This window comes from Nitrospirillum amazonense (assembly GCF_007828035.1).
Lineage (GTDB): Bacteria > Pseudomonadota > Alphaproteobacteria > Azospirillales > Azospirillaceae > Nitrospirillum > Nitrospirillum amazonense.
In genome coordinates this window covers 1-56456 of the sequence record NZ_VITV01000014.1, presented here as the reverse complement: position 1 = coordinate 56456, position 56456 = coordinate 1, and the positions used below count along the sequence as shown (strand labels likewise).

Here is a 56456-nt window from a genome sequence, read left to right as displayed (position 1 = left end):
CTGGGCGGCACCCTGACGGTCAGCGGCGCCGGCACCAACGCCGGCAGCTACACCCTCACCCCCGGCGGCCTCACCAGCGCCAACTACGACATCAGCTATGTCGCCGGCACCCTGACGGTGAACAAGGCCGCCCTGACCGTCACCGCCAACGACGTCACCGTCGCCTTCGGCGACACCCCGGCCTACAGCGCCAGGTACAACGGCTTCGTGAATGGCGAAACGGCCGCCGTCCTGGGCGGCAGCCTGGTCTACAACGGTGGCGGGACAGCGTCCGGCACCTACACGATCACGCCGGGGGGCCTCACGTCCGGCAATTACCTCATCAGCTACGTCGCCGGCACCCTGACGGTGCAGGCGGACACGTCACCGCCCCTGGTGGTACCCGAGGTGCCGTCCTCCACCCACTTCGTGGACCAGCCCTCCGGCAAAGTGCCCTTCACCCCCACCCAGCCCCTGGTGGGGTCAGACTACTCGCAGGGCAACTATCGCGTCATCTACCTGGCGCCACCCGCCACGGCCACCGGCGCCATCACCAACACCTCGACCTTCTCCGCCGCCCACCAGGATGGGACGGATGAGACGGAGTTCGACATCGCCAAGCGGTGGCGCTGAAGCGCGCCATGATCGTCCCCTCCGCCCCCACGCCCGCCATCCCTTCTCCCACGACCGCCTCCATGCCCAGGAATTCCATGTCCGTCCCTCCGGCACGCGTTCTCACCGCCCTGCTCTTGGCCGGCCTGTCGCTGACGTCCCTGCGGGCGCAGGCGCAGAGCTATGAGCGCATCGCGCCCAAGGAGCCGCCCGCAAAGGCGCCGGTGGACCAGCCGCCACAGCCGCCCATGCCGGCCGCCCCCGCGCCCGAGTCAGACCGGGTGATCCTGTCCCAGCTGAAGGGCCTGGCCTTCGTGCCCTCGCCGGCCGCCGTGAAGCCGCGCGGCAGCACCGTCACCGGCGTGGACACTGGCGGCATCGACATCCTGGACCGCCCCGGCTTCCGCCCCATCGCCGAGGCCTACATCGGCAAGCCCCTGCGCCTGGCGGACCTGAATGAGCTGGCCCGCCACATCGTCGCCTTCTACCGCGACAACGACCATCCGCTGGTCGACGTGCTGGTGCCGGAACAGGATATCGACAACGGCACCGTGCAGGTGGTGGTGCGCGAATTCACGGTGGGCCAGGTGGCGGCCGAGGGCAACGAGTGGTTCGACAGCGCTTTACTGACCCGCCATATCAGCATCCACCCCGGCGACCGGGTGGAGGGTGAGCGCTTGCTGCGCGAGGTCAACGGCCTGAATGAGAACCCCTTCCGCCAGGTGGATCTGGTCTACCGCCCAGGTGCCACGCCGGGTACCACCGATCTGGTGCTGTCCACCCGCGACCGTTTCCCCCTGCGCGTCTACGCCGGCTATGACAACAGCGGCGCGCCCAGCACGGGCCGCGACCGCTGGAACCTGGGTTTCAACTGGGGCAATGCCTTCTGGCAGGATGAGCAACTGTCCTATCAGCTGACCACCAGCAACGATTTCTGGCATGACCGGCCGGGCGGGCGGAACGCCTCCTTTGTCGGCCATTCCCTCAGCTGGCTGGCGCCCCTGCCCTGGCAGGACCGCCTGATGATCTTCGGCAGCTATGAGGAAAGCGTGCCCAATGTGGGCAACGATTTCGGCCTGGTGGGCAAGAGCGGCCAGGCCAGCCTGCGCTATCAAATCCCGTTGGCGCGGACGCCGGATTTCTCCCACCAGCTGGAATTCGGCTACGACTTCAAGACCACCAACAACAATCTGGCCTTCGGTGGCGTCCAGATTTCGCGCACGGCGACGGAGATCAACCAGTTCTCCGCCAACTACAACGCCACCCTGGGTGACGCCTGGGGCAGCACGGGGTGGAGCAACACCCTGGTGTGGAGCCCCGGCGGCCTGACCGGGGACAACACCAACGCCGCTTTCCAGCCGGGCGACAACCAGTCCGGCCGCCTGGGCGCCAAGGCCAACTATCTTTATGTCCGTAGCGAGCTGAACCGCCTGGTGAAGCTGCCGGAAGAGGCGGTCTGGGCCACCCGCGTGGTGGGGCAGCTGAGCAACCGCGCCCTGCTCGACACGGAACAGCTGGGCGCCGGCGGCGCCGACATCCTGCGCGGCTATGACGAGCGCGCGGTGAACGGCGACCAGGGCGTGCTGATCAGCACCGAGTTGCGCAGCCGCGCCTTCAAGCTGGTGCAACGCGGCCCCGATGACGCCCTGCAGCTGCTGGCCTTCTTCGATTACGGCAGCCTGTGGAACCGCAACATCCCGGCCGGGGAGAGTGACAACGTCAACCTGGCCAGCACCGGTGTGGGCCTGGGCTACACCTATGGCACCTATCTGACGGTGAAGTTCGCCTACGGCTGGCAGCTGCGCAAGCTGCCAGGGGCGGCGGAAAAGGGCGAACTCAGCCACGTTTCCGTGACGCTCAGCTATTGACGCGGACCAGCCGCCGGGCAGTCCCGGCGGCTGTCCCGACAAAATCTCAGCCCAGTTTATAGAAGCGGACGGCGTTGTTGTAGAAGATGTCCCGCCTCTGGTCCTCCGTCAGGAAAGGGGCCGACTTGATGCGGTCGACGGCTAGGCCGATGGCGTCCGGCCAATACATCTGGTCCGTCCCGAACATGATGCGCTTGCCGAAGCCGGCGTCGACCAGGGCCTTCAGGTAGTCGTTGAAGGCCGGTCGCGGCAGCAGCCAGTCGATGGCGCCCGTATCCGCATAGACATTGGGATACAGCATCAGCATGGCCATGGTGTCTTCCAGGTAGGGCCAGCCGCAATGCATGAGGTTCAGGCGCAGCTTGGGATGCTTGTTCAGCGCCTCCTCGACATATTCGGGATTGCCGAAGCGGGCCCGGGCGGTGCGACAGCAGGGGTCAAAGGTGGTGCCCTCGGGCATGGTGCCGGTGTGCAAGGCCACCGGAATGTCCAGTTCTTCCGCCAGGGACAGGTAGGGGTCGTATTGCGGGTCGCTCAACGGCAGGCCGGCATACTGGGACGTCAGTTCCCCCAGCACCTGCAGCTTGCCCTGCGCGTGCAGCTTGCGCAGGTCCTCTAGTGGTGGCAGAGGCGTATCCGCCGATCCGCGGATGCCGGCGCCCACCAGGATGCGGCCGGCGTCCCGGTCGTGCCAGTCCACGGCAGCTTGCAGCCGGTCACCGTCGCCGCCGCTGACCACGCCCCTGACCACGTTCAGGCGTTTCATCTCCGCCAGGCAGGCCGTGAGGTGGTCGGCCCCGGTCTTGATAGGGCTCTTGGCGCCAGTGATGGGATTGACGATGGGGTTTTCGAAGCGCATCGACGCTGGATAGGCGTGCAGATGGACATCGATGATGGGCGGATTGGTCGCCGTCGCGGCCATCAGGGGGTGCGGCAAGGCCAGCATGGCCAAGGTGCCGCCGCCGAGCTTCAGGAAGCCTCTACGGCCACTCTGCATATCATTCCTCCCAGGGGTTTATTGTCGTTGAGAACTGCAAGGCGGGCCAGCCGCCACTGCAGGATGTGACGGGTGCCACCTGGACGAAAGGGCCAGTTAGGGCCGCCCGCCCGGTGACAGCGTGTCTTGGAACAGGCGGATCGCCTCCGCCAGGGCGGTCGCATGGGCGCGCTCCGCCTCTGGCGCCCACGCGCAAAGTTTGAGTACCGTTCGGCCATGGGGCGTGCAGATGCCCACGAAGCTGTAGTGGGCCGCCCCCGGCACCATCACCAATCGCGCATCCTTGACCAGGCGCGCCGCCACCGCCGCCTCGGTGGCGGCGGGTACCAGCGGATCGCTGTCCCCCACCACCAGGGTGGTCCGGGCGGTGACGCGCCCCAGGCTTTCCGGCGACAGCATCTGCACGGGCGGCGCGATGGCCAGGATGGCGCGCACGCCGGGAAAGGCGGCTCCGTCCGATGCCCGGGCGGCCGCCTGGTCCAACCCCAGCAGATGGATGCCGTCGCGCTGGGTGAGATGCGGGGCATCCGGTGTTTCCGGGGCCGTGTCGCAAACCTTGTCCGCCGGACGGGTGGCGCAGAAATCATCGAAATGTCTGGGATCGATGAGGGCGCCGCCCAGGGCCAGCGCCGTCATGCCCCCCATGGAAAAACCCGCCGCGCCGACATGCGCCATGTCGACGTGCGGGCCCAGAGCCGGATCGGTCGCCATGGCGCGCACGGCGGCGATCAGGTCGCGGGGCCGCTCCCACCACGCGGTTCCACCCACCGGGGTGCGATCCAGCGCGTTGTTGCCGGGGTGGCTGACCCCGACGACGACAAAGCCGCGCGCCGCCAATCCACCACCCAGCCAGAACAAGTCCTCGGCACTGCCACCGAAGCCGGGGGACAGCAGGACGACCGGGTGTCTCCCGGGCGCCGGCTCCGCATCGATGGCGGCGAGCCCGCCCACCAGCAACGCCTGGCCCGGCGGACCGACGTCCACCTCCTCCTGCGCCGTTCCCTCCACCGCCGGATACCAGATCGTGACATCCAGCAATGGCCGATGATCGCTGCGCCGTGCCGCCGCGCTGGCAAGCGGTACCTCGCGATAGGTCAGCCCTACGGGGGCGGCCTCCGCGGCGGGCACAGCGGCCCACAGGAAGGTGGCCCACAGGAAGATGGCCGGGCACATGCGTTTCAGGATCAATTTTGCCATAACCGTCGTAAGGTTCATAATTGAGTGAATCACTGATACACTCATGACGCCGCCTGGACAAGGCCTTTGGCACGGTCCTCCTGCCGTTCGGCTGTTTTCCACTGACGTCATAGAGGCTTGGCGATGTTCATGAAGGACGCCCAAGGAACCGTCGGCTATTCTCCCCCGCCGCCGACATAATCCGCTCCTGCTCGCCGGGGGCGGGCATGGGTTGGCTCGGGGACGGAGGGTGAGAGATGCGCAGATCGAGCCGGCTGGGACTACGCCCGCTCCGTGAGATCGCTGAGGCGGGGTTGCAGTGCTTCACCCAGCGCGGCTTTCGCCTGACCCAGATGTCGGATATCGGGGCGGAACTGCGCATGTCGCCCTCCGCCGCCTACCGCTATGTCGAGAGCAAGGAAGCCCTGTTCCATATCGCAGCACTGCATGCCGCCGGCATATCGTTGGACGATCTGCCAATGCCGGTGGCGGTGGGCGATCTCGCGGAAACGGTCCTGTCGATCGAGGCCATCGTCCATTCCTGGCCGCGCTGGCCGGCGCTGCGGGCTGCCCTGGATCATCCCTTGCCGCTATCCCAGCTTGAGAACGAGGCGGCGGGCATCGCGACCGAGCTATACGATTTCCTGGCCGCCACCTGGCGCCTGATCGTCCTCTTCGACCGCACCGCCAACGACATCCCCAGCCTGAAAACGGTCTTTACCCAACAGTACCGCGCACCCTATCTCGCCGATATCGTAACATGGTTCGAGCGCCGATATGCGGGCGGCGGACCGGCGGAAGCCTTGGCTCGTTCCGGTATCGAAGCGATCAGCTGGCTGGCCATGCGGCGGAGAACGGACCCGGCAGCGGCCGCCATCACCGAGGAAGAGGCGCGACGCGGCGCCACGCACTGCCTGCACGCGCTGCTGCAGGCTTCTCAGCGGCCGCCGCAGACGTGACGGTCGGATAGGCGGCCCTGCCCCCGCTCAGCTTATAGATGGCGTTGAAAGAGTTGAGTTCAAGAATTGCCTGATCGCCCTGCCGGTTCATAAAGTCCCGCCCTCCGAAACAAGGAGGCTGGGCAGATGGATAAAGGCACGCGACAGGATCATGCGGTGGTCATCGCCGGTGGCGGCCCCACGGGCCTCATGCTGGCTGCCGAGCTGGCCCTGGCGGGCGTCGACGCGATCGTCGTCGAGCGCCGCCCCAACCAGGACCTGGCGGGAATGCGGGCCGGGGGCCTGCACATCCGCACCATCGAGGTGCTGGACCAGCGCGGCATCGCCGATCGCTTCCTGGCGCTGGGGCAAACCCATCCGGTGGGCCATTTCCACGGCCCCACCCTGGATTTCAGCGACTTCCCCACCCGGCACAGATATTTCCTGGCCCTGTCGCAGAACCACATCGAGCGCTTGCTGGCCGACTGGGCCGGCGAACTCGGCGTGACCATCCTGCGGGGGTGTGAGGTCGCGGGCTTCACCCAAGACGAGGAAGGCGTCGACGTCGCGTTGTCCAACGGCAGGCGGCTGCGCGCGGGATATCTCGTCGGCTGCGACGGTGGGCGTAGCCTCGTCCGCAAAGGGGCGGGTATCGACTTCCCGGGCTGGGACGCGACCAAAAGCTGGCTGATCGCAGAGGCCGAATGGACGGAGGAGCCCGAATGGGGCTTTCGCGCCGACGCCACCGGCACCCATGGCATGGGCAAGATGGAGGATGCCGGCCGTGTCCGCATCGTGCTGACCGAGCGGGAGCTCAAGTCCGGCGGACAGCCCACCCTCGATGAGGTACGGCGGGCGCTGATCCCCATTTATGGCACCGATTACGGTATCCACAGCCCGACCTGGATTTCCCGGTTTACCGACATGGCGCGACAGGCCGCCGCCTATCGCGACCGGAGGGTGCTGCTGGCCGGCGACGCGGCGCATGTCCATCCCCCGATGGGCGGCCAAGGTCTAAACATCGGGGTGCAGGACGCCGTGAACCTGGGCTGGAAACTGGCCCAGGTGATCAAGGGGACAGCGCCGGCCGCCCTGCTGGACACGTATCACCGTGAACGGCACCCGGTGGCGGCACGGGTACTGCTCATTACCATGGCCACCGTGGCGCTGCAGCGCCAGGACGACCGCTCCAAGGCCTTGGGCCAACTCATCTCCGAATTCATGGCCATGGACGCCCCGCGCCAGCACGTCGCCACGCAAATATCGGGCTTGGCCGTTCGTTATGACCTGGGCGAGGGCCATCCGCTGCTGGGGCACCGCATGCCCGACCTTGACCTGATCACGGCCGATGGCCCGCGCCGGCTTTATACCTACCTGCACCAGGCGCGGCCCGTGTTCCTCACCCTCGGGCCAGACGCTGGTATCGACCTCACTCCCTGGGGTGGGCGGTTCCAGAGGGTCGATGCCAGCTATGATGGGCCGTGGGAACTGCCCGCGCTTGGCCCCGTCCCCGCTCCGGCCAGCGTGCTGGTCCGCCCCGATGGCTACGTGGCCTGGGCAGGGCAGCCGGATGACCACGATCTGAAGGCAGCGCTGGCCGCCTGGTTCGGACCGCCCGGGTCTTGAACCCCGCCCCGACGGCACGGAAGCCATGGCGAGAAAGCCCTCGCCGCCTAGGGGGGCGGCGCGATATCAAAGCGCCATGGATGAGCGTGATGACTTTGGTATCTACGTGGTGACCACACCCGGCCTGGAATCCGCACTGTGCGCGGAGATGACGGCGGCCGGCTTCACCGACCCGCAGCCCAGCAAGGGCGGCGTCAGCACCCGGGGCGGCTGGACGGAGGTCTGGCGCGCCAACCTGGACCTGCGCGGCGCCACCCGCGTATTGGTGCGCATCGGCTCCTTCCGCGCCTTACATCTGGCGCAGTTGGACAAACGCGCCCGCCGCTTCCCTTGGGCGGAGTTCCTGCGGCCGGACGTGCCGGTGAAGGTGGAGGCCAGCTGCACCAAGTCCCGCATCTATCACGCCGGCGCCGCGGCGGAGCGCATCACCCGCGCCCTATCGGAGGAGTTGGGCGCCCCCGTCACGGACGATGCCGAAATCGTCATCAAAGCCCGCATCGACGACGACCTCTGCACCTTCAGCATCGACACATCGGGCGAGTCATTGCACAAGCGCGGCCATAAGGAGGCGGTGAACAAGGCCCCGATGCGGGAAACCATGGCCGCCCTGTTCCTGCGCCAGTGCGGCTACGACGGCCATGAGCCCTTGGTCGATCCCATGTGCGGCTCGGGCACCTTCGTGATCGAGGCGGCGGAGATCGCCGCCGGCCTCAAGCCTGGCCGGTCCCGATCCTTCGCCTTCGAGAGGCTTGCCGGCTTCGACGCCGCCGCCTGGGATGCGCTGAAAGCCTCCGCAACCCTTACCGCACCAACCATGCGCTTCCATGGCAGCGACCGTGACGCCGGCGCCGTGAAGATGAGCCAGGACAACGCATCGCGGGCGGGTGTGGCGGACTGGACCGACTTCCGGCGCCAAGCCATCAGCGACCTGACCCCGCCCGACGGCCCGGCCGGCCTGGTCATCGTCAACCCGCCCTATGGCGGGCGCATCGGCGACACCAAGCAGCTCTATGCCCTATATGGCAGCTTGGGCAAGGTGCTGCGCGAGCGCTTCCACGGCTGGCGCGTCGGCATCATCACCAATGAACCGGCCCTGGCCAAAGTGACCGACCTCTCCTTCCTGCCCACCGGCGCGCCGGTGCTGCATGGCGGCATCAAGGTGATCCTATATCGGACGGCGCCCCTGGCCTGAGCGCCGCCGGCCGGCTTCCTGTCCCGATCCGATCGCCAAGGCCATAAAAAGCAAAACCCCCGCCTGCGCAATGCGGGCGGGGGTTTTGGGATTTGGTTGCGGGGGCAGGATTTAGCTGCGCTGGCCTTCGGGGCTGTTTCGCCGGGCTCCCGCCCGGCGGCCCCTTGGCTGAACCTGCTCTCTCCCCAGGGTCACTTCTCAGCCTGGAGCCAGAATCGCAAAGGCCCCCATGCTTACACATGGAGGCCTTTGCGATTGGTTGCGGGGGCCCGCAACCATCTTAACTTGCTGTTTCGGGCAGCCGCCTGACGGAAACAGCCATATCTCCTTCATCCAAAAGCAGCAATGATGACCGCCCAGATGATGGCGCTACACTTGATGCTCAATAAGAGTCTTTATGTCGATGTGCTTTAACGTTAAAGCCGCCTGGCGCCCAGAAGGGCCAGTGTCGGCAAACTGAAGCGCGCCGGGATTGTCGGAGGCGTTTTGGTTTGAGTCAGGCGGCCATGGCCGGAGTGTCCGTCATGGCGTGGAAGCGAGCCTCAGCTTCGGCGGGCGCTGCCGTGAAGTATCTGGCCCATAGTGCATCCCTCCATTCCTGTGAGGTCATTGCACCATCAATCCCTGGGACCGAACACCTAGAATTAGATGCTATTCGGACTGTCTGGCGGTTCTTATGTCAGATGGCGGAGAAAATGGCGCAGGGTCAGCTGCTTCTCTGCTCGAAATACCGCATCGTCGGCCCTAAATGCCGACGCTGTCGCGCTAGTTCTACTACTCAGAAGTCCGCGACATCGATTTTCTCGCCCTTGTCGAAGCGTGATAGGGCATAAGGGCGAGGATCGACGATCGGTGTGGAGCCCGTTGCAAGATCAGCGATCAGGTGCCCCGCGCCAGGTCCGATGCCGAAGCCGTGGCCACTGAATCCCGCCGCAAGGATGAAGCCAGGGACGTCGGGTATCTCACCAATCACTGGGACGCCATCGGGCGTGCTATCGATATAGCCGGCCCAGGTGTTCATGACTGGAGCGGCCCTAAGGGCAGGAACGAGGTCGACCGCCCGCTTCACTGTCAGGCGTACCGTGCGCGGATCCGGCGTTGGATCTAGAACACGCATCCGCTCCATCGGCGTCGACTGATCGACGGTCCAGCGGGAGCCCGTTTCATGACCGGAGCGCCAGCCTTCCAGCCCCCCCGGCGACAGGCTGCGCCAGCGCCGCAGGAACATGGGCAGGAATTCGCGGTGGAAGCGGAAGAACTGGGGTGTCGGATCGACCCGCGCCCACCCGCTGATCGACAGGGTATGACACCCGTCGCCACGGCGCGTGATCGACACCGACTTGGTGTGAAGGGCGTCCGGCAAATCGATCTGGTCGCTGGCCACCGCGACAATGGACTGGCGCACCGATGCCTGGGGGAAGCGAATGCCCAACTGATGACAAAAGGAAGAGGCCCACGCGCCGCCGGTGTGTATGGCCAGCTTCGTACGGATGGTGCCCTTTTCGGTAATGACGCCGCTCACTGCGCCGCCCGCCAGTTCGATGCCCCGCGCGGCACAGCCTTGATGAACGGTGCCGCCGTGCCGCATCGCCGCCTTTGCCGCCGCCGGGGCCGCGAGCCCGGGGTCGGCGATGCCGTCGGTCGGGGCCAACACGCCCCCCCGCCAACGCCGCCCCGTGAAACCGCCCCGTTCGGTCGCCTCGGCGCCATCGAGCATCCGCGTGCTGACGCCGACCGTCCGCGCGAAGGCGCCCCAGCGGGCCCAGGTGTCCAGTTCCTCTTCGTCGTTGCTCAGATAAAACAAGCCGCAGCGTCGAAATCCGGCATCCTCACCACTGTCGGCGGCGAAGCGGTCCCAAAGATCGAGGCTCTTGGTTGATATCGGCAGTTCACGCGCATCGCGGTTCTGCTGCCGGCACCAGCCCCAGTTGCGGCTCGATTGCTCACCGCCGACCACGCCCTTCTCGACCAGCGCGACCTTCAGGCCCCGCATCGCGAGATAATAGGTGGCGAAGGCGCCGACGATGCCGCCACCGATCACCACGGCATCGGCCTCGGTGGGCAAGGCGGGGGAGGACTGGATGAGACGTAGAGGCGCCGACATGGCGATGCGATCTCCCATGAGACGAAGGTCAGGCGTAGCCGAGTATGGCCTTGGTTTCGAGGTACTCCTCGACACCGAAGACCCCGTATTCCCGGCCGTTGCCCGACCGCTTGTAGCCGCCGAACGGCGCGTGGGGATCCCAGGCGGGATGATTGAGATGAACCTGCCCGGTGCGGATGCGGCGAGCGACATCGCGCGCGCGTTCGATATCGCCCCCCTGGACGTGACCGCCCAGCCCGAAGACCGTGTCGTTGGCGATATCGACGGCCTCGTCCACATCGTCGTAAGGCATGACGCACAGGACAGGCCCGAAGATTTCCTCCTGCGCGACCCTCATCGCGCGCGTGACGCCCGAAAAGATCGTCGGGCGGACATAGAAGCCGCGGGTCCTGCCCTCCGGACGCCCGGGCCCGCCGCAGACCAAAGTGGCACCCTCCGCGATACCTGCGGCGATCATGGCCTGGACGCGTTCAAACTGGGCGCGGTTGGCGATGGGGCCCAAGACGGTCTTCCCGTCGGACGGATCGCCGACGATGATGGCCCTGGCCGTCGCCCGGGCGATGGCCTCCACCTCCGCCATTCGGGCCCGGGGCACGATCATGCGGGTGGGCGCGCTGCAGGACTGGCCAACATTGCGGAACGCGGCCATGACACCCAGCGGAACGGCGCGCGGGAAATCGGCATCGGGCAGGAAAACGTTGGGCGACTTGCCGCCCAGTTCCTGTGTCACCCGCTTGACGGTCACCGCCGCCGCCTGGGCGACCAGCACGCCAGCCCGGTTGGAACCGGTGATCGAGATCATGTCGATACCGGGATGGGCCGCCATGGCCGCCCCGATTTCCGGGCCGGTGCCGTTGACCAAGTTGAAGACACCTGGCGGCGTGCCCGCGTCGTGCATGATTTCGGCAAACAGCAACGCGTTCAGCGGTGACAACTCGCTGGGCTTCAGCACCACGGTGCATCCGGCAGCCAGGGCCGGGGCGACCTTCGCCGTTATTTGGTACAGCGGCCAGTTCCACGGCGTGATCAGGCCACAGACCCCGATCGGCTCGCGTACGATGGCGGTGGTGCCCCGCATGGTCAGGAACGGATAGGTCGCCAGCACATCGGCAGCCGCACGGACGTGCGCCGCCGCGAGGGGGACATGGGCGGCGCGGGCATGGCTGATGGCCGCACCCATCTCACGCGACAGCACCTGGGTCAGCGGTTCCGCCCGCTCCAGGATCAGCGCGTGTATGCGCTCAAGCAGCGCACGCCGATCCGCGACCGGCGTGGCGCTGAACGCCGGCAGGGCCGCGCGCGCCGCCGCGACGGCGCGGTCGAGATCGGCGGCGGTCGCCGCCGCGAGTTCGGCGATCACAGCCTCGCTTGCCGGGTCGACCACCGGCAACGACACCGGGCCGGACGCCGGCCCCCATGCCCCGTCGATATAAAGCGCCCGCCCCGGATTCACATCCCCGGCCGCAACCGAATTCATTCCAGATGTCATCGCACCAGATCCTGACGGCGGTAGGCGCCGACGATGGACGGAAACCAGGGCTCGCCGGAATGGCCGGCCCATCGAAAACCTGAAGGCTGCGATCAGATCATGTTCATCGCGCCCTCCCGGGCGCCGGTCGCGCCACACACCGCCACGGCATCGATCTCGACCAGATAGCCGTAATGCAACTCGCCGACCGGAACCACCGTCCGCGCCGGCCGCGCGTCCCCCATCATCTCGGCATAGACCGCGTTGAAGCAGGGCCAATTCTCAACGCCGACGATGTAGGCAGTGACCTTGAGAATATCGCCGGGCCCAGCGCCAGCGGCGCGCAATGCCACCAACACGTTGGACAGCGCCTGCCGGACCTGATCTTCGAACCCCAAATCAGCGGTATGGGAGCCGTCCGCGCGCACGCCGAGTTGGCCCGCCGTGAAGACCAAGCCGCCATAGCGGATGGCATGGCTGTAGTGGCCGCCTGGCCGTGCAAGGCCCTCGGGTTCCAACGTCTCGATCTTCATCTCCATGAGGTTCACCATCCCCGCATCCGTGGCCACGCCGCCACGATGTCGCGGCTGCCGGTTGTGACCACCTGGTAGGCCCAATGCTGAGCCGCCGTCGCGCATGCATGGTTGGGCAGAATACGCACGCGTGCACCGACCGGAAGGTCGGGCAACGCGGCGGCGCTGCCGGGCCGGACCTTGATGATCCCATGCTCCTGGCTGGCATCATCCACGATCAGATCCGGCCACGGCACACCGTCGATATCGCAGACGAGGCCGTACCCTTGATCAACGGGATGGCGTTGCGTCCCCCGGTCGCGAGACATGGCCATCCAGCCAGCGTCAATCAGGATCCAGCCCTTTTCCAGCTTGTGTCCGATGACGGTGGCCAGCACCGAGACGGCGATGTCATCGACCGCGCAGACGCCGATGCCATGCATCACGAGATCGAAGAACATGAAGACACCGGCGCGCACTTCCGTCACACCATCGAGATCGCGGGCGAAATGCGCGGTCGGGGTCGAGCCCACGCTGACCACCGGCGCCGCGTGCCCGTGGCGGCGCAAAGCCTGGGCGGCGGCCACCGCGGCCGCGCGCTCGCCCTCAGCAGCCTCCACCAGGCCCACACCTCCCCGGCACGCGTAGGATTCCCCGGCATGGGTGAGCACACCCCGGACCTCCACCGCCCCTGCCCGCAGAATATCCGCGATCTCGATGATCGCGGCGTTACCGGGGGAAAGCCCGCCGCGATGGCCGTCACAATCGATCTCGATCAACACCGCCGGCATCGCGCCGCCGTCCAGTGCCGTCGTGGCAAGGGCCTGGGCCTGTTCGACGGTATCGATAAGTACCGCGACGTCCACGCCCTGGGCCACAAGGTCACGTATCCGCGGGATCTTCTTCGGCGCCAAGCCGACGGCATAGACGATGTCCGTCGCACCTGCGGCGGCGAAGTATTCCGCTTCAGCTATTGTCGAAACGGTGATCGGCCCCAGGTCACCCGCGAAAAGGCGCTGGGCCACGTCGATCGATTTGGCGGTTTTCACATGCGGTCGGAAGCCAACGCCGAGATGCGCCAAACGCGCCTTCAATCGGGCCACGTTCCGATCGAACCGCGCCACGTCAAGCACCAGCGCCGGGGTCTCAGCCGCGTCAAGGGTCATCTGACCAGAATGGGCGGGCGGCTTGGACAAGGTTTCAATCATCTTGGGTTCTCTTGGAGATTCTTGGAAATGCATGCCGACGATTGGTTGGGCGACCGGTTGGAAAGCGCGGTCAAGCGGGTCCAATGCTGGATCAGGAAGGGGCCGCCACGCGCGCGCTGGTTAAAGCCCCCCGCCTTAAAAGTATTTCAGCCAGGCGATGTCGCGACGGCGCCTCTTGAGGCGGGAGAACCACGCGGTCGGCACGTAGAAGGGAATTATCAAACCGAGATACCAGACGACCACCCAGCCGTAGCTGCCAACCCCGAACACGGTGCCGTGGTTCGAACCCCAGATCGCGAAGGCGATATGATACAGAATACGAAGCGTGCAGAGATGGACGATGTAAAAGAACATCGGCGCCCCACCGAACACCGACAGCACACCGACGAAGCCGGAGTCCCGTACGCGGTCCAGCAAGGCGAGCAGAACCGCGCCGACGCCCAAGGTCGGCAGCAGGAAGAGAAGAGACGGCGGATACTTGGTGAGCGCCAGAAAGCTCATCATCGTGCGCAGCGGATCACCGTCGACGACGAACCACGGCTTGTCGCCATAGATGTTGAGCGCGCGCAACACGACGAAGGCGGCAATCATCCCGAAACCAAGCGTCAGAAGACGGCGCTGGCGCGTTTCCGGGGAAATGTCCGCCTCGAACCACGGACCGATGCCATAGCCCAGCGATATCACACCAATCCACGGAAGAATGGGATAGCTCGTTTTCGCGACGAGGCCGAACGGCAGCGCGATGAAATCGCGCTGATGCAGCTCGGCCCAAAGGATGAACAGCGGATTATCGGGGGTGAGGTGGATGGGATCGAGAAGATTGTGACCGCAGACGATGACCAGGCCTAGGGTGATCAACGCGGGGCGTGGCAGCCGGATCAAGGCCGCCAGCACGATCATGCACACACCGATGCACCAGATGACTTGCAGCCAGAGCATCGGCGGCGATATGCCCCAATAAATGGGCGACAGGATCAGCACCTCGATCGCCATCAGCAGAAGGCCGCGTTTCACCAAATAAGCCGTCGTTTCGCCCCTGGTGTGATTGCTGGCATACAGATAGACGCCGAGACCGGTGAGGGCGACGAAGATGGGCGCACACAGGCTGACCAGCAGACGGGCGAGAAACACCGCCGGCGCAGCCGTCCGGGCATCGACCGGATCGGCGACGGGCACATACAGGAACCACGTCTCGCGAACATGGTCGAGCAGCATGAAGACCATGACCAGCCCGCGCAGCGCGTCGATATTCTGAAGTCGCGGCCGCGCCATCGTCGTGCGCTTCGCGGACGCTTCACTCACCACAAATGATCCAGATCCAACCGACGCGATTTGGCCCATGTCCCGTTCCCCGTGCTTGTCGGCGATGACTTTGTTGCCGTTTATTAAGCCAGCCTCCGCCGGCAACTTCTCCCGTATGTCGCCGAACCGCGCCACCGTCATGCGGCGACATGGACGCAAGGCGATATAAGATACCGTGGCGACGCGCCAGTGGTTGGGGCGCCGGCGGTCCGGGCGCGTGGCCGCCGCGATGGTCACGCGGGACGCTGCGTCGCGTAGACCTTTTTGACATGCGTCTCGCTGATCCACGCGCAGCCATCGCCCCGGATGACCAGGCAAACATCGCCGGCGGAGAAGGTGACGCTGCCGCCCGCGTCAGCGAAAGTGACGCTGCCCTCCAGCAGATGCATGAGCTCGATATGGCGATAGGGCATCTGCCTGCGGTGATAGGGCGTGGAATCCCAGGTCCCGCAAACGAATTCACGACTGGCCGACCAGTAATCGGAATGGTTCCGGCAGGACGGTGTGGGGCCGACCAGTAATTCGGCCAGCGGCGGGTTGGAGGGCGAGAGAGGTGCGGCCTGGTCGATCGTCACCGGCGTCTCCGCCGTCCCGGGCTGGGCCGCCGGGCAGCTGGCGATGACCAGCAGCGTTCCCTCGGCGGCCCGCCAGGTGAAGCTTGTCCCTACTGGCAGCACGGCGCTCATGCCCGCCCGCAGCGAGAGACGGCCGCCATCGCTGTCGATTTCAAGCCCACCGTTCAGAACGAGGACGAATTCGTCTGCCAGCAGGCCATCGACGCCCCCTTCCCCGCGCGGCGCCAGGGCCGCGACGGTGGCCGCGGCGTCGGTAAAGGCCGGCACGGCGCGACCGCCGATCCAGTCGTCCGCAGGGGTCGTGCCGGCCGCATAGGCCCGCAGATCGACAACGGCCCCCACCGGGGCCCCCACCGGGGCCCCCACCAGGCCCTTCAGCGCCTTCGCGGTCATAGTCCCACCAGTGCAGGCAGGCCGCCGATGTTGGGGATGTCGTGGACCTGGTAGTAGCTGTTCAGCGGCTCGTGCCCCCGGTTGACGAAGGCCTTCATGGTGATGCCCATGTCATAGGCGGTCATCAAGTCGTAGCGGAAGCTGGAGGAGCAGTGGAGCACGTCCGCCGGCCCGCAGCCCAGAGTGTCAAACATGAACTCGAAGGCGCGCATCCGCGGCTTGTAGGCCTGGGCCTCCTCCGCCGTGCAGACCGTGTGGAATGGCGCCTGCAGCCTCTCGACGCTGTGGGGGATGAGATCGACCATCGAATTGGACAGAATGACGAGCGGAAACTCGGCCGCGACGCGCTTCAGCGGCTCAACGACGTCGGAATGGGGGTTCCACGTCGGAATGGCGGCATACAGCGCCGCGCCGTCGGCGTCACGATATGGGACCCCCGCCTTCTTGCACGCACGCTGCAGGGCCTCGACCACCACATCGCGGTACGGCCGCCAGGCGCCGAGGACGGCGTCCAGCCTGTAGGCGGAGAAGTCGCGGCAGAACTCTTCCAGCGCCTCCCCCGCCAGGCGGTCGGCGTAAACCGTCCGCGCCACCGGCGCCATCTCGAAGTTGATCAGCGTGCCATAGCAGTCGAACGTGATGAACTTCGGCCGCAAGACAGTCATGGAGGCCCCCTGTCGCTTAAGGTTTTTGGATTTGCGGTCGGCATACCGGCCGGCGCGATTCATAAAAGCCTAGCGCCAACGCGCGACATGATGGCGCCTTTGTTATCGCTCCGATTGGCAGGCTTCCGCGTCAGCGGGCATCGGCGCAGCACGATATACCGTTGTGACGGATGGGTGCCGGCGCCCTGCGATGCGCCTTTGCACACCCGGCACCGGACCGTTATGGTGCCGGCATGCGCCTCCGTTCGCTCCCACAACTCTTCGTCCTGCTATGCATCGCCGCCTGCGTCCTCGGATGGGCTGGCCGGGCGCAGGCCCATGGCGTGGGACGACAAACTGTCATCGAGGTCGCGGCGGCCCCTGTCGCCGTCGTGGCGCCCTCCGTCCTGGTGGCCGACGTGCAGGACCTTGGATGCCAGGACGGCTGTTGCTGCCATGGGATCTCCCCGTGCTGCGCCATGGCCTGCCACGGGGCGGCACTCAGCCCCCAGGCTGCACCGGACTGGCTGGCGGACCAGGCGCGAGCGCCAGGATCGCCGGCGCATACGGACGGGACCGGCATCACCTCCCTTCCCCCACTTGAACCTCCCAGGGGCGTGATCCGGCTGTAAGGCCACGCCCCACCCCGGCCGTTCCGCAATCGGCGGCCCAGTCCAGATTCCCTGGGAGAATCAAATGATCCCGAAGACCTTCGCGCGCGCCGTCGTGGCGGCGCTGATGATCACGCACGCGCCCGCCCTGGCGGCGGCCCCGCCTCAAATGGACCACGACCATTCCGGCAAGACGCCCGACAAGACGCCGGTCGGCACCGGCACGGTGAACACCGTGGATGCCACCCGCCGCACCGTTACTCTGACACATGGCCCGATCACCGCTCTGAACTGGCCCGGCATGACCATGGACTTCCCGGTAGCCCCGGGGATCGACTTGGTCGGATTGCGGCCCGGCGCCCAGGTCATGTTCACCTTGGGGAGATCCTCGGCCGGCGCCTACTGGATCGATCATGTCATGCCGGACGACGCCGCCATGCCCACGGGCCACGGCCCCGATGACCACGAGGGTTGAGCCATGCCGGAAATCCTGCCCAACTGGCACCCTGCGGTGGTTCATTTCGCCGTGGCGCTGCCCCTTCTGACCTTCCTGTTTTTCATCGCGGCATCCGTCCGGCACAGGACCGGATGGGCACCAGCCCTGACCACCGCCGCGCGCTGGTCGCTGTGCCTGGGTACGGTGGCGGCGCTGGCAGCCGTCCTGACGGGACAGCGGGCCATGACCACGTCCACCATGGACCTGGCCGGCCATGAGAACGTGCATATCCACCTGACCTGGGCCTACCGCACCGCGGCCGTGCTGGCCGTCGCGTCGCTGGGCGCTTGGCTGGACCGCAAGCGGGCCGTAGGCGCCCATCCCCTGCTGCTGCTGTGCGTGGCTGGCGGCATGGGACTGGTGGCAATCACCGGGTGGTATGGGGCGGAGAACGTCTACCGCCATGGCATCGGCGTACAGCGCCTGCCCGACCCCGCCGCCCTCGACGATCATCAGGGGCATGCCCACCATCATCACCACGATCATGACGACCCGGCATCGCCGAACGGTGATCCGGAAGCCGACCACCGCCACTGACAAGCGGGGCGCGCCGGCGGACGGCAACTGCGGCCATCCGCCGGCGCATCCGTTAAACCCAAAGCACAATCGGCCGTCCGCCCGCCGGCCCGGGATGGTTTTCTGCCGCCAAGCCCCCCGCAATCGGTGCCATCCCGCCAATCCGGGGTGTTAGCCTTCTTAAAAAGAACGGGACCGCCATCAAAAGGCGTGCTGGGTCAAAACATAAACAGGGGATCGATAATGCGTCGTTTCAAGCCCGTCGCCCTCGCCGCGCTCACCAGCGCCCTCTTGTCCGGCCCCGCCGGCGCCCACGCCATCTGGTATGCCGAACATGCCCGCCAGTTAGCCTTGATCTACGGTGTTGGCGCCGACGACCTGGATTCCGTGAAGCGTCTGCCGGGCTTCGAAGGCATTGCCGCCTATGACGCCAATTACCAGCCAATCGAGGCCAAGCTGCGCGTGGCTGGCCCCCTGGTGGTCCTGGACACCGAGCAGCGCCCGACCCTGGTGGCCGCCGTCCTGCAGAACGGCATCTGGTCGCGGATGAAGGGCGAGGAGTTCGAGAAGAAGACGCGGGAGGAAATGCCGAACGCCTTCTATTCGGAAAAGACCATCAAATACACGGTGGGCGTTCGCGGCCCGCTGGAGAAGCCCATTCCCGCCCTGCCGGGACAGGTACTGCAGATCGTCCCGGTCGGCCCCATACCGGAAAAGCTGGGCACGCCCATGACCTACAGGGTCCTGTACAAGGGCAAGCCAATCGCCGGCGTGTCGGTCATCAACGACTTGGTTAACGACCCCGACGCCACCCCGATGAAGACGGCCGCCGACGGCACCGTCACCCTGCCGGTGCGCAACCAGGGCCTGAACGTGATCGAGGCGGTCTATAAGGCCCCCACGGACGATCCGAAGAAATACGACGAAATCGAGCTTGGGGCCACGCTGTCCTTCCTGCTGCAGCACGCGCCGGAATGAACCCGGCCCCCTCTTTGAAAGGCCCCGCCATGACCCTCCCAAAGTTCCTGAGCCCAGCCCTGGTCGCCCTGGCGCTGGCCGCCACCCAGCCCGCCCTGGCGCATGGCAACACCAAGCCGCAGCACGGCGGCGTGGTGCTGATGGCTGGCGAAACAGTGTTCGAACTGGTGAACAAGGCCGGCGCCGTGGCTCTGTACGTCACCGATGATGACGAACCGGTGGCGGCCACCGCCATGACGGGGCAGATCAGCATCACAACCGGCGGCAAGACGCAGGTGGTGGCGCTGAAGCCCGCCGACGGCAACCGCTTCGACGCGCCTGGCGCCACCATCCCGGCCAAGTCCCAGGTCGCCGTCCAGGTCGTCGACACCGCGACGAAAACCAGCCTGGGCACCACCTTCACCATCAACTAAGGGGGCCTCGATGCAGGCAGCAGGCCCGCTTTCCACATCGACCCCACGCACGGCCAAGGCGTTGAGCCGGCTGGCTGTGCTGGCCGCCCTTGTCACGGCCCTTACCGCCACGGCCGCCCGGGCCCACGGCGTTTCGGACGCCGACAAAGCCTTCATCACCGGCGCCGACGGCGTCAACATCGTCCCCTACATCTATCTGGGCGCCAAGCACATGGTCACCGGCTATGATCATCTGCTGTTCCTGGTCGGCGTCATCTTTCTGCTGTACCGGCTGAAGGACGTGGGCCGCTACGTCACCCTGTTCGCCATCGGCCACAGCACGACGCTGTTGCTGGGCGTGCTGACCGACGTGCGGGCCAATGCCTACCTGGTGGATGCCATCATCGGCCTGTCAGTGGTCTACAAGGCCCTGGACAACCTGGGAGCCTTCAAGACCGTGCTGGGCTTCACGCCCAATCCCCGCGCCGCCGTCCTGGTCTTCGGCTTTTTCCATGGCTTCGGCCTGGCGACCAAACTGCAGGAACTGGCGCTGTCCCATGAGGGGCTGATCCCCAACCTGGTCAGCTTCAACGTGGGTGTGGAGATCGGTCAGTTCCTGGCGCTGAGCGTCATCCTCATCCTGATGAGCCTATGGCGCCAGACCGAGAACTTCCGGCACAGCGTCGTCCTGGCCAACGCCGCCCTTATGGCCGCCGGCTTCGTGCTGACCGGCTATCAGCTGGCGGGCTATTTCCAGCAAGGAGCCTGACATGGCGAGCCCTTCCATGGACCAATACGTGGTCGCCCGCGGCACCCTGACCAAGGCGACAGCGGGGGCGGGCGTGGCCGCGGCCCTGATCCTGACCCTGTTCGTGCTGCCGGCCGAACGCGGCATCGACCTGACCGGGATCGGTTCCACCATCGGCCTGACCCGAATGAGCCAGACCGAAAGGGGGGTGACGGCCCCGTCCCAGGCACCGACCGGCATCCCCATTCCCAACCGGGCCATGATCGAAAAGACGACGGCCCTGCGCAGCGATGAAATGACCCTGACCCTGGCGCCCCACACCGGCGCCGAGATCAAGGCCCACATGCGGGAGGGCGATCATTTCATCTTCCGCTGGGAAGCGAGCGCGCCCGTGAAGGTGGACATGCATGGCGAACGGGTGAATGCCGGTGACGAGTTCACCAGCTACTGGAAGGAAAAGGAGCTTTCGGCCGCACAGGGCGACCTGACCGCCCCTTTCGAGGGCACGCACGGCTGGTATTGGCATAACCGCAGCGATGTTCCTGTCACAGTGACCGTGAAGACCGTCGGATTTTACGGGGATTTGTTCAGGCCCCACGCCGAATAGGTGTGATGACGTCTGCCATCAGGAGCCGGCAGATTCATCTGTTTCGCAAGATGCCGCAATATTTCCCCCTGAAAACAACCTGGTCTTCGAACAAAGATTCCCGAAAGATCAGGCACCATCATTCCTAATAAAACGGGCGAAAGTTGGGTCCACTCTTCTGACATCTTACGCCGCGGCGCACATTCGTCGCGAAGCGGGAGATTTTACAAAAAAATCCCTAGGGAGCCTTCACATTAAAATCAGAACAGGGGGCGAGAAAATGAAGGGCCATTCCGGTATTCGATTCTTTTGTGCCGCGACCGCGGCTTACCTGATGCTCCAGCCCGTGGCCCACGCTGCGGAAGACCAGGCCCCGGCCACCGGCGACACCCTTGAGGAAATCACGGTCACAGCGCAAAAGCAGCAATATGTCGGTACCGTGCCGGCCAAGGACGTACCGCAAAATGTTCAGACGTTAAGCGGCGCCACGCTGCAGGAAGTTGGCATCACCCGCCTCGCCGACGCCCTGGATTTGGTCAGCGGCGTGGCCCGGCAAAACAGCTATGGCGGCCTGTGGGACGGTTTCGCCGTTCGAGGCTTCGCCGGCGATATCAATGTTCCCAGCGGATTCCTCGTCAACGGTTTCAACTATGGTCGGGGATTCGGCGGCCCCCGGGATGTCTCCGGCGTGGAACGGATCGATGTCTTGAAAGGCCCGACATCCGCCCTGTTCGGCCGTGGCGAGCCAGGCGGCACCGTCAACATCATCACGAAGCAGCCGCAGTTCACGCCGGAGGGCAGCGTCATGCTCGAAGGTGGAAGCTATAGTCATTTCCGAGGGGAGGCGGACTATACCACCCCGCTCAGCAGGCGGTTGGCCGTCCGTATGAACGGCGCCTTCGAGGACGAGGACAGCTTCCGCGACACGGTTCACGCCAGGAAGGAAACCGTATCGCCCTCGATCCTGTGGTTCCTCAACGACAATACCAGCGTATCCTATCAGTTCGCGTACACGCATCAGGAGATCCCGTTCGACCGCGGTGTCGTGGCGGTCAACGGCAAACTCGGCGTCATCCCCATTTCCCGTTTCCTGGGCGAGCCAGCCGATGGGCCGACCAAGACCAACGATTATGGCCACCAACTGCAGTTGCAGCATGACTTCAACGACAAGTGGGGAGTCTTGCTGGGGGCGGGCTATCGCACCACCGACCTTACCGGCTACGGTGAGACGCCGGAACTGGTCACATCCCGCCAGCCGTTCTTCACCGATGGCCGCACGCTCTCCCGGCAGCGCCGCTACACCAGCTACGACACCAAGGATCTGGTCCTGCGTGGCGAAATCAACGGGCAGTTCGACACCTTCGGCATCACGCACCACGTGCTGGTGGGCGCCGACTACGACGACTTCAAATTCAACAACTTCCAGACGCGGTCGCGGCCGCCCGCCCTGTCGACACATCCGACATTCGCCCAGCAGAACGCCATCGACATCTACAATCCCATCTACACGCCGGCGAGCTTGCTGCCCGCCACCACCAGCCTAGTCTTTAATCAGTACGAGCGCGACAAGACCACCGGCGCCTACGTGCAGGATCAGATCGATGTCACCGACAGCATCAAGCTGCGTCTGGGCGCGCGTTACGATGACTTTTCGCAGTCGATCCTGACCCGGGCGACGAATGTGACGACACGTCAGAATCCGGATTCCTTCAGCCCGCAGGTCGGCATCGTCTATGAGCCCACCAAGTCAATCTCGGTTTATTTCAGCTACGGGCAAGGGTTCCGTGCGAATACCGGGCAAGATTATTACGGAACGCCCTTCGCGCCCGAGAGAACGGAATCTTACGAGGTCGGCGCAAAATACGTGTCACCGGACCAGGGGATTACCAGTTCCATCGCCCTGTTCAAGATGAGCAAGGACAACATCATCACGGCCGATCCCGTGCACTCGGGCTACGTGATCGCCATCGGCACCGCGGAAAGCAAGGGTGTCGAGTTCGACGTCAGTGCCAAGCTGCCCTATGATTTTCGGTTGCTGGGCAGCTTCGCCTATGTCGACGCCTATTCGACGTCATCGGTTCTCGACCCCGACTTCGGCAAGGTCGTGGCCACGGGCGATCCACTGATCAACATTCCCGAACTGAGCGGCAACCTGATCCTGTTCAAAGACTTCTCCGTGATGGAAAAGCCCGCCAACGTCGGCATCGGGGTCAACTACGTCGACAAGCGGCTGGGGGAGACCGGCACGACCTTCACCCTGCCCGCCTACACGCTGGTGCGGTTGATGGGATCCGTCCATTTGACTGACGACATCGAGCTCAGCGGCGAAATCAACAATCTGTTCGATAAAACGTGGTACGCGAACAGCTACGCGGCGCTATGGGTACAGCCTGGCGCGCCACGCACGTTCAAGGCACGGGTCCGCTACAAGTTCTGACCCGAGGGCGCCCTATCCCTCCGGGGATAGGGCTCGACAGGGCGGCCCCTGCCGCCATTCCGCGACCCTCCCGGCCCGCCAGCGCCCCCGGGTGGCCGCCTTGGGCCGGGAGGACCTCGTGATTTCCAAGCGCGCCCTTTATCAACTGCATAAATACTGCGGCCTGATCGCCGCGGTTTTCATCCTGATCCAGGCGGCGTCAGGTCTCCTGCTGCTGTTCCAGGATACCCTGAGCCCTCGCTTGGACACGAAAGAGCCGCTCCCTCAAACCACGGATGGTGCCGCCGCCGACACCGTGCGGCTGAGACGCCTGCAGGCGGTTCTCGCCACCGCGCATCCCAACGCCACGTTGCGCCGGCTGGACTTCCCCAGCCAGGCGGATGCCCCCTACCTGGCCCATTTGACCGACCCCGATAGCTGCGCCCGCTATGTCGCGCTTGACCCGAAGTCGGCCGGAATTCTGCGGGATGGATCCGTCTGGCGTTTTCCAGCCATCGCGTTACTCCGGCTGCACGACCAGATGCTGACGGGCAGGCCGGGCACGGCCGTCATCATCCTGGTTGGTCTCGCCACGTTGATGGTGACGCTGGCGGGCCTCGCACACTGGTGGCCCCGCCCCGGACGCTGGCGCCAAAGCCTGACCATCCACTGGAGCCAACCGGCACGCATGATTCTGCGGCAAGGCCATCGCATCCTGGGCGCGGTCGCGGCCGTCGTCATCGCCATCAGCGCGCTGACGGGCTTGACCCTGGCGGTACCCATGGTGCTGGCCGCTCCATCCCCATCGCCTACGGCGACCCTAGCGACAATGAGCGATTGGGATGGGGCGCTGGCGCTGGCCCGTGCGCGCTTCCCCGGCCACCCCGTTCGCGATCTGCGTTCGCGGGGCGCCGACCTTTTGGATGTGTACTTCCGAGCGCCGGAGTACGGCCCCGTGGCGGTGCACCAAGTGACCATCGATCTGATGTCCGGGCACGAGACCCTGTCCGTGCCCGCTGACCGGAATACCGACGCCTGGGTGGTCGCCCTGCCCATCCATACCGGAGGAATCGCGGGCGCCGCCGGATTCGGGTTTGCCTTGTTCGCCGGCCTCTCGCTGGCGATGCTGGCGATCACGGGTCCGGCCCTGTGGCTGCACCTGGCGTTGGCGAAGGCCCGCAACCGTCGGCGCCGCATGGCCGGAGCGCCATCCCCTGTCACCGCAATCCAGAAGGTGCGGTCATGAGCGTCCTCTACAAGTCCGAGTCTGACCGTGGCCGCGCTTGGCAGGCCCTGTTTGCGGACCACGCCCCCGACATCGGCTTTCACCTTTGGCCGGAGATGGGGGATCCGGCAGCCATACGCTACCTCGCGGCCTGGGCGCCAGCCGCCGACATCTTTGCGGCCTTGCCCAACCTGGAGGTTCTATTCTCCATCGGTGCCGGCGTTGACCAGCTTGACCTGTCACAGGTGCCGCAGTCCGTTGCCGTGGTGCGCATGGTTGAGGCTGGCCTGACCGAAGGCATGGTCGAATATGCGGTATTCGCGACCTTGGCCCTGCACCGCCGGGTGATCGACTACATCAGCGACCAGCGCCAGGGCCGATGGCAACCTGCCCGTCTTGTGCCGCCAGCCAAGCGGCGGGTGGGCGTCATGGGTCTGGGTGTGCTGGGGCAGGCGGTACTAGCCCGACTGAGCGCCTTCGGCTTCCCTTTACTGGGATGGAGCCGAACCCCGCATACCATTGCCGGCGTGGACTGCTACGCCGGACGCGAGCAGTTGCCGGACTTCCTGGCGCAATGCGATATCCTGATCTGCCTGCTGCCGCTGACGCCGGAGACGCGTGGCATATTATGCCGCGAGACCTTCGACCAGCTGCCCGAAGGTGCAGGGCTGATCAACGCTGGCCGGGGCGGACACCTGATCGAGAGCGACTTGCTGGATGCCTTGGATGGCGGTCGGCTGGCCGGTGCCGTGCTGGATGTGCTGAACAGCGAACCACCGCCCGCCACTCATCCATTCTGGCGCCATCCCAAGATTCTCCTGACACCACACGTCGCCAGCATGACCACAGCCGACACCGGCGGTCAGGCCCTACTGGACAATATCCGGCGTCATCAAGCCGGCATTCCTATGCAGGGCCTGATCCGGCGCGATCTCGGATATTGACGCCGCCCGCCTTTCCCGCGCCGCAGCAAACTATGCTGAATGCAATGGGCAAAAGGCGGAATCCTGCGCCGGCCCGGGGCAGTTTAAGGACATGTTCTTATCGGCCTGTGGCCTAATGGGTTCACAAGAATGGTCACCGGACAGGGTGCGCATGGAATGTGGAAAGCGGTGCCGGCCGGCAAGGCCGAACCCTTCCCTTCGACTGGGCCCACGCCGGAGCCGAACAGCCAAATCATGGCATCCCAAAAGGAAAGACGTCGCATGATCGCGTTCCGGCCCCCAAAAGTCACCGTCAACCGCCACGGCGCCTTGGTGGCCGCACTCATCGGGCCCTGACTTCCATGACCGGACCCAAGACCTGCTCCTACTGGCTGGACACCGCGCCCCCCTTCACCGGCGGCGCGGACGGCGGCCTGGACAACCGCACGGACGTCGCCATCATCGGCGCCGGCTTCACCGGCCTCTCCGCCGCCCTGGCGCTCAGCCAACAGGGTGTGTCCGTCACCGCGCTGGAGGCGGACCGTGCCATCGGGGCGGCGTCGGGACGCAATGGGGGCCATTGCAACAATGGCCTGGCGCACGATTACGCCGCCCTGTCCGCCAAGCTGGGCCGGGATCGCGCCGGCGCCTACTACCGCGCCCATGTCGCGGCCGTGGACACGGTGGAACGGCTGGCGCGCGAGAATGATATCGACTGTGATTTCCGCCGTCCCGGCCGTCTCAAGCTGGCGGCCAAGCCCGAGCATTTCGAGAAGCTGGCCAGGGCATACGACGTGTTGCGGGCGGAAATCGACACCGATGTGGAGTTGGTGGCGCCCGGCCGCATCGGGGACGAGATCGGCTCCGCCGCCTTCCACGGTGGCCTGATCCAGACGACCAGCGCCCAGCTGCACGTCGGCAAGTTCGGGGTGGGAATAGCCCACGCTGCCGCCCGGGCGGGCGCCCGCATTCATGAACACACCCCGGCGGTCGACATCCTACGCCGCCCCGGCGGCGGCTGGCGGGTGGTGACGCCCCGGGGCGAGATCGTCGCCGACCAGGTTCTGATCGCCACGGGCGGCGGCGGCACCGGGGGCGCCCTGCGCCCACTGCAATGGTTCCGCCGCCGCATCGTTTCCGTCGGCAGCTTCATCATCGTCACCCAGCCGTTGGACCCGGCGCTGCTGGACCGGCTGTTCCCCAGGCGGCGCAACTACGTCACCAGCAAGAATATCGGCAACTACTTCCGGACCACCACCGACAACCGCCTGGTCTTCGGCGGGCGGGCGCGGTTCGCCGTTTCCAATCCCCTGTCCGACCTCAAGAGCGGGCGCATCCTGGAGGCGACGCTGGGCCAGACCTTCCCCGAACTGGCGGGAACGCGCATCGACTATTGCTGGGGCGGCATGGTCGACCTGACCGCCGACCGCCTGCCCCGCGCCGGCCAGCATGACGGCCTGTATTACTCGATGGGCTACAGCGGCCATGGCGTGCAGATGGCGACCTACATGGGGGAGCGCATGGCCGAGGTGATGATGGGCCGGCCCCAGGCCAACCCCTGGGCGGACCTGGATTGGCCCAGCATCCCGGGGCACCTCGGCAAGCCCTGGTTCCTTCCGCTGGTGGGCGCCTATTACCGCGTCCAGGACATCCTGCATTGACGGCCCGTGCGACCACATCCCTGATCACGCGGCGGCACCTCATGGGCGGGATGCTGGCAGCGGGTCTGACGGCGGGCGGACCGGCGTTCGGGGCCGGTCAGGACCCGGCGCTGCCCCAGCGAGGTGGCCGCATCCGCGTGGCCGGCATGTCCAGCTCCACGGCCGATACGCTAGATCCGGCCAAGGGCGCCCTGTCAACCGACTACGCCCGCCACTACATGTTCTACAGCGGCCTGACGCGATACCGCGCGGACCTGTCAGCGGAACCCGCCCTGGCGGAGACGCTGGAAAGCGACGACCGGATCCTATGGCGGGCCGTCCTGCGCACGGGCGTGACTTTTCATGATGGCAAGCCGCTGTCACCGCAGGACGTGGTCTATTCCCTGATGCGGCACCAGGACCCGGCCACAGCATCGAAGGTCAGGACCATCGCGGACCAGTTCAGGCGCGTCACCGTCTCCGGCTCCAACGAGGTGACGATCGAACTGACCGGCCCCAACGCCGACCTGCCGGCCATCCTGGCGGACTCGCACTTCCTGATCGTGCAGGACGGCACCGCCGACTTTCGCCAGGCCATCGGCACCGGGCCCTATCGCTGCACCTCCTTCCAACCCGGCATCGCGACCATCGCCGCGCGCAACGAAAACTACTGGGTCGAGGGCAGACCTTATTTGGACGGGATCGAGCTGCTCGGCATTCCGGATGAGGTGTCGCGCGTCAACGCCCTACTGTCAGGCGATGTCCACCTGGTCAACGCGGTGAACCCCCGCTCCGCCCGCCGTATCGAGGCGTCGCTCGGCCACCGCGTGCTGGAAACCAAATCCGGCCTGTACACCAATCTGATCATGCGGCAGGACGCCCTGCCCACACGGGATCCGGATTTCGTGCTGGCCATGAAGTTCCTGTTCAACCGCGAACTCGTCCGCCGCACGCTGTACCGCAACTACGCCACCATCGCCAACGACCAGCCAATCCCGCCCGGCAGTCCCTATTACCTGGCCGATCTGCCACAGCGGCCCTACGACCCGGATCGCGCCGGCTTCCATCTGCGCAAGGCGGGCCTGGCGGGGGCGCGGCTGCCTGTCTACGCCTCGCCGGCCGCCGATGGATCGGTGGACATGGCCTCGATGCTGCAGGAATTCGCAGCCCAAGCGGGGCTGCACCTGGCGGTTAACCGGGTGCCGGCCGACGGCTACTGGTCTACCCACTGGATGAAGCACCCGCTGGGCTTCGGCAATACCAACCCGCGGCCCACGGCGGACATGCTGTTCAGCCTGTTCTACAAGTCGGACGCGCCGTGGAACGAATCCGGCTGGCGGAATGAGCAGTTCGACCAATTGCTGCTAGCGGCGCGTGGCGAACGGGACGAGGCGCGCCGGCGCCAGATGTACGGCGACATGCAGGTACTGGTGCATGACCATTGCGGCGTCGGCATTCCGGTCTTCATCAGTTCGCTGGACGGATATGACCAGCGCTTGAAAGGGCTGGGCTCCATCCCCATCGGCGGTCTTATGGGCTATTCCTTCGCAGAACATGTCTGGTGGGAGGGCTGACCCGTGGCCCATGGCTCCCCAAGAAATCGCAGCGGCATCGCCGCGGCCGGTCGCCTGATCCTGCGCAGGCTGGGATCGGCGCTGCTGACCTTGCTGTTGGTGTCCCTGGTGGTCTTCACCATAAGCGCGCTGCTGCCCGGCGACGCCGCGGAAGAGACGCTGGGACAAAGCGCCACGCCGGAGGCCGTGGCCGCCCTGCGCCACCAGATGGGTCTGGACCAGCCGGCACACCTGCGCTATGTGCGCTGGCTGGGCGGCATGATCAAGGGCGATCCCGGCCAGTCGCTGGTGGCGAACATGCCGGTCGGCCAGGTCATCGCCGGACGCCTGCCCAATTCACTGACGCTGGCCGGCCTCACCGCCGCCGTCGCCATTCCGCTGGCCCTGGCCATTGGCATCCTGTCGGCCCTTTACCGCGACACGGGACTGGACCGGGCCTTGAACCTGATGACCCTGGGCATGGTGGCGGTGCCGGAATTCCTGGTGGCGACCATCGCCGTCCTGGTCTTTTCCGTCACACTGCGGTGGCTGCCGTCCATCACCGTGGTGCGCGAGGGAATTGGCTGGGCGGAGATGCTGCGCGGATATGCCATGCCGGTGATGACCCTGGCCTGCGTGACCGTGGCGCAGATGGCGCGCATGACCCGCGCGGCCGTCATCGACCAGTTGAGCCGTCCTTATGTGGAGATGGCGCTGTTGAAGGGGTTGTCCCCCTCGCGCGTCGTGCTGGTCCATGTGCTGCCCAACGCCGTGGCCCCCATCGTCAACGCCATGGCGCTCAGCCTATCCTACCTGCTGGGTGGTGCCGTCATCGTCGAGACGATCTTCAATTATCCCGGCATCGCCAGCCTGATGGTCAACGCCGTCACAAGCCGTGACATGCCCCTGCTGCAGGCATGCGCCATGATCTTCTGCGTGGCCTACCTGTTGCTGATGCTGGCGGCCGACGTCTGCGCCATTCTGGCCAACCCGAGGCTGCGCGGCCAATGACCCCCACCGTCCCCTTGCGCGAGGAAAGCATGTTGAAACCGGCGTCCACAGCCGCGAGCCGGGTTCGGCACTGGTTGTCCGGTCTGCCCACATCGGGGCGGGTGGGCTTGGCGCTGGTCGTCCTGTGGCTGGTCCTGGGCGCCGCCGGGCCCCTGCTGGCCCCCTATGACGTGGGCGCCTTCGTCTCGCCGGAGGTTTTCGACAGCATGAGCGCCCAGCACTGGCTGGGCAGTGACTATCTGGGCCGCGACGTGCTGAGCCGCCTGCTTTCCGGGGCCCAATACACGGTCGGCCTGGCCCTGGCCTCCGCCTTGCTGGCCAGCGCGACCGGCGCCGGCTTGGCGTTGACCGCCACCGTCTGCCCCCGTTGGGTCGATGAGGTGATCAGCCGTTTCATGGACACTCTGATATCCATTCCCAGCAAGGTGTTCGCCCTGGTGCTGGTCGCCGCCTTCGGGTCGTCCCTGACCTTGCTGCTGCTGATCGCGGCGGCAACCTACACCCCGGGGGCCTTCCGTATCGCCCGGGCCTTGGCCATCAATCTAAATCAGATGGACTACGTGCAGGTGGCCTACGCCCGAGGCGAGGGCCGGCTGTACATCGCCGCCGCGGAAATCATGCCCAACATGATCCATCCCGTACTGGCGGATTTCGGCCTGCGCTTCGTTTTCATTGTACTGCTGCTCTCAGGCTTGAGCTTCCTGGGCCTGGGCGTGCAGCCGCCCAACGCCGACTTGGGCTCACTGGTCCGGGAGAATATCTCCGGCCTGGGCGACGGCGCTCTGGCCATCCTGGCGCCGGCCATGGCCATCGCCACGCTGACCATCGGCGTCAACCTGCTGATCGACGCCCTGCCGGGGCGCGGCCGGCGCATTACTGGGGGGCGTTGAGATGGGCGCCGCGCAGGATCATGTCCAGGTTTCAGGCCTGCGGATTACCGCGCCAGCCGCTGGCGGCCAGGAAACGCCCATCGTCAACGATGTGGACTTCACCATCCCCAAGGGGCAGGTGCTGGCGCTGATTGGGGAATCCGGGTCGGGCAAGACCAGCATCGCCCTGGCCTTGATGGGCTATGCCAGGGGGGGCTGCCGCCTCGCGGGCGGAGGCGTGCGGGTGGGCGACACGGAAATCTTGACCCTGGACGCGTCGCAGTTGCGCACCGTGCGCGGCAACCGGATCGCCTATGTGGCGCAAAGCGCCGCTTCCGCCTTCAACCCGTCGCGCACCATCATGGACCAGGTGGTGGAGGCGGCGGTGGGGCGCGGCCTGATATCCCGGCCGGCGGCCGAGGCCAAGGCCATGGGCCTGTTCCGCGCCCTGGCCCTGCCCGAGCCGGAAGCCATCGGCGGGCGCTATGTCCACCAGCTGTCGGGCGGGCAATTGCAGCGGCTGATGGCCGCAATGGCCCTGATGACGGATCCGGAGCTGGTGATCCTGGACGAACCGACCACCGCCCTGGACGTCACCACCCAAATCGACGTGCTGCGCGCCTTCAAGCGGGTGGTGCGCCAACAGGGCGCCACGGCGCTGTACGTTTCGCACGATCTGGCAGTCGTGGCGCAGGTCGCGGACCGCATCGTGGTGCTGCAACGGGGTCGGGTGCGCGAGGCCGGTGACGCCAGCCAGGTGCTGGAGAAACCCGCCGACATCTATACCCGCACCCTCATGGCGGCGGCACGTCCCTCGACGCAGGCCAGGCCCCACCGCCCCGCCCCCCAGCAGGCGCCCCCGCTTCTGGAGGTACGCGGCCTGACGGCGGGCTATGGCCGGGTGGAAGCGGGCGTGCCCAAGATCCCGGTCCTGCGCGACGTCACCCTATCCATCACCAAGGGCACGACGCTGGGTGTCATTGGCGAATCCGGTTCCGGAAAGTCCACGCTGGCCCGGGTCATCGCCGGCCTGGTGGCGCCCGCCAGCGGTCAAGTGCTGTTCCAGGGACAACCCCTGGCCCCCACATTGTCGGGCCGAACCCGGGAACAGTTCCAGCGCATCCAACTGGTCTTCCAGAACGCGGATACCGCGCTGAACCCCGCCCATACCGTGTCCCGCATCCTGGGCCGGCCCCTGGCCTTCTATCATGGCATGGACGGCCGGGCGCGGAACCGCCGTGTGGCCGAACTGCTGGACCTGACCCAACTGCCCGCAGGTCTTGCCGACCGGCACTGTGGCGAGCTGTCCGGCGGCCAAAAGCAGCGCGTGAACCTGGCCAGGGCCCTGGCGGCCGATCCCCACCTTATCCTGTGCGACGAGGTGACGTCGGCGCTGGACACAGTGGTCGGCGCCGCCATCCTGGATTTGCTGGCCGAGCTGCGGCGTGAACTGGACCTGTCCTACCTGTTCATCAGCCACGACATCTCCACCGTCCGCGCCATCTGCGACGACATCGCGGTGCTGTACGCCGGCCAGAAGGTGGAGATGGGGCCGCGCAACGGCTTCGGCGACGCTCCCGTCCACCCCTACACCGATTTGCTGATCGGGTCGGTTCCGGAAATGCGCCGGGGCTGGCTGGAGGAGAAGGAAATGGCGGCGACTCCGCCGCCCCTGGCCACCGCCCAGAGTGCGAATCTGTGCCGCTTCCTGCCGCGATGCGCCGCCCGGGTTGAGGGCTTGTGCGACCGCCTGCCCCCGCCCCGTATCGTTCTGGGTGGTGGCAACGAACTGCTGTGCCACCATGACGGGCAGGCGTTGCAGCATCTCCAACGCGGCCGCCAATCGGCCGTCAGCCCGTGACAGGGGTGCCAATGCCGGCATTTGGCGGGATCGGATCGAACCGCGCGCGCCATAATCTTCTGATTTGACGCGCAAGGCGGCATCGAATGCTCCGCCGCCGCCCTTATAGTCTGTGCACGATTGACAGGGTCGACCGCATCCTTCGGCATATCATGCCGACATCGACCGCCAAGAACGCACCGGGATTCCCCGGGGAAGCCAACGAGAAGATGGCCGATGGAAAGACGTACCGATCTCCTGGTGAAACTGCGGGACATGACGGCGGATGACCTGCCCCAAGCGCATGCGCTTTCCCGCAAGCTGCAATGGCCGCATCGAATTGAGGATTGGGATTTCATGCTACGGGCCGGCATGGGCATCGTGGTGGAGGAGAACGGGGCCATCGTCGGCACCATCATGGGCTGGCCCTACGGCCCCGAGGTCGCCACGCTGGGCATGGTCATCGTCGCCGGGGAAAAGCAAGGTGCGGGTATCGGCCGCCAATTGATGGACGCGATGATGGCGCGGCTGGGCGATCGCACCATCGTGCTGAACGCCACGACCGAGGGCCTGCCCCTCTACACCCGCCTGGGCTTCACCGCCTTTGGTGAGATCCGGCAGCACCAGGGGGCGGCGTTTTCCGTCCCCATCCCCAGCCTGCGCCCGAATGAGCGGGTGCGGCCGCTGAGTAGCAGCGACCATGACGCCATCGTCGCCCTGGATCGCCGGGCCTGCGGCATGGACCGCGCCAGCCTGTTCGCGGAGCTGCGCAAGGCCGCCCACGGGGTGGTGCTGGACCGGGACAGCCGGGCGATCGGCTTCGCCCTGTTCCGCCGCTTCGGCCGCGGCTACGTCATCGGCCCGGTGGTGGCCCCGGATGCGGAGGGGGCCAAGACCCTGATCTCCCACTGGCTGGGATCCAACGCCGGCATGTTCTCCCGCGTCGACATCCCGGGCGACGACGACCTGGCCGCCTGGCTGGACGACCTGGGCCTGCCCTGTGTCGGCCGGGTGACCCGCATGGCGCGCGGGCCCCTGGCCCCGCCGGACGTGGACGTGCACACCTTCGCGCTGGCCAGCCAGGCGCTCGGCTGACAGCGCCCCACCCCAAGAGGGCTTCCCATGACCATGCTTGACCTGAAGGACCCGGCGCTGCTGCCGGGCCTGGCCTTCATTGGCGGCGCCTGGCGCCCGTCGTCCACCGACCGAACCATCACCGTCACCGATCCCGCGACCGGCCGGCCCCTGGGCACGGCGCCCGATTGCAATGAGGACGACACCCGCGCCGCCATCGACGCGGCGGCGGCGGCGCACGGACCCTGGCGCGCCCGCACCGCCGGACAGCGCTGCGATATTCTGGCGCGTTGGCACGCGCTGATCCTGGAACATGTCGACGACTTGGCCCGCATCATGACGGCGGAGCAGGGCAAGCCCCTGGCCGAAGCGGCCGGTGAGGTGCGCTACGCCGCCTCCTTCGTGAGGTGGTTCGCGGAGGAAGGCCGGCGGGTTCAGGGCTATGAAGTTCCGGCGCCGGAAGCTGACCGCCGCATCCTGGTGCGCAAGGAGGCGGTTGGCGTCTGCGCCATCATCACCCCCTGGAACTTCCCCGCTGCTATGATCACCCGCAAATGCGCGCCGGCCCTGGCGGCCGGCTGCACCGTGGTGATCAAGCCGTCCGACCTGACGCCCTTCACCGCCCTGGCGCTGGCCGTGCTCGCCGAACGGGCGGGCGTTCCGGCTGGCGTGCTGAACGTCGTCACCGGCATGCCGGACGCCATCGGTCGGGAGCTGACGGCGAACCCGCTGGTACGCAAGCTATCCTTCACCGGGTCCACCCGTGTCGGCGCCCTGCTGATGCGGCAATGTGCCGACACGGTGAAGCGCCTGAGCCTGGAGCTGGGCGGCAACGCGCCCCTTATCGTCTTCGACGACGCCGACCTGGACCAGGCCGTGGCCGGCGCCATGGCCGCCAAGTTCCGCAATGCCGGCCAGACCTGCGTATGCCCCAACCGCATCCTGGTGCAGGCCGGCATCCATGACGCCTTTGCCGAACGACTGGGCCGGGCGGTCACGGCCCTGCGCGTGGGGCCCGGCATGGCCGCCGGCACCACCATCGGCCCCCTGATCAACGCCGCCGCCGTGCGCAAAGTGCGCGACCATGTCGAGGACGCCCTGGCCCACGGCGCCCGCGTCGCCGCCCAGGCCGACAACGACGGTGACATCAGCCGGTTCGCGGCCCCGGTGGTGCTGACGGGCGCCACACCGGACATGCGCCTGGCGCACGAGGAAACCTTCGGGCCCGTAGCGCCGTTGTTCCGGTTCCACGGCGAGGATGAGGCGGTCGCCCTGGCCAACGCCACGCCCTATGGCCTGGCCAGCTATTTCTATACCAACGACCTACACCGGGCCTTCCGCGTGTCCGAACGGCTGGAGGCCGGCATGGTGGCGCTGAACACCGGATCCATCGCCATGGAGATGTCGCCCTTCGGCGGCGTCAAGCAGTCCGGCCTGGGTCGCGAGGGTGGCCAGGCGGGCATTGAAGAGTACCTTGAGCACAAGGCCTTCCACATCGGCGGCCTCAAGCTGGGAGCCCTGTCATGACCAAGACCGAGCGCAGCTACGCCATCGCCGTCATCCCCGGTGACGGCATCGGCAAGGAAGTGGTGCCGGAGGGCATCCGCGTGCTGGAACGGGCGGCCAGCCTGTACGGCTTCACGCTGGAGCAGCGCTGGCACGACTTCGCCTCCTGCGATTACTACGCCCGGCACGGCCGCATGATGCCGGAGGATTGGAAGGAGCGCATCGGCACGCCCGACGCCCTTTTCTTCGGCGCCGTCGGCTGGCCGGAAACGGTGCCGGACCATGTCTCCCTTTGGGGATCGCTGCTGCAGTTCCGCCGGGAATACGACCAGTACGTCAACCTGCGTCCCGCCCGCCTGCTGCCCGGCGTGCCCTCGCCCCTGTCGGGTCGTGAGCCTGGCAGTATCGATTTCTGGATCGTGCGGGAAAACACCGAGGGCGAGTATTCCTCCGTCGGCGGCCATATGTTCGCCGGCACGGAGCGCGAGGTCGTGATCCAGGAGACGGTCATGACCCGCTTCGGCGTCGACCGCGTGCTGCGCTACGCCTTCGACCTGGCCAACCGCCGCCCCAACCGGCACCTGACCTCCGCCACCAAGTCCAACGGCATCGCCATCACCATGCCCTTCTGGGACCAGCGGGTGGAGGCGATGGCGGCCCACTATCCCGACGTGCGCTGGGACAAGTACCACATCGACATCCTGACGGCGCAGTTCGTGCTGAACCCCGACCGTTTCGACGTGGTGGTGGCATCCAACCTGTTTGGCGACATCCTGTCGGACCTCGGGCCCGCCTGCACCGGCACCATCGGCGTGGCGCCATCGGGCAACATCAATCCGGACGGCGTCCACCCCTCGCTGTTCGAGCCGGTGCATGGCTCCGCCCCCGACATCGCGGGCAAGGGCATAGCCAATCCCGTGGGCCAGATATGGTCGGCCGCCATGATGCTGGAGCATCTGGGGGAAACCGACGCCGCCAAGGCCATCATGGCCGCCATCGAAACGGTGTTGAAGGAACCCGGCCTGCGCACCGCCGACCTGAAGGGCAAGGCCGGCACCGGGGAGTGCGGCAAGGCCATCGCCGAGGCGCTGCGCTGACGCGGCATTTTGTGCTGCCGCGACCCGCGAGAAGGGTCGCGGCGCATCCCCCAGACCGCCAACACGGCGCATACCACCACCCGGCGTCGGCTAGGCTTCCCCTCATGGACCCCCTGACGAGCCAGAGGCCGATGCTGAAGCGCAACCGTTCCCTCGTGGATGTCGATCGCGACTATCTGATCCATCCCGTCACCTCCTTCCGTGGCCATGAGGCACGTGGGGCCACCCTTCTGCGAAGCGGCCGGGGCATGTACGTGACCGACATGGACGGCCGCGAACTGCTGGACGCCTTCGCCGGCCTGTGGTGCGTCAATGTCGGCTATGGACAGGAGAGCATCGCCGAGGTCGCGGCCGAGCAGATCCGCCGCCTACCCTACGCCACCGGCTATTTCCACTTCGGGTCGGAGCCGGCGGTGCGCCTGGCCCAGCGCCTGGTGGAACTGGCGCCGCCGTCGCTGACCCACGTCTATTTCACCCTGGGCGGGTCGGACGCGGTGGACAGCGCCATCCGCTACGTCATCCATTATTTCAACGCCCTGGGCAAACCGGAGAAGAAGCAGTTCATCGCCCTGGAGCGGGGCTATCACGGCTCTTCCGCCATGAGTTCAGGCCTGACGGCGCTGGCCAACTTCCACCGCAACTTCGACGTCCCGTTGCGCTGGCAGCATCACATACCGTCCCCCTATCCTTATCGCAGCCCGGTGGGCGAGGAACCGACGGCGGTGATCGCACGGTCCGTGGCCGACCTGCGCGCCAAGGTGGCCGAGTTGGGCGCGGACACCGTGGCGGCCTTCTTCTGCGAACCCATCCAAGGATCGGGTGGCGTCATCGTGCCGCCCAAGGGCTGGCTGAAAGCCATGCGCGACACCTGCGCCGAGTTGGGCATCCTGTTCGTGGCGGATGAGGTCATCACCGGCTTCGGTCGCACCGGCCCGATGTTCGCCTGCGAGCATGAGGACGTCAGCCCCGACCTGATGACCGTGGCCAAGGGCCTGACGGCCGGCTACGCACCCATGGGCGCGGTCCTGATGTCGGATGCCGTGTACCAGGGCATCGCCGACGGGGCGGCGCCCGACCTACCCATCGGCCACGGCTACACCTACTCCGGCCATCCGGTCAGCGCCGCCATCGGGCTGGAAGTCCTGCGCCTCTACACCGAGGGCGGCATCCTGGCCAATGGCCAGCATGTGGCCGGGCGGTTCAAGGCCGGGCTGGACGGTCTGGCCGATCATCCCCTGGTTGGCGACGTACGTGGCCAAGGCCTTCTGGGCGCAATTGAATTGGTCACCGACAAGACATCCAAAACGAGATTCGACGCGGCACTGAAAATTCCCGACCGGCTGTTCGCCGAAGGCTATCGCAACGGTGTCATTTTCCGCGCGTTCGGTGACGGGATACTGGGGCTGGCCCCGGCCTTGTGCTGCACGGAAGATGAAATGGATCTGATTTTTGCGCGTATACGGCGGACACTCGACGGGATACTTGACCAGCCGGACGTCCGGGCGGTGCTTTCATGATAAATAGTTGGCGGGCAATTGGGCCCCCGAACGGTGTAAGCTGATGGTAGGCCCGGCCGCGCCCGGTTGGCGTCAGGGCTGAGTAATTTCCATTGCCCGGGACAGGAGATCCCATCGGAACATGACGCTCGGCCCCAAACTAGACCGTATCGACCTGAACATCCTGGTGCAGCTTCAGCAGAGCGGCCGCATCACCAATGTGGAGCTGGCCGACGCCGTGGGGTTGTCGCCCAGCCCCTGTCTGGCGCGGGTGAAGCGGCTGGAAAAGGCCGGGTACATCACGGGTTACGGGGCCCAGATCAATTATCAGAAGCTGGGCGACTTCATGACGGTTTTCACCGAGGTGACGTTGTCGGAGCATCGCAGCGGCGACTTCTCCCGCTTCGAATCCAAGATCCGCAAGATTGACGAGATCGTGGAATGCCACCTGGTCAGCGGCGGCTACGACTACCTGCTGAAGTTCATCACCACCGGCGTCACTCATTACCAGTCCATCATCGAAGGCATGTTGGAGGGTGATTTCGGCATTGAAAAATACTTCAGCTACATCGTCATAAAGACCCCCTTCATCAAACAACACTACCCCATCCAGGGCCTGTTCGAGCGCGAATAGCCGGCCATGGGGGATAGCCGCCGCCGGAGAAACGCCATGCCGGAAATCGACGATCTCATTGAACCGCTGATCGCCTTCCGGCGCGATCTGCATGCCCATCCCGAACTGGGCTTCGCCGAGCACCGCACGGCCGCCCGCATCGCGGCGGCGCTGGAAGACCTAGGCATGGAGGTCCACACCGGTATCGGCGGCACCGGCGTGGTGGGCGTGCTCAAGGCCGGTGGGTCAGACCGCCGCGTCGGTCTGCGGGCCGACATGGACGCCTTGCCCATCCATGAGCAGACTGGCCTGCCCTATCAAAGCCGCCATACCGGCGCCTTCCATGGCTGCGGGCACGACGGTCATGTCTCCATGCTGCTGGGCGCCGCCCGCCACCTGGCGGGTACCCGCCGCTTCGACGGTACCGTCCACTTCATTTTCCAGCCGGCCGAGGAAGGCCAGGGCGGCGCGCGGGCCATGGTGCAGGACGGATTGTTCCAGCGTTTCCCCTGCGATCGCGTCTTCGCCCTGCATAACTGGCCGGACCTTCCCGCCGGCACCGCGGCCACGCGGCCAGGGCCCATCATGGCCGCCGCCGACAAGTTCGAGATCCGCCTGGAAGGGCGCGGTGGCCACGCCGCCCTGCCCCACCAGACACCCGATGCGATCCTGGCGGCCAGCGACCTGGTGGGCCAGTTGAACACCATCATCGCCCGCCGCATCCCGCCCATGGCCAATGCTGTGCTGTCGGTCACCCAGATCAACGGCGGCCATGCGCATAACGTCCTGCCCGCCACGGTCACGGTCGTCGGCACGGTGCGCAGCTTCGATCCAGCCGTACAGGACCGGATCGAGGCGGCCCTGCGCCAAGTGGCGGAGGGCGTGGCCATCGCCAGCGGCACGCGGGTTACGGTCATCTATGACCGCTATTATCCTGCCACCATCAACGATGCCGATGCCGCGGCGGAGGCATTGGCCGTGGCCGCGAGCGTCTGCCCCCAAGTCATCCTGGCGCCTGAACCGGCCTTCACCTCCGAGGACTTCGCCTTCATGCTGCAGGCGTGCAAGGGTGCCTATCTCTGGCTGGGTCAGGGGCGGGAGAGCGGATCCGCCCCTCTGCACCATCCGCAATACGATTTTAACGACGACATCATGGCGACCGGGGTTAGGTTGCACGTGGCATTGGCTGAACACCTGCTGTCCGCGTAACCCGCTTGGGAGTAAGGGCCATGGCCCTTCATCGATCCGCCGCCTGGCCGGGCGTTCCGCTCGCCCTGACCTCGGCTGCGCTGTTCGGCGCCAGCACGCCGCTGGCCAAGCTTCTGCTGGGGCACTCCGATCCCTGGCTGCTGGCGGGCCTGCTGTATCTGGGGTCCGGCCTGGGGCTGGGCATTGTGCATCTGGCGCGGCGCTTCCTGGGCATCGAGGCGCCGGAGGCCCCCCTGCGCCGGAGCGACCTGCCGTGGCTGGGCGCCGTCGTGCTGGCCGGTGGTGTGATCGGCCCCGTGCTGCTGATGGTGGGCCTGACCCGTACCCCCGCCTCCAGCGCCGCCCTGCTGCTGAACCTGGAAGGCCTGGCCACCATGGGCATCGCCTGGCTGGCCTTTCATGAGAACGTCGACCGACGCCTGCTGCTGGGCGCACTGGCGATTCTGGTAGGGGCGCTGCTGCTGTCTTGGCAGGGCGGGCCGGAGGGCGTGGGCTGGGGCGCCCTGGCCGTTGCCGGGGCCTGCTTGGCCTGGGGGGTGGACAACAACCTGACCCGCAAGCTCAGTTCGGCAGACCCGGTGCAGATCGCCATGACCAAGGGGCTGGTGGCTGGATCGGTCAACCTGGCCTTGGCCCTGTCGCAAGGCGCCACCCTGCCGTCCCTGGCAGTCATCGGCGGAGCGGCCGTGGTCGGCTTCTTCGGCTACGGCCTCAGCCTGGTCCTGTTCGTCCTGGGCCTGCGCCACCTGGGCACGGCGCGGACCGGCGCCTATTTCTCCATGGCCCCGTTCATCGGCGCCATCCTGGCCATCATCCTGTTCAGCGAACCGCTGACCTATCGCCTGCTGGCGGCGGCCGTCCTGATGGGCATCGGGCTCTACCTGCACTTGGTCGAGCACCATGACCATGAACACGCGCATGAGGAGATGGAACATGAGCACGTCCACGTGCACGACGAACATCACCAGCATGATCACGGGCCGGGCGTCTCGGTGAGCGAGCCCCATTCCCACGTCCACCGCCATGCGCCCATGGTGCACCGGCATCCGCACTATCCGGACCTGCACCACCGGCACACGCACGAGCACTCGAAGACCTGAGGCCGGTCAGGCGACGCCGGCCAGACGCAGCGCCAGGCCGGCCAGGGAACAGGCGGCCAGCACCGGGATCATCCCGACCTTGAAGCGGAACACGGCGACGATGGCCGCCGTGGTCAGCAGCAGGGCGACGACGTTCACGCTGGCCAGCACCGGGATCTCCAGCACCAGGCCCAGCGCCTGGACATCCGCCACCTCCCGGAACAGGGCGTGCAGGGCGAACCAGACGGCGAGGTTGAGGATCACCCCCACCACGGCGGCGGTGATCGCCGTCAGGGTGGCGGAGCCGGCACGGTTGCCACGCAGTTTCTCGATGAAGGGCGCACCCAGGAAAATCCACAGGAAGCAGGGCACGAAGGTCACCCAGGTGGTCAGCACCGCCGCCAGCGTGCCGGCCAGCAGCGGCGGCAGGGCGCCCGGCGACCGGAACGCGGCCAGGAAGCCCACGAACTCCAGCACCATGATCAGGGGGCCGGGCGTCGTTTCCGCCATGCCCAGGCCGTCCAGCATCTCTCCCGGCGCCAGCCAGTGATAGGTGTCCACCGCCTGCTGGGCGACGTAGGCCAGCACCGCGTAGGCGCCGCCGAAGGTGACGACGGCCATCTGCGAGAAGAACACGCCGATGCGGCTGAACACATCGTCCGGGCCCAGCAGCAGGAGCAGCAATGCGACCGGAATGAGCCACAGGGCCAGGCAGGCGCCGGAAATCATCAGGGACCAGGACAGGGACGGATGGGCGTGGGCCGGCATCTCCTCACCCAGCGCCGTCCCCCGGTCCGGCACCGCCTCGCCACCAGCGGCCCCATGTCCCTTGCCCCCCTTGAAGGCCGGGTGCCCCACCTTGCCGCCGGCGAAGCCGATGAGCCCGGCCCCCAGCACGATGAGGGGGAACGGCACCTGCGCCACGAAGATGGCCACGAACGCGACTGCGGCCAGCACCACCATGGCCCGGTTCTTCAGGGCGCGGGAGCTCACGCGCACCACCGCCTGCAGCACCACGGCCAGCACGGCCGACTTCAGGCCGAAGAACAGGCCGGCCACGGCGTCGACCGAGCCCAGCAGGACATAGACCCAGCTTAGCGCCAGGATGGAGAGAAAGCCCGGCAGCACGAACAGGGTGCCGGCGACCAGGCCGCCCCGCGTCTTGTGCAGCAGCCAGCCGATGTAGACCGCCAGTTGCTGCGCCTCCGGCCCGGGCAGCAGCATGCAGTAGTTCAGGGCGTGCAGGAACCGCTCCTCCCCGATCCAGCGCTTCTCCTCCACCACGATGCGGTGCATCACCGCGATCTGCCCGGCGGGCCCGCCGAAGCTGAGCGCCGCCACCCGGGCCCAGACGCGGGCGGCCTCCCCGAAGGAGATGCCGTGGGCGGGAGCCTCGGCGGAAGGGCGGAGGACCGTATCGGTCATGGCATCAGTTTCCCTTCTTGCGGAAAAAGCCCAGCAGGTCGTCGAACACGGCCATACCCCGGGCCAGGCGTTCCTCGTCGTCCTTGGTGCCCATGCAGATGCCGGCGATCAGCACCCGGATGCCGTCGGCCTCCGCCCGGCCGAACTTGCCATCCTTCAGGTCGATGTCATGGATGATCTCGGCGACGGCCTGGAGGGCGGGATCAGCCAGGCCGATGCGGCCCAGCAGCACCTCGAAGGTGCAGCGGTCACCCTCATGCGTGACCTCGCCGTCCATCATGTCGAAGCGCACGGCGCCGGAGACCGCCTCCACCGAGCGTGACGGCACGAAGGTGAACACCGCCCCGGCATCGATGAAGCGCCGCACCAGCCAAGCCGTGGCGATGCGGTCCACATGGATACCCTGGCGCGTGATCCACCGTAGCCCCTTGTAGCTGTCCAGGGGGGCCTGGACCGGTTCATTGGCTGGCATCTCGTTCCGCTCGCGTGTCGTGGTCTCCAGGAGGTCGAGCACACCCGACGCCGCCGCACGCCCGTGGGCGCCGAAGAAGTCGATGGCGGCGATCTGGTTCAGGCGTGTCCGCAGGCGAACCGCCCCGGCACGGGCCTCATCCATCTTCGCGGGATCGGCCTGCACCCCTTCCAGCAAGGCACGGGCCTCCGCCGCGACGGTGGCGTAGTCCTCGTCCCGCGCCTGGTCGAACAGGCCGCGCACATCCGCATCGGCCAACCCGTCGATGAAGCGCGCCTCGCACAGGGTGGCCTCGCCGCCGCCTTCCAGGATTTCCCGGATCAGCCAGGCGAAATCCTCCCGCGCCTCCTCGGTGCAAGGCAACACGTGAACGGCGTTCTTGATCGGCACCGCGCCCAGGGCCTGAAGACGCCGCCAGACCTTGACCCGCAGGTAGGCCGGCTTGGCCGGCAGCTGATGGACCAGCAGCAGCCAATCGTCCCGTGTCATGCCGGTGTCGTTCATCCCGTCCTCATTCCTTCATCACACCGCCCGCCGCCAACGGCGGACGCCGCCGGCATACAGGCGCTTCAGGAGCAGAACGGCAAGGAAGAAACCGAGCCCAACCAAGCCGATGGCGCCCAGGTTCTCATCACCGGAGAACAGTTCGCTGAAGAAGCTGGGCATGAGGGGGCCCCCAATCCTGGTGGGTCATATGTCGATCTTAATACACCTTATCGCTGAGATTGACTCAGTGCAACATGTGTATCATTTTCCCCGAACGCCGACGAAGCCTGTATCGCGGCGGCGAGGCATGCCGGCGCCCCGACGCCGCCGAGGGAGTTCCAGCCATGAAATGGATCACGCGTGAACGCCCCAAGATCGATCGCATCGCCTGCCCCTGGCTGGTTGCGCGCTTCATCGATCCAGAACCGGAATTCCTTTACGTGCCCGCCGACATGGTTTTCCAGGTGGCAGCGGAGACAAGCGCCATCCCCTACGACTTGCCCGGCGCCGATCTTAGCCACGTGGGCGAAAGGTGCAGCTTCGACACCTTCCTCGACCGTTACGGCCTGGCTGGCAACGCCGCCCTGCAGCAACTGGCCTTGATCGTCCGGGGGGCGGATACGGCCCGGCTGGACCTCGCGCCGCAGGCGGCTGGTCTGGTCGCCGTGTCGCTGGGGCTGTCGGCGCTATTCCAGGACGATCACGAAATGCTGCGCCACGGTATGACCGTCTACGACGCCCTCTACGCCTGGTGCCGCGACGGCCAGGGCGAGCAGCACAACTGGCCGCCGGCCATCCGCCAGGCCGGGCTTCCCCAGCCCGCGCCCGCCGCGTGACGGTGGGCAGGACACAGCGGCCGAACACTGTGAACCGGCCTTACTGAAGGAGCGATCCTGTATGAATACCCACATTCTCCGCGCCATGGCGGTCGCCGCCATGGCCGCCGCCGCGACGCCGGGCATAGCAGCCGACACCGACTGGACGGCGGTCGGCCAGGCGCTGGGCAAGGCCGTCGCCGTGCAGCCAGACGGCGTCTACAAGGTGGGCCTGCCGCGCACCGACCTTGCGGTGACCCTGGACGGCGTCGCCATAAAGCCCACGCTGGCCCTGGGCTCCTGGCTCGCGTTCAAGGAAACCGCCCAGGGCCAGGCCATGGTGATGGGCGACCTGGTGCTGACCCAGGACGAAGTCAACCCGGTGGCGAAGGAACTGGAGGACGGCGGCATCCAGATCACCGCCCTGCACAACCACCTGCTGCGCGCCCAGCCCGCCACGCTCTACATGCATGTCGACGGTCATGGCGACGCGGTCAAGCTGGCGACGGTGCTGCACGACGCTCTGGCCAAGAGCAAAACGCCACTGGCGGCGCCGGCGGCCGCACCGGCCCCGGCTGCCATCGACCTGGACACCGCCGCACTGGATAAGGCGCTGGGCTACACGGGCAAGGTCAATGGCGGCGTCTACCAGGTAACGATCCCCCGGGCGGAGGCCGCCAAAGCCGGCGGCATGGAAATCCCCCCGTCCATGGGTGCCGGCATCGCCATCAATTTTCAGCCCACCGGCGCCGGTAAGGCGGCCATCACCGGCGACTTCGTGCTGATCGCCTCCGAGGTCAATCCGGTCATCAAGGCGCTGCGCGACAACGGCATCGAGATCACGGCGCTGCACAACCACATGCTGGATGACGAGCCCCGGCTGTTCTTCATGCACTTCTGGGCTAACGACGACGCGGTCAAACTGGCCAGGGGCCTACATGACGCCTTGGCGCAGATGAAGGTCGCCCACTCGTGATGCCCTCTGCCCGCGCCGGCTGGCCCGTCCTGGCGGCCCTGCTCATCCTGCTCACCGGATCGGCCGGCGCGGGCGATCCTCCCTTGGTGCTGGAAGCGACGATCCCGCTGCCCGATGTCGGCGGGCGGATCGATCACATGGCGGTAGACTTGGCACATGACCGCCTGTTCGTGGCCGAACTCGGCAACGGCACCGTGGACAGCATCGACATCACCAGCCGGAAACGCTCAAGCCGGATCACCGGCCTGAAGGAACCCCAGGGGATCGGATACCTGCCGGCCCGGGACCTGATTGTCGTCGCCAACGCCGGCGACGGCAGCGTGCGCCTATACACAGCGACCACCTTGGCGCAGGCCGGGACCGTCGACCTGGGCGAGGACGCCGACAATGTCCGGGTCGATGCGACCACCGGGCAGGTCCTGGTCGGATATGGGGCTGGCGGCATCGCCGTCATCGATCCGGCCCGCCCAGCCAAGATCGCGGACGTGGCCTTGCCCGCTCATCCAGAGGGCTTCCACTATGACGCCGCCACCGGCCGCCTTTACGTCAACGTCCCGGACCGCCGGCAGATCGACGTGCTGGATCGCAAGACGGGCCAGAGGGTGGCGGCCTGGTCGCCGCCGGAGATGCGGTCCAATTTTCCGATGGCGTTGGACGCGGCGGCCGGGCGGGTCGCCATCGGCTACCGCAACCCCGCCCGCCTGACCGAGCTGAGCACGGCAGACGGCGCGGTCACCGGCAGCATCCCCACCTGCGGCGACACCGACGATATTTTCTTCGACGCCGTGCGCAGCCGCTACTACGTGAGTTGTGGCGAGGGCGCCGTGGATGTCATCGACCGCACGCCCGAAGGACTGGTCCACCACGACCGGATCAGGACCGTGTCGGGGGCACGAACGTCGCTGTTCGTGCCCGAACTCGACCGGCTGTTCGTTGCCGCCCGCGCCGGATGGTTCGGTGGTGACGCCACAATCCTGGTGTTCCGTCCGACACCCTAACAGGCTCGCGGGCTCCCAAGCGAAGTCCCGCGGCCTCGATTCTTTTCGTTGCTACATCCCCCCCTGGGGGATAGGATATGGCCATCATGAGCCACGCCAACAACCCAGACGTCCTGAACCGCCTGAAGCGCGCCCAAGGCCATCTCTCCAAGATCGTGGAGATGGTGGAGGAAGGGCGTGACGCCCTGGTGATCGCCCAACAGCTGCAGGCGGTGGTCAAGGCCGTGGACAAGGCCAAGACCTTCCTGGTCCTGCACCATATCGAGCATCACCTCTACGAAGCCGTGGAGCCGTTGCCGAAGGAAACCCGGGACCGCCTGGCCGAGATGGCCGAAATCACCAAATACCTGTGAGCCCCAAATGACCCCGCTTTCCGACCTGCTCCAGCAAGGGGCCGGCAACGCTTGGCTGTTCATTCCCAGCGCCATCCTGCTGGGCGCCCTGCATGGGCTTGAACCGGGGCATTCCAAGACCATGATGGCGGCCTTCATCATCGCCATTCGGGGCACCGTCACCCAGGCGGTGCTGCTGGGCCTGTCGGCCACCGTTTCCCATACCCTGGTGGTCTGGATGGTGGCGCTGGCGGGCCTGCATTTCGGCCGCACCTGGAACGCGGAGACGACGGAGCCCTATTTCCAGATCGCTTCCGCCGTCATCATCATCGCCGTCGCCCTATGGATGCTGTGGCGCGCCCGCCAGGCCCAGGTGGCGGAAGATGCCCACGACCATACCCATGATCACGGGCACGATCACGACCACGGCGATCACGGCCATGACCACCACGGTCACGGGGCCCACGCTGGCCATGGAATGCAGAGCGCCGAGATCGGCCGCGGCGTGATTGCCGACGTGGAGGTGTTCGAGGACGGCGTGCCGCCCCGCTTCCGTGTGCGTTTCCTGGCGGGGGACCGCGTGCTGCCGGCGGCCCCGCAGGATGCGGTATGGATTGAGACCATTCGCCCGGATGGCGCCCGCCAGCGGTTCGGCATGGTGGACAAGGTCGATTATTGGGAATCGACCGAGGAAATCCCGGAGCCGCACGAATTCTCCGCCCTGCTCAGCGCCAGCCATGGCCGCCACATGCACCAGCACGCCTTCCGCTTCACCGAGCCCGCGCCTGAAACGGCGGGCGTGGATTTGGGGCTAACCGGCTACCAGGACGCCCATGAGTTGCAACACGCCAACGACATTCAGCGGCGCTTCGCCAACCGTCAGGTGACGACGGGCCAGATCATCCTGTTCGGCCTGACCGGCGGCCTGATCCCCTGTCCCGCCGCCATCACCGTGCTGGTGCTGTGCCTGCAACTGAAGCAGGTCACCCTAGGTGTCGCCTTGGTGCTGTGTTTCAGCATCGGCCTAGCCCTGACCATGGTGAGCGTCGGCGCCGCCGCGGCCCTGGGCATGCGGCACGCGGCCAAGCGCTTCTCCGGCACCTTCGCCGTCCTGGCGCGCCGGGCGCCCTATGCCTCCAGCGCCCTGATCATCCTGGTCGGCCTTTATATCGGCTGGCAGGGATGGAATGCCTTGCCCTGAGGATCACCCTAAGGCTCTATGATACCCTCCACCATCCCGTTCACCGCCTCCCGCAAGGCCGAAACCCGCATCCCATGCAGCCACCGTTCACCATAGCCTGGGGCGATGTCGCCCGCGCCTGCCGCGCCGCCGTGGTGCGGCTGCAGGCGGCGCTCGGCGTCGTGGCGGTGCTGTCCCTGGCCTTGCTGGGGGAACTGCATCTGGACCATCCGGATCTGCCGGACGAGGACGCGGCCATCGAGATGACGGTGACCGCAGTGAACGCCCCGGTAGCCAGGCATGACCATGCCGGTTTCCAGGGATTAGGCGACCATGAGCATGACATGACGGCCGCCCACGCCATCATGCACGCCGTCGGTGTACCGCCCGCCGACAACCAGCTGCAGCCGCCGGCCTTCGTGTCGGCCCCTTGGCCGCAGCCACTGGAGGCGCAACTGGCCTCCATCGCACCCCCCATGGAAGAACGCCCTCCGCGCGTCTGAAGGACCAGGCCTCCGCGCCTTTCCCTATCAGATCACGGAGACTTGAATGCGAACCGCACCCTGCCAGCGGCTGCTGACTGCAGCGCTGGTGGCGGCCGCACCCACATGGATACTTGTGGGTACGGCCCCTTTCGCGCCGGCCTTGGCCGCGCCGGCGCCCTCCTATGCCCAATTGCTGGGTGAGGCGGAGGTGACCGCCCCCCGCCTGCTGGCGGCCAAAGCCCTGATCGCCCAGGCGGAAGGCCTGGCCGACCAGGCGGGCACGCTGCCCAACCCCACCGTCAGCGTCCTGACGGAAAACGTGGCCGGCACCCGGAACTACCGGGCCTTCGACCAGGCGGAGACCACGCTGCAGTTCAACCAGCTGGTGGAACTGGGCGGCAAGCGTGGCGCCCGCCAGGCGGCCGGACAGGCCGATGTCGACGCCAGCCAGGCTCACTTCGCCGCCACGCGCATCGCCTACGCCTGCGACCTGGCGCTCGCCTATGCCGATGCCGAGGCGGCGGATCGCCGCGTGGATCTGGCCGAGGACGAGCTGGAGGAAGCGCAGCGGGATGACCAGGCGGCCCGCGCCCTGGTCGCCGCCGGGCGGGAAGCCACCGTCCGTACCATCCAATCCCAGGCGACGCTGACGTCCATGCGGGCGGACCTCAGCCAGGCCAAGGCGGCCCGCGCCGCGGCGCTGGACAGGCTGGCGGTCCTGGCCGGGGCTCCCGAGCCCTATACCGCCTTTCCCGTCAGCCTGCTCGACACCGCCGTCGCGAGGACAGGCGGTGATGGGCGGCAAGATCCCCCCACCGGGGATCCATTGGCCAGCCCCGGCTACCGGGCGTCGGTGGCGGATCGCGAAGCGGCGTTTCGCCGGCTGGAGGTGGAACGCGCCCGGGCGACCCCGGACGTCACCGCCTCCCTCGGCGTGCGCCGGCTGGAGGGCGACCGCGCCACCACCTTCGTCGCCGGCGTCTCTATCCCGCTGCCCCTGTTCGACCGCAACCGCGGCAACATCAGCGCCGCCCAAGCCTCCCTCACCGGGGCCGAAGCGCGGCTGGAGGCGGCGCGGCGCGAAGCGGAAGCCGGCGTGCGGTCGGCACGGCTGCAGGCCCGTGCGGCGCAGGACCGCCTGGCCGCAGCCGACCAGTCGCTGGCGGCGGCGCAGGAAGCCTATCGCCTGACGCGCATCGCCTACGAAGGGGGCAAGGCCCCCCTGTCCGAACTCCTCACCGCCCGGCACGCCCTAGGCGTCGCCAACGCCACCAAGGTGGACGCCCAACTCGCCCGCGTCGACGCGATCACGGCTTTGGCCCGCGTCCAAGGCCGCATTCCTTTCGGAGACTAAGTCATGTCCACCCCCAGAATAGGCTACTTGGCCGGCACGGCCGTGGGCCTGGTGCTGGCCGCCGCCGTCGGCTTCGGCGTCGCCCGCATGACCGCGCCGGCGCCTGCCGCCGCTCCCGCCGCAACACCCACCGCCGCGAAGACCGCCGCCCCGGCTGAAAGCCAGTCCGTGCCCATGACCGAGGAGCAGATCAAGGTCTCGGAGATCCAGGTGCAGCCGGCCGCCGCCGGCGGCATCGAGGCGGAGACCATCACCACGGCCACCGTCACGGCGGCCCCCGACGGCCTGGCAGTGCTGACCGCCCACGCGCCGGGCACCATCACCCGCATCCACAAGCGCATCGGCGAGGCCGTGCGCGCCGGTGACGTCGTCGCCGAGGTGGAGGGCCGTGAGGTTGCCACCCTTGCCGCCGACCGCGCCGCCGCCCAGGCAAAGGCGACCCAGGCCCGGCAGCAGGCCGCCCGCGAGAAATCCCTGTTCGACCAGGGCGTCTCCCCCCGCCAGGACCTGGAGGCGGCCCAGGCCGAGGCCGAAGCGGCGGAGGCCGAACTGCGCCGCGCCATCGCCTCGGCGGGCGCCGCCCGCCTGGCATCCGATGGCCGCTCCATCCAGGTGGTGAGCCCGATCGACGGACGGGTCACCATCGTGTCCGCCAGCCTGGGCGCCTATGTCCAGGCGGAATCCGAACTGTTCCGCGTGGCCGATCCCGCCCGCACCCAGATCGAGGCGACGGTGCCGGCGGACGCGGCCAGCCGCTTGCGCAGCGGAGACCGGGCCACCATCACCACAGGCGATGGGCGCACCCTGGACGCCCATGTGCTGTCGCTGACGCCGGGTGTGAACCGGGAGACGCTGCAGGCCACCGCGCTGCTGGCGCTCGACCAGCCGGCGGAAGGACTGCTGCCCGGCCAGTATGTCCGCGCCACGCTGTTCACCGCCAAGGAGACGGCGAGCGACAGGGTCACCGTTCCCACCATCGCCGTGCAGGCCATCGCCGGCCGCGAGGTCGTCTTCCTGCGCACCAAGGAGGGGTTCACGGCGCAGCCGGTGACCCTGGCCCGGCGCAGCGGCGATCTGGTGGAACTGTCGGGCGGCCTGAAGGCCGGGCAGCGCATCGCCACGATCAATTCTTTCCTGCTGAAGGCCGAACTGGGCAAAGCGGAGGTAGAGGAATGATCGCCAAAATCCTGGAATTCTCCGTGAAGGCCCGTTGGCTCGTGGCCTTCCTCGCCCTCGTCGTCGCGGCCATCGGCGCCTGGCAGGTCACCCTGCTGCCCATCGACGCCGTGCCCGACATCACCAACCGCCAGGTCCAGATCAACACCTTCGTCCCCACGCTGGGGCCGGTGGACCTGGAAAAGCAGGTTACCTTCTCGGTGGAGACGGCCCTTGCCGGCATCCCTGGCCTGCAGACCACCCGGTCGCTGACCCGCAACGGCTTCAGCCAGGTGACGGCTGTCTTCACCGACGCCACCGACATCTACTTCGCTCGCCAGCAGGTGACGGAACGCCTGGCCCAGGCCAAGGACACCCTGCCGCCGGGCATACAGCCGCAATTGGCCCCGGTCACCACCGGCCTGGGCGAGATCTTCATGTTCAGCGTGGAATACCAGCATCCCGACGGCAAGGGTGCCACCGCCATCGATGGCAAACCGGGCTGGCAGAAGGACGGCTCCTACCTGACACCGGAAGGTGAGCGGCTGACCGATACGATATCCAAGGCCTCCTACCTGCGCACGGTTCAGGATTGGGTCATCCGGCCGCAGCTGCGCAACGTGCTGGGCGTGGCTGGCGTGGATTCCAACGGCGGCTACGTGAAGCAGTACGTGGTGGAGCCAGACCTGGTGAAGATGGCGGCCCACGGCATCTCCTTCACCGAGTTGGCCCGTGCGCTGGAAGCCGGCAACCTCTCGGCCGGCGCCAACTACGTCCAGCGGGCCGGGGAATCGTTTCTGGTGCGCGCGGACGCGCGCCTTCGCTCCATGGATGAGATCGGCCGCGTGGTGGTCGCCACCAAGGCCGGCGTGCCCATCCGCATCGGTGACGTGGCCAATGTCGTCATCGGTGGCGCGGTCCGCACCGGCGCTGGCAGCAAGATGGGCAGCGAGGCGGTGATCAGCACCGTCCTGATGCTCACCGGATCAAACAGCCGCATCGTCGCCACGGCGGTGCGCGAGAAGCTGGAGCAGATCGCCCGGACCCTGCCGCCGGACATCACCGCCAAGCCGGCCTACGACCGGTCCAAACTGGTGGCCGCCACCATCGGCACGGTGGAGAAGAACCTGGTGGAGGGGGCGCTGCTGGTCATCGCCGTACTGTTCCTGCTGCTGGGCAACATCCGCGCCGCGCTGATCACGGCGGTGGTCATTCCCCTGACCATGCTTATGACGGCCACGGGCATGAACGCCCTGCGCGTCTCGGGCAACCTGATGAGCCTGGGCGCTTTGGACTTCGGCCTCATCGTCGACGGCGCCGTCATCGTCGTGGAAAACGCGCTCCGCCGCCTGGCGGAACGCCAGCACCATGAGGGCCGTTTGCTCAGCGCCGGCGAACGGATGGAGGAGACCATCGCCGCGGCGAAGGAGATGGTGCGCCCCACCGTTTACGGCCAGGCCATCATCCTGCTGGTGTTCGTGCCGCTGTTGACCTTCCAGGGAGTTGAGGGCAAGACCTTCTCGCCCATGGCCATCACCCTGATGCTGGCCCTGGTCGCCGCCTTCGTCCTGTCCATCACCTTCGTGCCAGCCATGGTGGCCCTGGTGGTACGGGGCAAGGTCAGCGAGGTGGAGGTGGCGCCGGTGCGGTGGTTCAAGCGCCGGTATGAGCCGGTGCTGCACCGGGCCGTGGCCCATCCCCTGCCGTTCCTGGCGGGCGGCGTGGCGGTCTTCGCCCTGGCCGCCACCCTGTTCACCACGCTGGGGGAAGAGTTCATGCCCCAACTGGATGAAAAGGATGTCACGGTCACCGCCTTCCGCATCCCCTCCACCTCGGTGGAGCAGTCCAAGAACATGCAACTGCAGATCGAGCGGGCGTTGTCGAGCCTGCCGGAGGTGGCCATGGTGTTCTCCAAGACCGGCAACGCCGACCTGGGCACCGACCCCATGCCGCCCAACGCCTCGGACACCTACGTCATTCCCAAGCCGGAGAGCGAATGGCCGGCGGACGTGAAGACCAAGGCCGACCTGCTGAAAAGGATCGAGGACAAGTCGAACGAGCTGGTGGGCAACCGCTATGAGATCCAGCAGCCCATCCAGATGCGGTTCAACGAACTGATCGCCGGCGTGCGCAGCGATGTGGCGGTCAAGCTCTACGGCGACGACCTGGAGGCCATGAGCGCCGCGGCGCAGAAGATCGCCGCGGCCTTGCGGACCGTTCCGGGTGCCGCCGACGTGCAGGCGGAACAGACCAGCGGCGCCCCCACCTTCGACATCCAGGTGGACCGGGGCGCCGCCGGCCGGCTGGGCCTGACGGTGGAGGAGATCACCGACACGGTGGCTGCGGCACTCAGCGGCCGAGAAGCTGGTTTACTGTTCGAGGGCGACCGCCGCTTCAACGTGGTGGTCCGCCTCCCGGCGGCCCAGCGGGACGATGTGGCATTGCTGGGGTCCATCCCCGTCATGCTGCCGGCCGAGCCGGGCAAACCCCGCGCTTCCGTCCCCTTAAGGGAGCTGGTGCGGTTCAGCTACACGGAGGGCCTGAACCAGATCAGCCGTGAGAACGGCAAGCGCATGATCGTGGTCCAGACCAACGTCCGCGGCCGCGACGTGGGCGGGTTCATCAACGAGGCCCAGGAGAAGGTGGGCCGCATCGAACTGCCGCCCGGCTGCTACACCGACTGGGGTGGGCAGTTCGAAAACCTGCAGTCGGCCACCCGGCGCCTGACCATCGTGGTGCCCGCTTGTTTCATCCTGATCTTCGCCCTGCTGTACATGGCCCTGGGCAGCTTCGGCGCGGCCGTGGCGGTGTTCTCCGCCGTGCCCTTGGCCCTGGCCGGCGGCGTGTTCGCCTTGGTGCTGCGGGACATCCCGTTCTCGATCAGCGCCGCGGTGGGCTTCATCGCCCTCTCCGGCGTGGCCGTGCTGAACGGCCTGGTCATGATCGGCGCCATCCGAAAGCACCTGGATGATGGCATGGACGCGGACCAATCGGTGCTGCGGGGCGCCATGGAGCGGGTGCGCCCCGTGCTCATGACGGCCCTGGTCGCCTCCCTGGGCTTCGTGCCCATGGCCCTGGCCACCGGCACGGGTGCCGAGGTGCAGCGGCCGTTGGCAACGGTGGTGATCGGTGGCCTGATAACCTCCACCGCTTTGACGCTGCTGGTACTGCCGGCCGTGGCCGGGATGCTGTTCCGGCATCGAACCAAGTCAGCGATGGGTGAGTTGACGGGAGGAGCTGCCGAACCCGCGTCCTGATAGCGTAACGCCCAGGGGAACCGGCAACCTCTAATGAACCGCGCTGAAATTGTCGGGAGGTTCACTTCTGAGAGTACGGTTCAAGAACCAAGTCGCGGTTCACCCAACACCCGCAGGGGCAGCCCCGGTCGATCCGTCTGAGTGGGCTGGACGCCCAAGTCATTGGCGGCCAGCCGCTGCCCTACCTGGTTGGCAGCGTTGTCGCCGCTCTGGCGCACGGCCACGACGACGTTGCCGCCGCCGCTGGTCTGGGTGTCGCCATTGCTGGCCAGTTCGCCTGACACCCATGCCGCGCAGCAAACGGCCGGTATGGTAATCGACCTCGTCCTCCAGGCCGGCGTGGCCTTCCGTGTTGGTGGCTGACAGGCGGTCCAGAACCAGGGATTTACCGTTGGGCAGCAGCAGGCGCGTCCACACCACCAGGATGCGCGACTGGCCGTAGTAGGTCACGGCGCTGTCGTAAGTGCCCAGCAGCCGGGCGCCCTGGGGGATCAGCAGGAAGCGGCCGGTGACACTGTAGATGTCTTCCGTCACCTGGGCGATGACCTGCCCCGGCAGGTCGGAGTTCAGCCCGGTCACCAGCGCCGCCGCCAGGACTGTTCCGGCCTGGATGACATAAGGGGAGATTGGCGGCTGCAGCCGATGGGCCGTCACGGTCGCGGTGTTCGCCGGTCCGTGCAGGAAGGCGCGCTTATGAGCCTGCTGGTTGGGATCGTTTTCCTCGCCAACATTTTCGTCAGATGGGCCGGCGCCACCCTGCCCTGCCGTCTCCCTCGCTTCCCGCAACGGACCGGCCGTATGGGCCGTAACGGTGAAGAACACCGGGGACGCGGCGGCTTGCCGGCGCTGCTGGTCCCGTTCCTGCACTGCCTGGTTCGGGCCGTCGGGACCGGTGAATGCCGGCATCGACGACGGTGGCGGCAACAGCGGCGTTGGCGATACGGAAGGCGCCGCCGGGCGCCGTGCGTGTTTCCCGGAGGCGGGCGACCGCGCGGGGGGAGAGGGGGGCGAGCGCCGGCGCGCCCGGCCGGGTTGCCAGGGCGGGCGGGCCGTCGCGACCCCGGTGATCATGACCATGTCGCCGGGCCTGCGCGGCCGCGACCCTGCCGGGCGGCGGCCGGCACTCGCGGGGGAGAGGAGGCAAAGGGCCCCCTCTCCCCAATTTAAAGATGGGCATAGATTCACATTTTCGTTTTATTGATGTTTATCCCCTACAACCTCAATGTAGGCGAAAGATGCGTCATAGTATGGTCTTGCCCTTCCTCACCGCCTACTGGGGCAAGGCTCAGCCTCGACCGGATGCCGTTCAGTCCTGGCATCCCGTGGCCTACCACAGCTTGGACGTGGCTGCCGCGATGGCCGCCTTGCTGGACGTCCGGCCAGCATGGCTGGCGGCGGTGGCGGCAGCCCTGAACCTGTCCCCTGAGGCATGCCGCCAGCGGCTGGTTCTGGCGGCGGCGCTGCACGATCTCGGTAAGTTCGCCGAGAACTTCCAGTGCAAGGTCCCGGCCTTGCAGCAACTGCTGTCCGCCGAGGCCGGCCGGACGCCACACGCCCGCCTTTCGACCTCGGGCCATGGCGACATCGGCCACAGCCTGTGGAAAGCCCTAGCCAGGGAGCGGCGCCTGCGCGGCCTCACCCCGTGGGTACAGGCCGCGGTCGCCCACCATGGCGCCCCCACGACAGACCCGGCCCTCAACAACGCCATGACGGAGGCCAGCATCACCGATGCCGGGGCCTTCACCGACGCAGCGTTGGATCTGATCGGTCGGCCGGCGTTCCCCGACAATTACCCGGAAGAGCTGGGCGCCGAGACGTGGCGCGTAACCGGCCTGGTCATCCTGGCGGACTGGATCGGCTCCAACCAAAGCTGGGGAACACCCGTGACGCGCCTGACGCAAGAAATCGGCACCATGGAAAAGTCCGGCTCACCTTCCAGCCTGCTGTCATGCCGGATCCTCGGCTGGTGGAGCTGGTCCGGCTCCTCGCGCGGCACGCGGCTGATCAATACTTTGACAGCGCGCGGCAACCGAAGGCGAAGCCCAAGTAGCAAGAGGCCGGAATGACCAAGGTCGCGCTCTACGCCCGCTACAGTTCCGACAATCAGCGCGATGCGTCGATTGAAGACCAGCTACGGCTCTGTCGCCTCCATGCCGAGCGCCAAGGGTGGACAATCACTGACAGCTATACCGACCGCACCATGTCCGGCGCGTCACTGCTGCGTCCCGGCATCCAGGAACTGATCCAGGACGCGACACGGGGGATGTTCGCCATCGTGCTGGCCGAAGCGATGGACCGCCTCAGCCGCGACCAGGAGGATATCGCCGGCCTGTTCAAACGCATGGGATTCGCGGGCGTCAAGATCGTCACCCTGGCCGAGAGCGAGGTCAGCGCCCTGCATGTCGGCCTCAAGGGCACCATGAACGCCCTGTTCCTCAAGGAGCTGCGCGACAAGACCCACCGGGGGCTTCGCGGCCGGGTCGAACTCGGTAAATCCGGCGGTGGCAACGCCTACGGCTATGACGTGGTGCGGCAACCAGCTGCGGACGGCCCGGCCACGCATGACGCCCTGCAACAGGAGGAGACGCGCCCCCGCGCCGCTGAGCTGATCCGGTCGCTGGTCAGCCGCATCGTTCTGACCCCAGCGGCGGATGGCTTGCGGGATAGACCTGCACGGAGATCTCGCCGGCATCCTCACCGTCGCCGCGACCCGAACGGCCGAGCCGCAAACGACCAACAGCCCGCGCTCTTGCGAGGCGGGCTGTTCGGGTGACTTGATCGAGCAAGTTAAGATGGTTGCGGGGGCAGGATTTGAACCTGCGGCCTTCAGGTTATGAGCCTGACGAGCTACCGGGCTGCTCCACCCCGCGGGAATGTGTGCTGGGGGAGGCGGGCATTGCGATGAGGGTCTGTTGAGCGGCAGGGCGGCTTGGGCGCGATGTGTGCGACTGATGGACCTGGCGGCGACCTACTCTCCCACGTCTTAAGACGCAGTACCATTGGCGCTGGGGGTTTTCACGGCCGAGTTCGGGATGGGATCGGGTGTATT

The 56456-nt window shown here is 66.8% G+C and carries 50 protein-coding genes, 1 tRNA gene and 1 rRNA gene; 37 read left to right on the top strand and 15 right to left on the bottom strand.

What is annotated here, in order from left to right:
* Positions 1 to 612, top strand: a 612-nt coding sequence (locus FBZ87_RS29380) for an MBG domain-containing protein (protein ID WP_186454987.1), incomplete at its 5' end; no start/stop codon positions are given.
* Positions 613 to 689: 77 nt separating this feature from the next.
* Positions 690 to 2459: a ShlB/FhaC/HecB family hemolysin secretion/activation protein gene (locus FBZ87_RS26055; RefSeq protein WP_186454986.1), complete on the top strand. Its 1770-nt coding sequence runs from the start codon at positions 690 to 692 to the stop codon at positions 2457 to 2459.
* A gap of 46 nt (positions 2460 to 2505) precedes the next feature.
* On the opposite strand, the gene FBZ87_RS26050 is transcribed toward FBZ87_RS26055, so the two are convergent.
* Together FBZ87_RS26050 and FBZ87_RS26045 are read right to left on the bottom strand one after the other, a co-directional pair.
* Positions 2506 to 3456: an amidohydrolase family protein gene (locus FBZ87_RS26050; RefSeq protein ID WP_145613493.1), complete on the bottom strand. Its 951-nt coding sequence runs from the start codon at positions 3454 to 3456 to the stop codon at positions 2506 to 2508.
* Positions 3457 to 3552: 96 nt separating this feature from the next.
* Positions 3553 to 4653: an alpha/beta hydrolase family protein gene (locus FBZ87_RS26045; protein ID WP_145613492.1), complete on the bottom strand. Its 1101-nt coding sequence runs from the start codon at positions 4651 to 4653 to the stop codon at positions 3553 to 3555.
* A 236-nt stretch (positions 4654 to 4889) separates the two neighbouring features.
* Between FBZ87_RS26045 and FBZ87_RS26040 the strand changes: the two genes are divergently transcribed.
* The 3 genes from FBZ87_RS26040 (at position 4890) to FBZ87_RS26030 (ending at position 8388) form a co-directional block, all read left to right on the top strand.
* The gene (locus FBZ87_RS26040) at positions 4890 to 5591 is read left to right on the top strand and encodes a TetR/AcrR family transcriptional regulator (protein WP_145613491.1); all 702 of its coding nucleotides are present in this window, start codon (positions 4890 to 4892) and stop codon (positions 5589 to 5591) included.
* A 126-nt stretch (positions 5592 to 5717) separates the two neighbouring features.
* Positions 5718 to 7196 carry an FAD-dependent monooxygenase gene (locus FBZ87_RS26035; RefSeq protein WP_145613490.1) on the top strand — a complete coding sequence of 493 codons (1479 nt, stop codon included), beginning with the start codon at positions 5718 to 5720 and terminating at the stop codon, positions 7194 to 7196.
* A 76-nt stretch (positions 7197 to 7272) separates the two neighbouring features.
* The gene (locus FBZ87_RS26030; protein ID WP_145613489.1) at positions 7273 to 8388 is read left to right on the top strand and encodes a THUMP domain-containing class I SAM-dependent RNA methyltransferase; all 1116 of its coding nucleotides are present in this window, start codon (positions 7273 to 7275) and stop codon (positions 8386 to 8388) included.
* Positions 8389 to 9166: 778 nt separating this feature from the next.
* Here FBZ87_RS26030 and FBZ87_RS26025 read toward each other — a convergent pair.
* The 7 genes from FBZ87_RS26025 to FBZ87_RS25995 form a co-directional block, all read right to left on the bottom strand.
* Positions 9167 to 10510 carry an NAD(P)/FAD-dependent oxidoreductase gene (locus FBZ87_RS26025; protein WP_422394439.1) on the bottom strand — a complete coding sequence of 448 codons (1344 nt, stop codon included), beginning with the start codon at positions 10508 to 10510 and terminating at the stop codon, positions 9167 to 9169.
* Positions 10511 to 10520: 10 nt separating this feature from the next.
* Entirely contained in the window at positions 10521 to 11969 is a 1449-nt protein-coding gene (locus FBZ87_RS26020) for an aldehyde dehydrogenase family protein (protein ID WP_246134612.1), read from the bottom strand.
* Positions 11970 to 12073: 104 nt separating this feature from the next.
* Positions 12074 to 12499 carry a RidA family protein gene (locus tag FBZ87_RS26015; protein WP_145613487.1) on the bottom strand — a complete coding sequence of 142 codons (426 nt, stop codon included), beginning with the start codon at positions 12497 to 12499 and terminating at the stop codon, positions 12074 to 12076.
* 5 nt (positions 12500 to 12504) lie between these two features.
* Complete coding sequence (locus FBZ87_RS26010) at positions 12505 to 13680, bottom strand: alanine racemase (protein ID WP_145613486.1); 1176 nt, start codon at positions 13678 to 13680, stop codon at positions 12505 to 12507.
* Positions 13681 to 13815: 135 nt separating this feature from the next.
* Entirely contained in the window at positions 13816 to 15219 is a 1404-nt protein-coding gene (locus FBZ87_RS26005) for an acetyltransferase domain-containing protein (RefSeq protein ID WP_211107209.1), read from the bottom strand.
* Positions 15216 to 15950: a cupin domain-containing protein gene (locus FBZ87_RS26000; RefSeq protein WP_145613485.1), complete on the bottom strand. Its 735-nt coding sequence runs from the start codon at positions 15948 to 15950 to the stop codon at positions 15216 to 15218. Before FBZ87_RS26000 ends, FBZ87_RS26005 begins: the two co-directional genes overlap by 4 nt.
* Entirely contained in the window at positions 15947 to 16615 is a 669-nt protein-coding gene (locus FBZ87_RS25995) for a haloacid dehalogenase type II (RefSeq protein ID WP_145613484.1), read from the bottom strand. The genes FBZ87_RS26000 and FBZ87_RS25995 overlap by 4 nt, the downstream gene beginning before the upstream one ends.
* Positions 16616 to 17290: 675 nt before the next feature.
* Between FBZ87_RS25995 and FBZ87_RS25990 the strand changes: the two genes are divergently transcribed.
* The 21 genes from FBZ87_RS25990 (at position 17291) to FBZ87_RS25890 (ending at position 40493) form a co-directional block, all read left to right on the top strand.
* The gene (locus FBZ87_RS25990) at positions 17291 to 17680 is read left to right on the top strand and encodes a copper-binding protein (protein WP_145613483.1); all 390 of its coding nucleotides are present in this window, start codon (positions 17291 to 17293) and stop codon (positions 17678 to 17680) included.
* Positions 17681 to 17683: 3 nt separating this feature from the next.
* The gene (locus tag FBZ87_RS25985) at positions 17684 to 18238 is read left to right on the top strand and encodes a DUF2231 domain-containing protein (RefSeq protein ID WP_145613482.1); all 555 of its coding nucleotides are present in this window, start codon (positions 17684 to 17686) and stop codon (positions 18236 to 18238) included.
* 222 nt (positions 18239 to 18460) lie between these two features.
* A complete protein-coding gene (locus tag FBZ87_RS25980; RefSeq protein ID WP_145613481.1) occupies positions 18461 to 19195 on the top strand; it encodes a DUF4198 domain-containing protein in 735 nt (244 codons plus the stop codon).
* A gap of 29 nt (positions 19196 to 19224) precedes the next feature.
* Positions 19225 to 19608, top strand: a complete 384-nt coding sequence (locus FBZ87_RS25975; protein ID WP_145613480.1) for a hypothetical protein — start codon at positions 19225 to 19227, stop codon at positions 19606 to 19608.
* Positions 19609 to 19618: 10 nt separating this feature from the next.
* Positions 19619 to 20356, top strand: coding sequence for a HupE/UreJ family protein (locus FBZ87_RS25970; protein ID WP_145613479.1), 738 nt, complete (start codon positions 19619 to 19621; stop codon positions 20354 to 20356).
* 1 nt (position 20357) lies between these two features.
* Positions 20358 to 20942, top strand: coding sequence for a hypothetical protein (locus FBZ87_RS25965; protein WP_246134611.1), 585 nt, complete (start codon positions 20358 to 20360; stop codon positions 20940 to 20942).
* Between the two features lie 259 nt (positions 20943 to 21201).
* The gene (locus FBZ87_RS25960) at positions 21202 to 23358 is read left to right on the top strand and encodes a TonB-dependent siderophore receptor (RefSeq protein ID WP_145613478.1); all 2157 of its coding nucleotides are present in this window, start codon (positions 21202 to 21204) and stop codon (positions 23356 to 23358) included.
* Positions 23359 to 23476: 118 nt separating this feature from the next.
* Positions 23477 to 24583 (top strand): PepSY-associated TM helix domain-containing protein, encoded by a 1107-nt coding sequence (locus FBZ87_RS25955; RefSeq protein ID WP_186454985.1) that lies wholly within the window; start codon positions 23477 to 23479, stop codon positions 24581 to 24583.
* Positions 24580 to 25506, top strand: coding sequence for a 2-hydroxyacid dehydrogenase (locus FBZ87_RS25950; protein ID WP_145613476.1), 927 nt, complete (start codon positions 24580 to 24582; stop codon positions 25504 to 25506). Before FBZ87_RS25955 ends, FBZ87_RS25950 begins: the two co-directional genes overlap by 4 nt.
* Before the next feature lie 341 nt (positions 25507 to 25847).
* Positions 25848 to 27146 carry an NAD(P)/FAD-dependent oxidoreductase gene (locus FBZ87_RS25945; RefSeq protein WP_145613475.1) on the top strand — a complete coding sequence of 433 codons (1299 nt, stop codon included), beginning with the start codon at positions 25848 to 25850 and terminating at the stop codon, positions 27144 to 27146.
* Complete coding sequence (locus tag FBZ87_RS25940) at positions 27143 to 28699, top strand: ABC transporter substrate-binding protein (protein WP_246134610.1); 1557 nt, start codon at positions 27143 to 27145, stop codon at positions 28697 to 28699. The genes FBZ87_RS25945 and FBZ87_RS25940 overlap by 4 nt, the downstream gene beginning before the upstream one ends.
* Positions 28700 to 28702: 3 nt before the next feature.
* Positions 28703 to 29689: an ABC transporter permease gene (locus FBZ87_RS25935; protein ID WP_246134609.1), complete on the top strand. Its 987-nt coding sequence runs from the start codon at positions 28703 to 28705 to the stop codon at positions 29687 to 29689.
* Complete coding sequence (locus FBZ87_RS25930; RefSeq protein WP_145613474.1) at positions 29686 to 30579, top strand: ABC transporter permease; 894 nt, start codon at positions 29686 to 29688, stop codon at positions 30577 to 30579. The genes FBZ87_RS25935 and FBZ87_RS25930 overlap by 4 nt, the downstream gene beginning before the upstream one ends.
* A 1-nt stretch (position 30580) precedes the next feature.
* Complete coding sequence (locus FBZ87_RS25925; protein ID WP_145613473.1) at positions 30581 to 32419, top strand: ABC transporter ATP-binding protein; 1839 nt, start codon at positions 30581 to 30583, stop codon at positions 32417 to 32419.
* Between the two features lie 216 nt (positions 32420 to 32635).
* On the top strand, positions 32636 to 33493 hold the full coding sequence (locus FBZ87_RS25920) for a GNAT family N-acetyltransferase (RefSeq protein WP_145613472.1): 858 nt from the start codon (positions 32636 to 32638) through the stop codon (positions 33491 to 33493).
* Positions 33494 to 33526: 33 nt separating this feature from the next.
* Entirely contained in the window at positions 33527 to 34999 is a 1473-nt protein-coding gene (locus FBZ87_RS25915) for an NAD-dependent succinate-semialdehyde dehydrogenase (protein WP_425465741.1), read from the top strand.
* On the top strand, positions 34996 to 36075 hold the full coding sequence (locus tag FBZ87_RS25910; protein WP_145613470.1) for a tartrate dehydrogenase: 1080 nt from the start codon (positions 34996 to 34998) through the stop codon (positions 36073 to 36075). Before FBZ87_RS25915 ends, FBZ87_RS25910 begins: the two co-directional genes overlap by 4 nt.
* Positions 36076 to 36179: 104 nt before the next feature.
* Positions 36180 to 37592, top strand: a complete 1413-nt coding sequence (locus FBZ87_RS25905; protein WP_246134608.1) for an aspartate aminotransferase family protein — start codon at positions 36180 to 36182, stop codon at positions 37590 to 37592.
* Between the two features lie 121 nt (positions 37593 to 37713).
* Positions 37714 to 38205, top strand: coding sequence for an Lrp/AsnC family transcriptional regulator (locus FBZ87_RS25900; RefSeq protein WP_044559651.1), 492 nt, complete (start codon positions 37714 to 37716; stop codon positions 38203 to 38205).
* Positions 38206 to 38241: 36 nt separating this feature from the next.
* On the top strand, positions 38242 to 39393 hold the full coding sequence (locus FBZ87_RS25895; RefSeq protein WP_145613469.1) for a M20 aminoacylase family protein: 1152 nt from the start codon (positions 38242 to 38244) through the stop codon (positions 39391 to 39393).
* A gap of 20 nt (positions 39394 to 39413) precedes the next feature.
* Positions 39414 to 40493 carry a DMT family transporter gene (locus FBZ87_RS25890; RefSeq protein ID WP_145613468.1) on the top strand — a complete coding sequence of 360 codons (1080 nt, stop codon included), beginning with the start codon at positions 39414 to 39416 and terminating at the stop codon, positions 40491 to 40493.
* Between the two features lie 6 nt (positions 40494 to 40499).
* On the opposite strand, the gene chrA is transcribed toward FBZ87_RS25890, so the two are convergent.
* The 3 genes from chrA to FBZ87_RS29375 are packed head-to-tail and all read right to left on the bottom strand — an operon-like array spanning position 40500 to position 43035.
* A complete protein-coding gene (gene chrA / locus FBZ87_RS25885) occupies positions 40500 to 41897 on the bottom strand; it encodes a chromate efflux transporter (protein ID WP_145613467.1) in 1398 nt (465 codons plus the stop codon).
* A gap of 4 nt (positions 41898 to 41901) precedes the next feature.
* Positions 41902 to 42873, bottom strand: a complete 972-nt coding sequence (locus FBZ87_RS25880; RefSeq protein WP_186454984.1) for a chromate resistance protein ChrB domain-containing protein — start codon at positions 42871 to 42873, stop codon at positions 41902 to 41904.
* Between the two features lie 18 nt (positions 42874 to 42891).
* Complete coding sequence (locus tag FBZ87_RS29375; protein WP_186454983.1) at positions 42892 to 43035, bottom strand: hypothetical protein; 144 nt, start codon at positions 43033 to 43035, stop codon at positions 42892 to 42894.
* A 164-nt stretch (positions 43036 to 43199) separates the two neighbouring features.
* Between FBZ87_RS29375 and FBZ87_RS25875 the strand changes: the two genes are divergently transcribed.
* The 9 genes from FBZ87_RS25875 to FBZ87_RS25835 all read left to right on the top strand — a co-directional run bounded on the left by FBZ87_RS25875 (position 43200) and on the right by FBZ87_RS25835 (position 53407).
* Positions 43200 to 43691 (top strand): chromate resistance protein ChrB domain-containing protein, encoded by a 492-nt coding sequence (locus FBZ87_RS25875; RefSeq protein WP_145613466.1) that lies wholly within the window; start codon positions 43200 to 43202, stop codon positions 43689 to 43691.
* Positions 43692 to 43752: 61 nt separating this feature from the next.
* Positions 43753 to 44646 carry a DUF1259 domain-containing protein gene (locus FBZ87_RS25870; RefSeq protein WP_246134607.1) on the top strand — a complete coding sequence of 298 codons (894 nt, stop codon included), beginning with the start codon at positions 43753 to 43755 and terminating at the stop codon, positions 44644 to 44646.
* Positions 44646 to 45644 (top strand): YncE family protein, encoded by a 999-nt coding sequence (locus tag FBZ87_RS25865; RefSeq protein ID WP_211107207.1) that lies wholly within the window; start codon positions 44646 to 44648, stop codon positions 45642 to 45644. The genes FBZ87_RS25870 and FBZ87_RS25865 overlap by 1 nt, the downstream gene beginning before the upstream one ends.
* Positions 45645 to 45730: 86 nt before the next feature.
* A complete protein-coding gene (locus FBZ87_RS25860; protein WP_145613465.1) occupies positions 45731 to 45997 on the top strand; it encodes a metal-sensing transcriptional repressor in 267 nt (88 codons plus the stop codon).
* A 7-nt stretch (positions 45998 to 46004) separates the two neighbouring features.
* The gene (locus FBZ87_RS25855) at positions 46005 to 47177 is read left to right on the top strand and encodes a nickel/cobalt efflux transporter (RefSeq protein WP_145613464.1); all 1173 of its coding nucleotides are present in this window, start codon (positions 46005 to 46007) and stop codon (positions 47175 to 47177) included.
* Positions 47178 to 47251: 74 nt separating this feature from the next.
* The gene (locus FBZ87_RS25850; protein ID WP_145613463.1) at positions 47252 to 47659 is read left to right on the top strand and encodes a hypothetical protein; all 408 of its coding nucleotides are present in this window, start codon (positions 47252 to 47254) and stop codon (positions 47657 to 47659) included.
* A 46-nt stretch (positions 47660 to 47705) separates the two neighbouring features.
* Complete coding sequence (locus FBZ87_RS25845) at positions 47706 to 48995, top strand: TolC family protein (protein ID WP_145613462.1); 1290 nt, start codon at positions 47706 to 47708, stop codon at positions 48993 to 48995.
* Between the two features lie 3 nt (positions 48996 to 48998).
* Positions 48999 to 50171 carry an efflux RND transporter periplasmic adaptor subunit gene (locus FBZ87_RS25840; RefSeq protein WP_145613461.1) on the top strand — a complete coding sequence of 391 codons (1173 nt, stop codon included), beginning with the start codon at positions 48999 to 49001 and terminating at the stop codon, positions 50169 to 50171.
* Positions 50168 to 53407 carry an efflux RND transporter permease subunit gene (locus FBZ87_RS25835; RefSeq protein WP_145613460.1) on the top strand — a complete coding sequence of 1080 codons (3240 nt, stop codon included), beginning with the start codon at positions 50168 to 50170 and terminating at the stop codon, positions 53405 to 53407. The genes FBZ87_RS25840 and FBZ87_RS25835 overlap by 4 nt, the downstream gene beginning before the upstream one ends.
* 159 nt (positions 53408 to 53566) lie before the next feature.
* Here the strand turns inward: FBZ87_RS25835 and FBZ87_RS25830 are convergent, their stop codons facing one another.
* On the bottom strand, positions 53567 to 54313 hold the full coding sequence (locus FBZ87_RS25830) for a TraB/TrbI/VirB10 family type IV secretion system protein (protein ID WP_186454982.1): 747 nt from the start codon (positions 54311 to 54313) through the stop codon (positions 53567 to 53569).
* Between the two features lie 341 nt (positions 54314 to 54654).
* Between FBZ87_RS25830 and FBZ87_RS25825 the strand changes: the two genes are divergently transcribed.
* Both FBZ87_RS25825 and FBZ87_RS25820 read left to right on the top strand, forming a co-directional pair.
* The gene (locus FBZ87_RS25825) at positions 54655 to 55473 is read left to right on the top strand and encodes a CRISPR-associated endonuclease Cas3'' (protein ID WP_186454981.1); all 819 of its coding nucleotides are present in this window, start codon (positions 54655 to 54657) and stop codon (positions 55471 to 55473) included.
* Complete coding sequence (locus FBZ87_RS25820) at positions 55470 to 56180, top strand: recombinase family protein (RefSeq protein WP_422394438.1); 711 nt, start codon at positions 55470 to 55472, stop codon at positions 56178 to 56180. The genes FBZ87_RS25825 and FBZ87_RS25820 overlap by 4 nt, the downstream gene beginning before the upstream one ends.
* A gap of 20 nt (positions 56181 to 56200) precedes the next feature.
* Here FBZ87_RS25820 and FBZ87_RS25815 read toward each other — a convergent pair.
* Positions 56201 to 56277, bottom strand: a tRNA-Met gene (locus FBZ87_RS25815).
* Between the two features lie 85 nt (positions 56278 to 56362).
* Positions 56363 to 56456: ribosomal RNA gene (rrf, locus tag FBZ87_RS25810) — 5S ribosomal RNA — on the bottom strand; the annotation flags it as partial.

Coding starts and splice junctions, on each gene's coding strand:
- FBZ87_RS25860 (WP_145613465.1), top strand. CDS start 45,731: ATGAGCCACGCCAACAACCCAGACGTCCTGAACCGCCTGAAGCGCGCC.
- FBZ87_RS25930 (WP_145613474.1), top strand. CDS start 29,686: ATGACCCCCACCGTCCCCTTGCGCGAGGAAAGCATGTTGAAACCGGCG.
- FBZ87_RS25905 (WP_246134608.1), top strand. CDS start 36,180: ATGGACCCCCTGACGAGCCAGAGGCCGATGCTGAAGCGCAACCGTTCC.
- FBZ87_RS26015 (WP_145613487.1), bottom strand. CDS start 12,499: ATGGAGATGAAGATCGAGACGTTGGAACCCGAGGGCCTTGCACGGCCA.
- FBZ87_RS25890 (WP_145613468.1), top strand. CDS start 39,414: ATGGCCCTTCATCGATCCGCCGCCTGGCCGGGCGTTCCGCTCGCCCTG.
- FBZ87_RS25845 (WP_145613462.1), top strand. CDS start 47,706: ATGCGAACCGCACCCTGCCAGCGGCTGCTGACTGCAGCGCTGGTGGCG.
- FBZ87_RS25950 (WP_145613476.1), top strand. CDS start 24,580: ATGAGCGTCCTCTACAAGTCCGAGTCTGACCGTGGCCGCGCTTGGCAG.
- FBZ87_RS25945 (WP_145613475.1), top strand. CDS start 25,848: ATGACCGGACCCAAGACCTGCTCCTACTGGCTGGACACCGCGCCCCCC.
- FBZ87_RS25825 (WP_186454981.1), top strand. CDS start 54,655: ATGGTCTTGCCCTTCCTCACCGCCTACTGGGGCAAGGCTCAGCCTCGA.
- FBZ87_RS25840 (WP_145613461.1), top strand. CDS start 48,999: ATGTCCACCCCCAGAATAGGCTACTTGGCCGGCACGGCCGTGGGCCTG.
- FBZ87_RS25900 (WP_044559651.1), top strand. CDS start 37,714: ATGACGCTCGGCCCCAAACTAGACCGTATCGACCTGAACATCCTGGTG.
- FBZ87_RS26040 (WP_145613491.1), top strand. CDS start 4,890: ATGCGCAGATCGAGCCGGCTGGGACTACGCCCGCTCCGTGAGATCGCT.
- FBZ87_RS25855 (WP_145613464.1), top strand. CDS start 46,005: ATGACCCCGCTTTCCGACCTGCTCCAGCAAGGGGCCGGCAACGCTTGG.
- FBZ87_RS25970 (WP_145613479.1), top strand. CDS start 19,619: ATGCAGGCAGCAGGCCCGCTTTCCACATCGACCCCACGCACGGCCAAG.
- FBZ87_RS25980 (WP_145613481.1), top strand. CDS start 18,461: ATGCGTCGTTTCAAGCCCGTCGCCCTCGCCGCGCTCACCAGCGCCCTC.
- FBZ87_RS25870 (WP_246134607.1), top strand. CDS start 43,753: ATGAATACCCACATTCTCCGCGCCATGGCGGTCGCCGCCATGGCCGCC.
- FBZ87_RS26030 (WP_145613489.1), top strand. CDS start 7,273: ATGGATGAGCGTGATGACTTTGGTATCTACGTGGTGACCACACCCGGC.
- FBZ87_RS25990 (WP_145613483.1), top strand. CDS start 17,291: ATGATCCCGAAGACCTTCGCGCGCGCCGTCGTGGCGGCGCTGATGATC.
- FBZ87_RS25830 (WP_186454982.1), bottom strand. CDS start 54,313: ATGCCGGCATTCACCGGTCCCGACGGCCCGAACCAGGCAGTGCAGGAA.
- FBZ87_RS26050 (WP_145613493.1), bottom strand. CDS start 3,456: ATGCAGAGTGGCCGTAGAGGCTTCCTGAAGCTCGGCGGCGGCACCTTG.
- FBZ87_RS25915 (WP_425465741.1), top strand. CDS start 33,527: ATGCTTGACCTGAAGGACCCGGCGCTGCTGCCGGGCCTGGCCTTCATT.
- FBZ87_RS26045 (WP_145613492.1), bottom strand. CDS start 4,653: ATGGCAAAATTGATCCTGAAACGCATGTGCCCGGCCATCTTCCTGTGG.
- FBZ87_RS25920 (WP_145613472.1), top strand. CDS start 32,636: ATGGAAAGACGTACCGATCTCCTGGTGAAACTGCGGGACATGACGGCG.
- FBZ87_RS25835 (WP_145613460.1), top strand. CDS start 50,168: ATGATCGCCAAAATCCTGGAATTCTCCGTGAAGGCCCGTTGGCTCGTG.
- FBZ87_RS25865 (WP_211107207.1), top strand. CDS start 44,646: ATGCCCTCTGCCCGCGCCGGCTGGCCCGTCCTGGCGGCCCTGCTCATC.
- FBZ87_RS25965 (WP_246134611.1), top strand. CDS start 20,358: ATGGCGAGCCCTTCCATGGACCAATACGTGGTCGCCCGCGGCACCCTG.
- FBZ87_RS25875 (WP_145613466.1), top strand. CDS start 43,200: ATGAAATGGATCACGCGTGAACGCCCCAAGATCGATCGCATCGCCTGC.
- FBZ87_RS26010 (WP_145613486.1), bottom strand. CDS start 13,680: ATGATTGAAACCTTGTCCAAGCCGCCCGCCCATTCTGGTCAGATGACC.
- FBZ87_RS26055 (WP_186454986.1), top strand. CDS start 690: ATGTCCGTCCCTCCGGCACGCGTTCTCACCGCCCTGCTCTTGGCCGGC.
- FBZ87_RS25995 (WP_145613484.1), bottom strand. CDS start 16,615: ATGACTGTCTTGCGGCCGAAGTTCATCACGTTCGACTGCTATGGCACG.
- FBZ87_RS25975 (WP_145613480.1), top strand. CDS start 19,225: ATGACCCTCCCAAAGTTCCTGAGCCCAGCCCTGGTCGCCCTGGCGCTG.
- FBZ87_RS25820 (WP_422394438.1), top strand. CDS start 55,470: ATGACCAAGGTCGCGCTCTACGCCCGCTACAGTTCCGACAATCAGCGC.
- FBZ87_RS25985 (WP_145613482.1), top strand. CDS start 17,684: ATGCCGGAAATCCTGCCCAACTGGCACCCTGCGGTGGTTCATTTCGCC.
- FBZ87_RS26000 (WP_145613485.1), bottom strand. CDS start 15,950: ATGACCGCGAAGGCGCTGAAGGGCCTGGTGGGGGCCCCGGTGGGGGCC.
- FBZ87_RS26025 (WP_422394439.1), bottom strand. CDS start 10,510: ATGGGAGATCGCATCGCCATGTCGGCGCCTCTACGTCTCATCCAGTCC.
- FBZ87_RS25895 (WP_145613469.1), top strand. CDS start 38,242: ATGCCGGAAATCGACGATCTCATTGAACCGCTGATCGCCTTCCGGCGC.
- FBZ87_RS25880 (WP_186454984.1), bottom strand. CDS start 42,873: ATGAACGACACCGGCATGACACGGGACGATTGGCTGCTGCTGGTCCAT.
- FBZ87_RS29375 (WP_186454983.1), bottom strand. CDS start 43,035: ATGCCCAGCTTCTTCAGCGAACTGTTCTCCGGTGATGAGAACCTGGGC.
- FBZ87_RS25960 (WP_145613478.1), top strand. CDS start 21,202: ATGAAGGGCCATTCCGGTATTCGATTCTTTTGTGCCGCGACCGCGGCT.
- FBZ87_RS25850 (WP_145613463.1), top strand. CDS start 47,252: ATGCAGCCACCGTTCACCATAGCCTGGGGCGATGTCGCCCGCGCCTGC.
- chrA (WP_145613467.1), bottom strand. CDS start 41,897: ATGACCGATACGGTCCTCCGCCCTTCCGCCGAGGCTCCCGCCCACGGC.
- FBZ87_RS26035 (WP_145613490.1), top strand. CDS start 5,718: ATGGATAAAGGCACGCGACAGGATCATGCGGTGGTCATCGCCGGTGGC.
- FBZ87_RS25925 (WP_145613473.1), top strand. CDS start 30,581: ATGGGCGCCGCGCAGGATCATGTCCAGGTTTCAGGCCTGCGGATTACC.
- FBZ87_RS25910 (WP_145613470.1), top strand. CDS start 34,996: ATGACCAAGACCGAGCGCAGCTACGCCATCGCCGTCATCCCCGGTGAC.
- FBZ87_RS26020 (WP_246134612.1), bottom strand. CDS start 11,969: ATGAATTCGGTTGCGGCCGGGGATGTGAATCCGGGGCGGGCGCTTTAT.